The organism is Persicobacter psychrovividus (assembly GCF_036492425.1).
GTDB classification, from domain to species: Bacteria; Bacteroidota; Bacteroidia; order Cytophagales; family Cyclobacteriaceae; genus Persicobacter; species Persicobacter psychrovividus.
Genome location: NZ_AP025293.1, coordinates 692,057 through 749,727, shown reverse-complemented (window position 1 = coordinate 749,727; position 57,671 = coordinate 692,057). Strand labels below are relative to the sequence as shown.

The 57,671-nt window shown below is 43.5% G+C and carries 41 protein-coding genes (2 of these 41 running past the window's edge); 16 read left to right on the top strand and 25 right to left on the bottom strand.

The features are described 5' to 3' along the window. The 9 genes from AABK40_RS16325 to AABK40_RS16285 form a co-directional block, all read right to left on the bottom strand. Nucleotides 1–2,056, bottom strand: the 5' portion of a protein-coding gene (locus AABK40_RS16325; protein WP_338398169.1) for an alginate lyase family protein. Its footprint begins 182 nt before the window's first position; 2,056 of the gene's 2,238 nt are visible here — the first part of the coding sequence; the start codon lies at nt 2,054–2,056; its stop codon lies beyond the left edge, outside the window. A 1,134-nt stretch (nt 2,057–3,190) separates the two neighbouring features. After that, nucleotides 3,191–5,476, bottom strand: coding sequence for a polysaccharide lyase 6 family protein (locus AABK40_RS16320; protein WP_338398168.1), 2,286 nt, complete (start codon nt 5,474–5,476; stop codon nt 3,191–3,193). Between the two features lie 284 nt (nt 5,477–5,760). Continuing rightward, nucleotides 5,761–6,432 (bottom strand): bifunctional 4-hydroxy-2-oxoglutarate aldolase/2-dehydro-3-deoxy-phosphogluconate aldolase, encoded by a 672-nt coding sequence (locus tag AABK40_RS16315; protein ID WP_338398167.1) that lies wholly within the window; start codon nt 6,430–6,432, stop codon nt 5,761–5,763. Nucleotides 6,433–6,683: 251 nt separating this feature from the next. Beyond that, entirely contained in the window at nt 6,684–7,721 is a 1,038-nt protein-coding gene (locus tag AABK40_RS16310) for a PfkB family carbohydrate kinase (RefSeq protein WP_338398166.1), read from the bottom strand. A 27-nt stretch (nt 7,722–7,748) separates the two neighbouring features. Beyond that, nucleotides 7,749–8,747: a sugar kinase gene (locus AABK40_RS16305; RefSeq protein ID WP_332921544.1), complete on the bottom strand. Its 999-nt coding sequence runs from the start codon at nt 8,745–8,747 to the stop codon at nt 7,749–7,751. A gap of 311 nt (nt 8,748–9,058) precedes the next feature. Then, a complete protein-coding gene (locus AABK40_RS16300) occupies nt 9,059–9,823 on the bottom strand; it encodes an SDR family NAD(P)-dependent oxidoreductase (protein WP_332921545.1) in 765 nt (254 codons plus the stop codon). Between the two features lie 55 nt (nt 9,824–9,878). Beyond that, entirely contained in the window at nt 9,879–11,219 is a 1,341-nt protein-coding gene (locus tag AABK40_RS16295) for an MFS transporter (protein ID WP_338398165.1), read from the bottom strand. A gap of 16 nt (nt 11,220–11,235) precedes the next feature. Continuing rightward, nucleotides 11,236–11,613: a cupin domain-containing protein gene (locus AABK40_RS16290; protein WP_332921547.1), complete on the bottom strand. Its 378-nt coding sequence runs from the start codon at nt 11,611–11,613 to the stop codon at nt 11,236–11,238. 22 nt (nt 11,614–11,635) lie between these two features. Then, nucleotides 11,636–13,699 (bottom strand): alginate lyase family protein, encoded by a 2,064-nt coding sequence (locus AABK40_RS16285; protein ID WP_338398164.1) that lies wholly within the window; start codon nt 13,697–13,699, stop codon nt 11,636–11,638. Nucleotides 13,700–14,924: 1,225 nt separating this feature from the next. Here AABK40_RS16285 and AABK40_RS16280 point away from each other — a divergent pair. The 4 genes from AABK40_RS16280 to AABK40_RS16265 all read left to right on the top strand — a co-directional run bounded on the left by AABK40_RS16280 (nt 14,925) and on the right by AABK40_RS16265 (nt 21,479). Then, a complete protein-coding gene (locus AABK40_RS16280) occupies nt 14,925–18,143 on the top strand; it encodes a SusC/RagA family TonB-linked outer membrane protein (RefSeq protein ID WP_338398163.1) in 3,219 nt (1,072 codons plus the stop codon). 11 nt (nt 18,144–18,154) lie between these two features. Next, complete coding sequence (locus tag AABK40_RS16275) at nt 18,155–19,582, top strand: RagB/SusD family nutrient uptake outer membrane protein (protein ID WP_338398162.1); 1,428 nt, start codon at nt 18,155–18,157, stop codon at nt 19,580–19,582. Nucleotides 19,583–19,667: 85 nt separating this feature from the next. Continuing rightward, nucleotides 19,668–20,480, top strand: coding sequence for a polysaccharide lyase family 7 protein (locus tag AABK40_RS16270; RefSeq protein ID WP_338398161.1), 813 nt, complete (start codon nt 19,668–19,670; stop codon nt 20,478–20,480). A 315-nt stretch (nt 20,481–20,795) separates the two neighbouring features. Next, a complete protein-coding gene (locus AABK40_RS16265) occupies nt 20,796–21,479 on the top strand; it encodes a DsbA family oxidoreductase (protein WP_338398160.1) in 684 nt (227 codons plus the stop codon). 97 nt (nt 21,480–21,576) lie between these two features. Here the strand turns inward: AABK40_RS16265 and AABK40_RS16260 are convergent, their stop codons facing one another. Next, nucleotides 21,577–22,002 (bottom strand): hypothetical protein, encoded by a 426-nt coding sequence (locus tag AABK40_RS16260; RefSeq protein ID WP_338398159.1) that lies wholly within the window; start codon nt 22,000–22,002, stop codon nt 21,577–21,579. A gap of 532 nt (nt 22,003–22,534) precedes the next feature. Here AABK40_RS16260 and AABK40_RS16255 point away from each other — a divergent pair. Beyond that, a complete protein-coding gene (locus tag AABK40_RS16255; RefSeq protein WP_338398158.1) occupies nt 22,535–23,377 on the top strand; it encodes a 1,4-dihydroxy-2-naphthoyl-CoA synthase in 843 nt (280 codons plus the stop codon). Nucleotides 23,378–23,436: 59 nt separating this feature from the next. Here AABK40_RS16255 and AABK40_RS16250 read toward each other — a convergent pair whose 3' ends face one another. Beyond that, entirely contained in the window at nt 23,437–23,946 is a 510-nt protein-coding gene (locus AABK40_RS16250; RefSeq protein WP_332921557.1) for a hypothetical protein, read from the bottom strand. Nucleotides 23,947–24,300: 354 nt separating this feature from the next. Here AABK40_RS16250 and AABK40_RS16245 point away from each other — a divergent pair, with 354 nt between their 5' ends. Both AABK40_RS16245 and AABK40_RS16240 read left to right on the top strand, forming a co-directional pair. Then, nucleotides 24,301–25,254, top strand: coding sequence for a D-2-hydroxyacid dehydrogenase (locus AABK40_RS16245; RefSeq protein WP_332921558.1), 954 nt, complete (start codon nt 24,301–24,303; stop codon nt 25,252–25,254). Nucleotides 25,255–26,265: 1,011 nt separating this feature from the next. Then, nucleotides 26,266–27,210 carry a formylglycine-generating enzyme family protein gene (locus AABK40_RS16240; protein WP_338398157.1) on the top strand — a complete coding sequence of 315 codons (945 nt, stop codon included), beginning with the start codon at nt 26,266–26,268 and terminating at the stop codon, nt 27,208–27,210. Between the two features lie 306 nt (nt 27,211–27,516). On the opposite strand, the gene AABK40_RS16235 is transcribed toward AABK40_RS16240, so the two are convergent. Together AABK40_RS16235 and AABK40_RS16230 are read right to left on the bottom strand one after the other, a co-directional pair. Beyond that, a complete protein-coding gene (locus tag AABK40_RS16235; RefSeq protein WP_338398156.1) occupies nt 27,517–29,922 on the bottom strand; it encodes a TonB-dependent receptor in 2,406 nt (801 codons plus the stop codon). Nucleotides 29,923–30,233: 311 nt separating this feature from the next. Next, nucleotides 30,234–31,247, bottom strand: coding sequence for an AraC family transcriptional regulator (locus AABK40_RS16230; RefSeq protein WP_338398155.1), 1,014 nt, complete (start codon nt 31,245–31,247; stop codon nt 30,234–30,236). Between the two features lie 423 nt (nt 31,248–31,670). Here AABK40_RS16230 and AABK40_RS16225 point away from each other — a divergent pair, with 423 nt between their 5' ends. Continuing rightward, nucleotides 31,671–32,327, top strand: a complete 657-nt coding sequence (locus AABK40_RS16225) for a hypothetical protein (RefSeq protein WP_338398154.1) — start codon at nt 31,671–31,673, stop codon at nt 32,325–32,327. Between the two features lie 387 nt (nt 32,328–32,714). Further along, nucleotides 32,715–34,319: a fumarate hydratase gene (locus AABK40_RS16220; protein ID WP_332921563.1), complete on the top strand. Its 1,605-nt coding sequence runs from the start codon at nt 32,715–32,717 to the stop codon at nt 34,317–34,319. 156 nt (nt 34,320–34,475) lie between these two features. On the opposite strand, the gene AABK40_RS16215 is transcribed toward AABK40_RS16220, so the two are convergent. From AABK40_RS16215 to AABK40_RS16195, 5 genes are all read right to left on the bottom strand, one after another. Next, nucleotides 34,476–34,637, bottom strand: coding sequence for a hypothetical protein (locus tag AABK40_RS16215; protein ID WP_338398153.1), 162 nt, complete (start codon nt 34,635–34,637; stop codon nt 34,476–34,478). A 125-nt stretch (nt 34,638–34,762) separates the two neighbouring features. Further along, a complete protein-coding gene (locus AABK40_RS16210) occupies nt 34,763–34,924 on the bottom strand; it encodes a hypothetical protein (RefSeq protein WP_338398152.1) in 162 nt (53 codons plus the stop codon). A gap of 80 nt (nt 34,925–35,004) precedes the next feature. Continuing rightward, complete coding sequence (locus tag AABK40_RS16205; protein ID WP_332921566.1) at nt 35,005–35,508, bottom strand: Dps family protein; 504 nt, start codon at nt 35,506–35,508, stop codon at nt 35,005–35,007. Between the two features lie 113 nt (nt 35,509–35,621). Continuing rightward, nucleotides 35,622–37,046: a PAS domain-containing sensor histidine kinase gene (locus AABK40_RS16200; RefSeq protein WP_338398151.1), complete on the bottom strand. Its 1,425-nt coding sequence runs from the start codon at nt 37,044–37,046 to the stop codon at nt 35,622–35,624. Nucleotides 37,047–37,344: 298 nt separating this feature from the next. After that, nucleotides 37,345–37,728, bottom strand: a complete 384-nt coding sequence (locus AABK40_RS16195) for an Hsp20/alpha crystallin family protein (RefSeq protein WP_338398150.1) — start codon at nt 37,726–37,728, stop codon at nt 37,345–37,347. Between the two features lie 244 nt (nt 37,729–37,972). On the opposite strand from AABK40_RS16195, the gene AABK40_RS16190 reads away from it, so the two are divergent. From AABK40_RS16190 to AABK40_RS16180, 3 genes are all read left to right on the top strand, one after another. Then, a complete protein-coding gene (locus tag AABK40_RS16190; protein ID WP_338398149.1) occupies nt 37,973–38,794 on the top strand; it encodes a universal stress protein in 822 nt (273 codons plus the stop codon). Nucleotides 38,795–38,875: 81 nt separating this feature from the next. Continuing rightward, nucleotides 38,876–39,223, top strand: a complete 348-nt coding sequence (locus AABK40_RS16185) for a response regulator (protein ID WP_338398148.1) — start codon at nt 38,876–38,878, stop codon at nt 39,221–39,223. Continuing rightward, nucleotides 39,216–40,598 (top strand): sigma-54-dependent transcriptional regulator, encoded by a 1,383-nt coding sequence (locus AABK40_RS16180; RefSeq protein WP_338398147.1) that lies wholly within the window; start codon nt 39,216–39,218, stop codon nt 40,596–40,598. Before AABK40_RS16185 ends, AABK40_RS16180 begins: the two co-directional genes overlap by 8 nt. Before the next feature lie 584 nt (nt 40,599–41,182). Here the strand turns inward: AABK40_RS16180 and AABK40_RS16175 are convergent. The 6 genes from AABK40_RS16175 to AABK40_RS16150 form a co-directional block, all read right to left on the bottom strand. Further along, nucleotides 41,183–42,133, bottom strand: coding sequence for a mechanosensitive ion channel family protein (locus AABK40_RS16175; RefSeq protein WP_338398146.1), 951 nt, complete (start codon nt 42,131–42,133; stop codon nt 41,183–41,185). 51 nt (nt 42,134–42,184) lie between these two features. Then, nucleotides 42,185–42,667: a hypothetical protein gene (locus AABK40_RS16170; RefSeq protein ID WP_338398145.1), complete on the bottom strand. Its 483-nt coding sequence runs from the start codon at nt 42,665–42,667 to the stop codon at nt 42,185–42,187. A 238-nt stretch (nt 42,668–42,905) separates the two neighbouring features. Beyond that, on the bottom strand, nt 42,906–44,627 hold the full coding sequence (locus AABK40_RS16165; RefSeq protein ID WP_338398144.1) for a hypothetical protein: 1,722 nt from the start codon (nt 44,625–44,627) through the stop codon (nt 42,906–42,908). Between the two features lie 48 nt (nt 44,628–44,675). Next, entirely contained in the window at nt 44,676–45,632 is a 957-nt protein-coding gene (locus AABK40_RS16160) for a YbgA family protein (protein WP_332921575.1), read from the bottom strand. 220 nt (nt 45,633–45,852) lie between these two features. Beyond that, on the bottom strand, nt 45,853–47,538 hold the full coding sequence (locus AABK40_RS16155; RefSeq protein WP_338398143.1) for an alpha-amylase family glycosyl hydrolase: 1,686 nt from the start codon (nt 47,536–47,538) through the stop codon (nt 45,853–45,855). Between the two features lie 342 nt (nt 47,539–47,880). Further along, a complete protein-coding gene (locus AABK40_RS16150) occupies nt 47,881–52,719 on the bottom strand; it encodes a malectin domain-containing carbohydrate-binding protein (RefSeq protein ID WP_338398142.1) in 4,839 nt (1,612 codons plus the stop codon). A gap of 594 nt (nt 52,720–53,313) precedes the next feature. On the opposite strand from AABK40_RS16150, the gene AABK40_RS16145 reads away from it, so the two are divergent. Genes AABK40_RS16145 through AABK40_RS16135 form a run of 3 tightly spaced genes read left to right on the top strand, consistent with a single transcriptional unit; the run spans nt 53,314 to nt 56,597 of the window. Next, the gene (locus tag AABK40_RS16145; RefSeq protein ID WP_338398141.1) at nt 53,314–54,522 is read left to right on the top strand and encodes a hypothetical protein; all 1,209 of its coding nucleotides are present in this window, start codon (nt 53,314–53,316) and stop codon (nt 54,520–54,522) included. A gap of 12 nt (nt 54,523–54,534) precedes the next feature. Continuing rightward, on the top strand, nt 54,535–54,999 hold the full coding sequence (locus AABK40_RS16140) for a hypothetical protein (protein ID WP_338398140.1): 465 nt from the start codon (nt 54,535–54,537) through the stop codon (nt 54,997–54,999). Then, nucleotides 54,999–56,597, top strand: a complete 1,599-nt coding sequence (locus AABK40_RS16135; protein ID WP_332921580.1) for a GAF domain-containing protein — start codon at nt 54,999–55,001, stop codon at nt 56,595–56,597. The genes AABK40_RS16140 and AABK40_RS16135 overlap by 1 nt, the downstream gene beginning before the upstream one ends. Before the next feature lie 216 nt (nt 56,598–56,813). Here AABK40_RS16135 and AABK40_RS16130 read toward each other — a convergent pair whose 3' ends face one another. Continuing rightward, nucleotides 56,814–57,002, bottom strand: a complete 189-nt coding sequence (locus tag AABK40_RS16130; protein WP_332921581.1) for a hypothetical protein — start codon at nt 57,000–57,002, stop codon at nt 56,814–56,816. 269 nt (nt 57,003–57,271) lie between these two features. Here AABK40_RS16130 and AABK40_RS16125 point away from each other — a divergent pair, with 269 nt between their 5' ends. Next, on the top strand, nt 57,272–57,671 hold the start of the coding sequence (locus tag AABK40_RS16125; RefSeq protein WP_332921582.1) for an AraC family transcriptional regulator. It continues 548 nt past the right edge of the window; only the first 400 of its 948 coding nucleotides appear in the window; the start codon lies at nt 57,272–57,274; its stop codon lies beyond the right edge, outside the window.

Sequence of the window (57,671 nt, the reverse complement as noted above, 5' to 3'; positions counted from 1 at the left end):
TCTGGCTTTTGGTGTTGTTCACCAACTCGTCAGTCGCTGGGTGAATGCTACCGTGAGGCTCGAAGATGTTCACAAAACGAACGTCTTTACCTTTACGACGCATCATATACATTGGCTGGTTGCGCAAGTTGAAGTGAGGATCATTCGCACCGTAAAGTCCCATGAACTCCTGAGTAGGCGCAGTGTTCGCCGTTGTGATGCTGTAGAATGTTTTGTCGTTCAACCACGAGAACTGCGCGTTTTTCGTGTGCGTTTCAGCCGTAGCAACTTTCCAGATGTATTGGAAACCACCTTCAGTACCTAATGGCGACAATGTTTTTTCTGAGTTGAAAGTATCAAAGCTGTAATCCATTACCTGACCCAAGTAGTGGTAAGCCAAATCGTAAGAATGCTCTTCTTTAGAGAAACCTTCCATTACATCAACAAAGAATGGTTTGTTCAAAGAAGCATCCTGGATCTGAACAATGGTACGTTGCATATCCACACCTTTGTAAACTTGCTTTTGATCAGCACGCATTCCCTGGTATTCTTTATGATCTGTGTCGAAGAACAACAAATCTCCCCAACGCTTCATAGACTCATCGAAGTTAGCGTCGAATTGACATTTACCATCAACGGTCATGGTTGAGTGAGAACCTGTCTGACGAGCGAAAGTCTTGTTTTCTGCAAGGTAACGACCACCGTCTTTAGCCTCAACGTTTACATAACGCGCCGCACCGTAATCTTGCAATACTTCACGGTCGTTGTCATAGAACAAGATGCTCAATTTATCAAAGTGACCGTGCGCCAAACCATGTTTAGAGAACTTCATGGTCATTGTCGTCTGGTTCTTTGGGTTGTTAGAGTACATGAAAGCGATACCACCTTCTTTACCGTTGTTACCGTCAGTCAATACCGTTGATTTACGCGCTACCATTGAAGGCGCTTTACCTTCGGCAATCGCTTTAGCCAACATCAAACCACCCGCAGAAACACCTACTTTGTTTTGAAGATGTGCTACCGCCAAATAGTTAGGGTTTTGGTAGTGACCATAAGCCATACCAATCGCATCCACAACTACAGGAGCTTGAATACTCATTTCTTTGATTGCATCATTATAAGGCAAGAACTGGCCTTTAGCATCCGTCAACTGAATCAAACCATCTACTGCATTCAACAATACATTGTTACGGTAGTGGAAAATATCACGCTTAGGCTCGTTGTTCTGAATAACTTCCGCAAAAGTGATGAACGGCGTCATTGAATAACGTTGGTAGTAAGGACCTTCCGTATAGTATCCTGTTGGCGAGAACAATTGGTTCAAGTTGGCATAAAAACCTGCACGGGCATGTTGCTCACGGTAGTTATCATCACCTTTCAAAGGTTTTTTGAAGTAACCGTACAAACACTGATCAACGATTTTGTGGTCACCGATTACATAACCGATCATCCCTACTGCCGCTACATCCCAAGCGCCGTGGTTGTGTACACGGTTGAATACTGGCAAGTTCTGTACAGACAAGAATTTCGCATATGGACGCCACAAGTTCTTCTCGATTTTCTTGATCGTCTTCGCACTCAAAGTCTCATAAACGCAATCATAAGCCTGCGTCGAATAAACTACCCAGTTGTCATCGTTCAAACACTGCCAGAACAATTTACCTGGAGCGTAAGATTTTTTGACAGGGTGCGTTGGCAACGATGGGAACATATCCGCATACTTCAACAACATGGTCTCTACATACTTCGCATATTTAGCATCCTGAAAAACCTGATACAAAACCCCAGCTTCGTACATGCTCATGTAATTGCGCTTGTGCTGTTCGTGTGTAAATCCGCCACCTGGATCTTTAGGAATTGGAATACACATATCTTTTTGCATCGCGGCATCAACACGTTGCTTCATGGCGTCGATGGCTTGGTGCATGAGTGGGTATTTTTGATATCCTTCGCGTAATTGTTGAACGGTATTTTGTGTCAATACCAATGAAGGATGCTGAACGGAGTCTTTTGCATATACTTGAACAGACATGAAGCTGAGCAGTAATGCAAATAAAAGTAGATTTAGTCGTTTCATATCGAAATCCTATTTTTCTGTAATTTTGAACCTGCAACAATAATACCGACTCTTGAAAGAATCAGCATGTTGGTTTTTGGTTCACCAAAATTGAGGAAAATGATTTTCTAAAAAAAATCGAGATTGCGCTAAACAGATTTAGAGATAATTTTTTACACACATTATCGGTTTTTGATAATTATAATTTCGGACCAATCACTAAAATAATAATCATAATCACCATCTATCGATATGAAATTATCGAGAAGGTAAAAACACCCTGATTAAAGTGCTCAAAATTTCAAATTCACAAAATTTCGCGGTCTATTTTACAAATACTACAATCAGGTATTTTTCGTAAAAAACTGATACAGATCATTATAGCAGGGTGCTTAAAATAACTAAAGTCATACAATTAGCGGAAATTTTAATAATACAACCATAAACATAGTTGCACGCCCCTTGACATCATTGTCAAGCATGACATTTGTCAAACCATTCGTATATTAAAATCTGATGAGCCTTCACGGGATGGTTTACCAATTTTATTACGATGGATTTAATGTGATTAATTGATACGATAAAAAGAGATTGTCACAGCCCGTTTTAGACAAAATACCTTAGATTAATCCAAATTACGTGATAGTAGAAAAAAGCCTTCATTTTAATTGAATTGTTCAAAAAATCAGGCCGTTACGATTTCTTGCTGATGTTCTTGCACGGACATAAGGTTGTCCGTAATCATGACCAACAAATAGAAAAAAGGATTACTGAAAGGTCGTGGATCGAGCAATCCCCTCAATTGCTGTCAAATATTTTATCCGCAGAGACTCCCTATTGTATTCATTCGTCCTTTTCCCGTCACAGCAATTAAGGGAACTCCTGTGTTTGTATGGGCAACTTTGCTGCTGCATAAAACGAAAAAGCCCTTCGCTGAAAAATCAGGAAGGGCCAAGATACATAGCATTAAGGAAAGACATTTTAACTACTTCCTATGTATAGGCAGCAGCAGTGTTTTTTAAGGAATCAATGCTATGATCAACTCATTCAACAGTATTTTCAGGATCGGAAAAAGAGCGCCTGCAACAAAATGCAGTGCACATTCAATTTCCTCCTGCGCTGACACATATTTGCCAAAAAGGACAGCGTAATGTTTTATTTCGTGCCGAAAATCAAGCCTGTTTTATAAGATGATTTCATCTTCATGGCTTCCTGGCGGCTCATTGTTTTATTGATAGGATAAATATGCTCACCTGTACGTTTATAATAGGACTCAATACGACCAGAATTGATCGAAAGAATATGGTCGATTTTTGAAATGGCCCATAATGGATCTTCAAAGCGGATCGTACGACCTGAAGCACCAGAGTTGTAGAAGAACAAGCCGTCCAGCTCCAATTGCTGAACACCCCACAACAATACCGCCGAACCCAATTCTTTATTTCCTGTTTCGATAAAGTCACAGTTTTTAACCACAACCGCAGGACCAGTGGTCGATTCGTCATTACCCATGCGTGTGATCGCCATCGCACCTGTCATTACTTTATCGAACGTACAGTTTTCGATGGTTACCTGCTCGGCGCTGTAACGTCCCAGTTTTTCTGTCTGCCCATTGATGTTCAGTGCCACACCAGAAATATTGGTGAACAGACAGTTTTGGAAGGTAATTTCATCAGCAAAAGTTGATGTGTATGCACGGAAAGCGCAATAATCTGAACCATCAAAATTCTGGAAAGTACAGTTTTCAACATTCAAAGTATAGTGCTGAATCATTGGTGAAGTGGAAGTACTGATACCCGCATTCACAATTCCGGTATCCGAACGACCATTGAACTTGATCCCTGAAATTTTAAGGCTACCGCCATTTTCAATCGTGAAGAATGGCTGACGGCTGCTGCCTTCTGCCAAATAATGGAACAAGGACTGCCCTTCACCTTTATAAACAATGTTTACAAATTTGGTCAGGTGCAAACCTTTCATAAAACGGATTTCATCCGCTGTAATTTCAATGGTCTCACCGTTTTCAGCATTGGCAATCGCTTCGGCCAACGCCTCATAATTCGCCACTTTGGTGTGCTTGTCCGTCAAAACAATGGCGTCAGAGATTGGTGTGTACCACTGAGGTCCCGCTTCGTTGTCTTTTACAGGCAACTCAGGCGTAAAGTTTTTGCTTGCCCACAATCCTTCTTTTGTTTTGTGGTAAGTATCTGCATCAATGGCTTTCATGCCCTTTTCCTTCACTTTGAAACCGTTGTTCACGTATTTGTTTCCTTTGAAAGTGAAGCCTGAAATATCATCCAACTTGGTGAAGATATCCCCCTGGTTTGGGTTATAGAAAGTATTGTTTTTAAACACAATATGGTCTGGCGTTTGGGTACGCTCACGGTCTGAACCCACACACAACTCAATACGAGGGCAATTGAATAGATGATTGTCCTCCAGTGTTACATGGTGCGCGCGGATATATCGGTTGGCCAATGAGTTCGGCACGCCATTCATAATCCCCAAAGGCGCAAAGAATCGGCGACCTCCCAAATTCTGGAAGTAGTTGCCTTTTACCTCGTGGTCACCATTGATGATACGCAAACCGCCACTGTTATTTGGAAGCTCTTCACCAAGGAAGTAGTTGCCCAAAACTTTATTGCGGTCACCATGACGCATCGTCATTACGCCTTCGCAACCACGGAAAACGTTTCCTTTGATCGTATTGTCTGATGATTTGATCGATACCACCTCTACTTCTCCCGAACAGTGATCGAAGATGTTGTTCTCAATCATTGTTGCCGAAGTAACATTGGCGTAAGTCGAAGTGCCTACACGCAAGGTTTCCCCGCCATTGGATCCCAACTTTGGACGGGAACCAAAAATATTGTTATGGATCTGGTGGTAATTTTCACGCGACTCCTTATAGTTTAAACGAACGGCCATCAATACCCCAGCATTCAGCTTTCCGCCGAAGTAACAATGGTCGATTTCATTGTGCTGACCATAAAGCTCCACCCACGACGTTTTCTCGAAGCGATCCGCAGGATTGTAGTGATCCATCACGACCTCAGTCATGCGAACATGCTTGGCCATTTTGCTTTTGATTCTGAAACGAACCGCCGCACGTCCTTTGGCATAACCGTCCGTGAAAATCAACCCTTTAACGGTAAAGTATTCACCAGCCATCTCCAAAGATGAATTTCCAGTTAGGAAGGTTTTGCCCGTTTCCTGTGCCTGAACAACAACACCTGCCTGCTCCGTTCCTTGAATATCAAGTTTGATTTTGGCATCCACCCAACGACCTGACGCCAAAGAGATTGTATCTCCAGGAGCGACCGCCTTCACAGCACTTTTCAGTGCATTCATATCTTTTACCAGGACGTTCTTTGCCTGCACAGTCCCTAAGGCTGCGGCAAGAAAAACCGTCATGGATAACTTTGTAAAAAAGTTTTTCATGATTTCCCTAATGTATGTTGTATTATAATGTGCACTCTTTTACTGAAGTGAAGCGTTTTTTGATCCTTTACTTGAGGTGAGGTGAAAGGGTAAAAATGTGAAATGTAAAAGGTCAAAAAATAAAATGGAGTGCAATGCGCTGGCGCTGAAATTTTCACCCTCACGGTGTCCTCCCCTCCAATGTGCGACCAGCGTAGCAGTGCCGCTTTTTTCTTTGGAAAGGAAAAAGGCAATCGCACAGAGACAGCGCAGGTGTTGCCCTGTCTCTGTGGATAATTGCGAAATTATCCGCGAAGCTCAGCGATAATCGCCAAGGCTTCTTTAGTTTTATTCTTGATCGCCTCCAAGTCAAAGTTGCCATCAGCATCTTTGATCATCAATTGCGATCCCATTCCTACACAGTGAACTCCTGCATTGAACCACTCTGTCAAATTCTCACGCTCAGGCTTCACACCACCTGTTGGCATGATTGAAGACCATGGGAAAGGACCTTTTACCGCTTTCACGAAATCAGGACCACCTACTTGCTGACCAGGGAAGATCTTAACAACCTCACAACCCAATTCTTCCGCCATAGAGATCTCAGACAAAGAACCACAACCTGGAGACCAGGCGATCTTGCGGCGGTTACATACTTTGGCCATCTCTGGGTTCATGATTGGAGAAACCACGAAGTTTGCACCCAATTGAATGTACAATGCTGTTGTTGGTGCATCAACGACAGAACCGATACCCAAGATCATTTCTGGGGTTTCAGTAGCTGCCCATTTGATCAATTCGCCAAAAACCTCGTGAGCGAAATCGCCACGGTTTACGAATTCAAATACACGTGCTCCACCATCGTAAGTAGCTTTCAATACTTGCTTACAAACGTCCAAGTCTTTGTGGAAGAATACAGGAATCATCCCTGTTTCTTTCATCTTCTGAGCGACTTCAATTCTTGTGAATTTTGCCATTACTGGAATATATTTTGTCCTCCTGTCAGTTAAGAATTAACCCACAGATTTCCACAGATTTGATGTGTTCCTCCAAAGATCTGATAAACTGTCAGGGGCTCTTTTATTAATGAATTTGTTTAAAAGAGGTCAATGCTATTTTTACATCAACCTCTAATATGTCCTAATCAGTACCTGTGATTTCATCAACTCCCTAAAAAAATCTGTGAGCATCTGTGTAATCTGTGGGTACTCATCAAAACAAAGAAATCTTATCGAGCTACGCGACCTGAAGCGTCACCACCCATCAATTTCTCTACTTCGTCAACCGTTACCAAGTTGAAATCACCTTTGATCGTGTGTTTCAAACATGAAGCAGCTACGGCGAAATCCAAAGCTTTTTGATCATCTTCCGTGTAAGTGTTCAATCCGTAGATCAATCCACCCATGAAAGAATCTCCACCACCTACACGGTCAACGATGTGCGTGATATCATACTTGCGAGAAGACTTGAACAAAGTCTTGCCATCATACAATACACCTTCCCAAGTGTTGTGGTTGGCGTTGATAGAACCACGAAGTGTTGTGATTACTTTCTTCACCTTTGGGAATTTCTCCATGATCTTTTTAGATACAGACAAGTAAGCCTCGCCTTCTACGTGACCACCTGTTACGTCCACACCGTCAGGAGAAATGTGCAATGCCATTTCAGCATCTTCCTCATTACCCAAAACAACGTCAGTCAAAGCAACCAATGCAGGCATTACTTCATGACAAGCTTTTCCGTATTTCCACAATTTGGCACGGTAGTTCAAGTCACAAGAAACCGTAACGCCCATGTCTTTTGCTACTTCCAAAGCTTCTTTCAATGCTTCAGCAGCACCTTCAGACAAAGCTGGCGTGATACCCGTCCAGTGGAACCAAGTAGCATCAGCGAAAACTTCTTTCCAGTTGATCATGCCTGGTGTGATCTCAGCAATCGCAGAGTTGGCACGGTCATAAACAACTTTAGAACCACGAGCAACAGCACCTGTTTCCAAGAAGTAGATCCCTACGCGGTCACCACCCAAAGCGATGTTTTTAGTCTCTACGTTGTAAGAACGCAATTTTTTGATTGCAGCATCACCAATGTCATTTTTTGGAAGACGAGTGACGAACTCAGCATCCATACCGTAATTTGCCAATGAAACAGCTACGTTTGACTCACCACCACCGTAAGTTGCTTCGAACTCGTTTGCTTGGTGAAAACGCAAATAACCAGGGGTTGCCAAACGCAACATGATCTCTCCAAAAGTGACTACTTTTGCCATGTATCTATTCTATTTTTTGATTGTATGTTATCTACTGATTAGTCCTGTGCGGTCGCCACCCATAAGTGCTTCAACCTCCTCAACAGAACATATATTTTGATCGCCAAGCACAAAATGCTTCAGGGTTGAAGCTGCCGTGGCAAAATCCACAGCTTCCTGCTTGGTTTCGTAATTTCTTAATGCATAAATCAATGCCGCCATAAAGGAGTCTCCGCCCCCTACACGATCGACAATGTGTGTCAGATTGTAAGTGATGCTGCGATAAACGCGCTCGCCGTCGTACAATGCACCCGCCCAAGTGTTATGACTTGCCGATACACTTCCGCGCGAAGTAAAAACCACCAACTTACAATTCGGATATTTGTCCATCATCTGCTGCCCTGCTTCTGCATAAAGCGCATCAGATACTTTTTCTTTAACCACATCAACGTCTGGGTGAATGCCCGACATGATGTCGCAATAATTCATCAATTCTGGCATGACTTCTTCCGCTTCTACACCCCAGTTCCAGAGGTTTTTGCGGAAATTATAGTCGCCAGAAATGGTAATACCTCGTTCTTTTGCGGCTTTCAGGGCCTCTTTGGTAACATTAAATGCCGAAGCCGATAATGCAGGCGTGATGCCCGTCCAGTGAAACCAGTCAGCATCTTTAAACACCTCATCCCAGTTTACCGTATGCGGCTCGATGGTCGCCATTGCTGAATGATCGCGATCGTAAATCACTTTACTGCCACGATAAACCGCCCCATTTTCAAAATAATAAAGGCCCAGTCGGTCACCGCCCCACTGTACATTATGTGTGTTTACACCAAAACTTTTGAGGGACATCAGTGCGAGTTCCGCCATATCATTTTTCGGAACCCTGGTAACGAAGGATACATCTTCGCCAAATTGCGCCAAAGAAACGGCCACATTGGCTTCTGCTCCTCCAAAATCGATGTCTAAACTTTTAGACTGCTTCAACCTTACAGATCCTGGTGATGCCAGACACATCAGCACCTCACCAAAAGTAACAACCTTACCCATTGCTTATACAAATATTAAATTGTAAAAAATCAGCCCAATACCGCAGAAAAGTTTGATTTCAAAATCAACTCAGGTGTTGTCTTTCACTAAAAAATATAGGTCACCTGAACGCCTTGAATAAAAATATGACCTTGGCATTTATTAAAAAAACAGGCTATGAACTTCTCACAAGATAGAGATTATCATCGTTCAGAACCATGCCTAAAGTCAGTATTGATCAATGAATTAATGGTGTTTCACAAAGTCATCATTGTTTGTGATAAAGCAAGATCGGGCATAAAAACCCGACCTTGTTGCTTTATTTTATTGCATCAAGAGAATGCCAAACCACCGTTGATATCGATGTTGTTTCCTGAAAGGAATGAAGACTTGTCAGAAGCCAAGTAAACCACCAAATCAGCGACCTCTTCCGCACGGCCTTCACGACGCAAAGCAGTTGCACCAGCAACGTTTACACGAGCCTGAGCCGGGGTGTGATCATCGTGGAATTTCGTTGCGATCATACCTGGGCACAATGCGTTACAACGGATACCGTCAGGTCCCAATTCTTTCGCCATTGCACGAGTGAAGCCCATTACAGCAGCTTTAGAAGCACCGTACAAAGAAGCACCACCACCAGCACCGTCACGACCAGCCTGAGAAGCAAAGTTCACGATAGAAGAACCTTCACCCAAATAAGGACGAACAGCTTTTGTCATGGCCCAAACCGTTTTCATGTTCAAGTCCATCAACAAGTTGTACCAGTTCTCGTCTTGCTCTTCGATTTTCTTACGACCAACAATACCACCTGCTACGTTCACCAATACGTCGATACGGTCACCAAAAGCTTCGATACCTTTAGCCACAACGTTCTCCACTTCGTCCATTTTCATCAAGTCACCAGCAACAGTGATGATCTCAGCGCCTTTCTCTTTTGCCAAACGAACAGTTTCAGCGGCATTTTCCTCTGCATTTTCTTCTGCAGCGTAGTAGTTCACTACCAATTTTGCGCCTGCTTCTGCCATTGCCAAAGTGATTTCACGCCCGATGTCACGTACACCACCTGTAATAATTGCTACTTTTCCTGAAAGATTCATAATGATTATATTTTTTATGTATTAAATTAATTTTGAACACCTCCCTAAGCGTTGCTTAGTCTTGTAGAGGCTTGATATTTCTTGCAAAATAAAAGATCGATCCAACGCCCAGTGGGACAAATACGGCGATCATTAAGAAGATATAGTTATAAGAAATTGCCGACAGTTTAGGAACAAGGAAGTTCATCAACACTACGGAGATCACCCCGATTGTTCCGCCAAATCCCGCCAGCGATCCTACATTTTTGCCAGAGAACAAGTCCGATGGAAGGGTCTGTACATTACCAATAGCAAATTGGAAACCAAACAATACCACTGCAACGATATACACGAACAAATCAGGGGATTTCCCTAAATCGAGCGTTAATACTGCCGCTAAACCCGCAAGCATCATCAAACCGCCAATAACGATCGTCTGTTTACGCGCCACATTGGTTGATTTTCCTTTTTTGATCAGCAATCCTGAGTAGTACCCTCCAGCAACCGAACCGATCGCTGCTCCTACATAAGGGATCCAGGCAAAGGCACCAATTTCTTTGACATCAAAGCCATAAGTATCTGCAAGGTAGATCGGCATCCAGCCAACGAACAACCACCAGATTGGCTCCATGAAGAAACGGGACACCAATACCGCCCACGCTTGTTTGTAGGATAAAATTTTAAGAAGAGGCATGGCTTCTGCCGTCTCATCGTTGTCTGCTTTCGACTGCCCCGATTTGATATAATGACACTCTTCTTTGGTAATCCATGGGTGTTTGGTAGGCGTTCCTTTATTGATCAGCACCCAGGGAATGATCCACGTCATCCCTAAAGAACCCACGATCATGAAGGTGGTTTGCCAGCCAAAAGCCACGAATAATGTTGCGATAAAAGGAGGCGCTACCACAGAACCCAGAGAGGCTCCTGCATTGAATAGGCCTTGCGCAAAAGCACGTTCTTTGATCGGGAACCACTCTGCATTACTTTTTGCTGCACCAGGCCAGTTTCCTGCTTCGCCAAACCCTAAAGTGGATCTGAAAAACGAAAGCGAAAAAATGCCGCGGGCAAAAGTATGGCAGAAGGAAGAAATTGACCAGATCCCGATAGAAATCACATAACCAAAACGTGTCCCCACCTTATCGAAGATTTTCCCCGAAAACGTCTGCCCGAGGGCGTAGGCCACCATAAAGATATTCAAGATCAAGGCGTAATCGTCTTTCGACAGCCCCAATGTCTTTCCTATTCCCTTTTCTCCAGGGAACATCATTGCAAGCGCCGATCTGTCGATATAATTAATGACCGTTGCTAAAGCAATCAACCCAATAATCACCCATCTTAAATTGGGTAATTTAAATCCTTTCTCCTTCACCTCTATATTTGCTTTACGTTGTGATCTTTCTTTTTCCAAAACGTCCATTATCGCTATGGTTTTATTATTTTCCGCCGCCTAAGTAAGCAGGCTTTGTTCCATCAAGGAAGTCCTCTCTTACAGGACTGAACACGTCAATCAACATGCCTGCCTCAAGACAAACCGCTGAGTGCATCAAGTCTGGTGCGATATAAAAAGAATCGCCGCCATTCAAGACTTGCTTTTTACCGTCAACGTCCATTTCAAATGATCCACTGACTACATAAGTCGTTTGTGAATGAATGTGCTGATGAGGGGTGCCAATGCTTCCTTTTTCAAAGTTGACTTTCACCATCATGATCGACTCATCGTATCCCATGATTTTGCGTGAAATTCCACCTCCCAATACTTCCCATTCGTTTTCCGCATCCAAGAAGAATGCTTCGCTCTGTACCTTTTTCATTCCTATGTATCTTTAAAAATTATTATTTAACAACCACTGATATTGGTCCTTGCCAACGCACAGTTTCGTTATTTAATGTAGCGGTATGCTTTGCCGCTTTATCACTATTGGCCGCTAAAAAGACCTGATACGTGTGTCCATTGCTATGTTGGAACTGAACAACGTTTAGGCCTTCGGCTAAATTAGTTTCTTTCAAATCAGAGATCTGCGAGTGGGTATCCCTGACCAGCTCGTTGGTGGCAGGGTTGATCTTGCCATGAGGTTCAATTAAATTGACAAACCGCACATCGTCTGCCCTTCTCGACATCATGTACATGGGCTCACGGCGAAGGTTAAAATTGGGATCATTTGCCCCGTATTCTCCTAAAGTTTGCTTTGTAGGCGCATTGTTCAGGGTCGTGATGGTATAAAAAACCTCATGATTTAGCCAGGAAAACTGCGCATTCTGTGTTGTTGTTTCCGCCTCGGCCACTTTCCAGATATACTCAAATCCTGCCTGTGTGCCGATTGGAGAAAGCGTTTGATGTGATGTGTACTGATCAAACTTCATATCCATGATTTGTCCTAAATACTGATAAGATAAATCGTACTGATGGGTTTCCTTACTGAAGCCTTCCATCACATCCAGGTAAATGGGGTCCCGTAGGGAAGTATCCTGAATCTGAACAATGGTACGCTGCATATCTACGCCTTCATACACATGATTTTGTCGTGCCCTGATCGCCTGATAATCCTTATGATCGACATCAAAGGCCATCAGTGTACCCCAGTGTTTCGAGGACTCCTTGATGTTACCGTCAAAGTGCGACTTTCCATCGCAGGTCATCACATTGTGGCTACCACTCTGGCGGGCAAACTTCGCCGTTTCTGGCAGATAACGGCCACCCTCTTTTTGCTCGACATTCACATACCGAACGGCACCGTAATCCTGCAAAACAGGCTTGCCTTTTTTATAAAGGGTCAGTCCAAGTTTATCGTAATGCCCATGGCTCAGGCCGTGGGTAGAATATTTAAGGGTAAGCGCAAACTGCTCTGCTCTGTTTTTGCTGTAAAGAAATCCTATACCGCCCTGATCGCCGTGCTGCCCATCTTTAATAATGTGTGAATGACGACGAATGCGGGGTACATCTCCCGAAGCAAGTGCCTTGGCAATCATCAAACCACCCTCACTGATGGTTACTTTATTTTGCAAAGCGGCCACCGCCACAAAATCAGGGTTCTGCTCGTGTTTATAGGCAATATCCACGCCTTCAATCACCGATGGCGCATTGATGCTCATTTCTGGAATCGCATCATTGAAAGGTAAAAACTCCCCTTTCTCGTTGGTCAGCTGAAGCAGGCAATCGACGGTTTTCAACAAAACGCTGTTTCGATAATGGAAAATATCTCGCTCAGGCTCATTGTTCGAGATTGCCTCCGCAAATAAAATAAAAGGCGTTAATGCATAACGGTGATAATATGGCCCTTCAGTATAGTAACCCTCAGGGCCAAACAGCTGATTCAGGTGAGCGTAAAAGCCTGCGCGGGCATTCGCCTGACGAAAAGCCTCATCCCCTTTAAGCGGTTTTTTGAAATAACCATGAAGGCTTTGCTCTACAAGTTGCTGATCTCCGAGCACATAACCCAGCATTCCTACCGCAGCCACATCCCAAACACCATGATTATGAATTCGGTTGAACACCTTCAGATTCTCTTTCGACAAAAATTCAGCATACGGACGCAACAGGTCCTTTTCAATAATTTTTCGGTGTTTTGGGCTGATCGCATCGTAAACGCAATCGTAAGCCTGTGCGGTGTACACAACCCAGTTATCATCATTAAGGCATTGCCAAAACAACTTCCCTGGCGCGTAGGATTTTTTCACAGGATGGAGCGGTAATGTGGGGAACATTTCCGCATATTTCATCAGCATATCGTCTACAAACTGGGCATATTTGGGGTCTTGCAACACCTGGTAAAGTATGCCCGCCTCATACATTCTTCTATAGTTCTCTTTATGCTGTTCGTGGGTATAACCACCCGCTGGATCTTTTGGAATAGGCACTTCAATGCCTTCAGCGATCGTAGCGTCTAATCTTTTTTTCATTTCCAATACTGTACGTTCAAGTATCGGGTATTTATTAATATTATCTCTTATTTCTTTAACTGAAGCTTTAGTCAAAATCAAAGACGGATGCTCATGCCCTTTAGCAGTCGAGCTTGATGGCGATAAAAATGAGATCCAAAAGCAAAAAATCAGTAAAAAATATTTCATCGATATACATATTTTAAACACGGATAAAGATTGTTCAACTTCAATCATTCACCCTGCATGGTAGCTTATTCCAAAGCCGAATAACACGAAAAATTGCGTTAGTTGGTTATTGGTTTACCAAATATCCGAAAAGTTTACGAAGATCAAAGTATTTTTTGCAGATAAATTTCAAAAGCGATGATTTTCTATCGAATTAACTTCAATTTAGACATAAAACAGCCTGAAAAACGCCCTACCGCCCTACATTGGTCGACCAACTTATCACAAATAGAAGCAGTAAAGTGTTCTATTTTTAAAATCATCGCAAAAGACCTGCTATTTTTGGTCTATTTTTAGAAATCAAAGCAACTTTTGAGATCGCAGGCCAAATACGGGATAGTATTCTAAATGATATTTATAATCATCACACCACACAAAAACACCTCCACACGCCCCTTAACGCACCAATACTTATCTACACCATCCTGCTATGCCCCCAATTCACTTATTACCAAAGCTAAAAACCTTCATATAGGGCTGTTAATGCTTATAATTGCCCAATAGAACGGTCTGGTCGAAAATTAATCCCACTGCAAGACTAAATTGCCACGATTCTTACTTGACGGCCTTATTTTCGGGGAGGCCACCTACCCTGAGCTTGAAAATCAGTCAGAATTCAGTCACTGTACTTTAAAATTACCTTTGTTGCATATCCAACTTATTTTATCATTTCACAACGCGCCAATCTCCCTGGCAAAAACACATCATCAAACGTTATACTGAAGTGATATATTTTTAGTAAAATAATGGATTTTCAGATGATCAACCAATGCGTTGCATTTTCTTCATTTAACCACCTAAATCCATCGGTAAATTTATCAAAATTTCAAAGGTGTTCGCTTATTGTAAATTTTAATCATCTTTTTCGATGCACAAAAAATCGATGACTATAAAAAATGAAACTATCCATATAATTTAGTATGACCTTAATCAAAAGATCTGATCTACATTTGTAACAAGGGAGTACAAATTCATTTTTGTACGCTATTTTCAGTAACATTTTTATGACTTTTTGATTATGAACACCATTTACAGAATGAGAATGGGAGTATTCAAAATCACCTCGATTTTGATGGCTTCTTTACTTGTTATTCTGCTCAGTACCGCCGTGTATGCACAGGACAGAGTAACAATTCATGGAGTAGTTTCCGCATCAGCTGACGGCTCCGCTCTCCCAGGCGTTACCGTATTGGTTAAGGGTTCGACTAACGGAGCCATTACGGATATGAACGGGGAGTTTAATATTAAAGCCGCTTCCACGGCTACCCTCAGTTTTAGTTTCATCGGTTACAAAACCAAAGATGTACTTGTCGGACAACAAACCAGCATTAATGTTTCGCTTGACGAAGATGTCGCTCAGCTTAACGAAGTGGTTGTTGTGGGTTACGGTACGGTAAAAAAATCAAGCCTGACAGGTTCTGTTTCTAAAGTAAACAACGATAAGCTCGATCAAATTCCAACTCCTCGTGTAGAAGAAGCCCTTCAAGGTCAAATCTCTGGGGTAAACATCCAGATGTCGGACCCTCAAGCAGGTGCAGCTCCTAAGGTGCAAGTGCGTGGTGTAGGTTCTATTGCCGCAGATGCTTCTCCATTGGTAGTAGTGGATGGTATGGTTGTCGATTCAGATTATATGGCCTCATTGGACATGAACGATGTGGAATCTATCTCTGTACTGAAAGATGCTTCTTCAGCAGCAATCTACGGTTCCCGTGGTGGTAACGGGGTAATCATGATTACTACTAAAGGCGGACAGGAAGGCAAAGCCAAATTTGCTTTCAATGCTTATTTCGGACACAAATTCGTTAAGAAACGCAATATCTATCCATCGATCGCTCAGGAGCGCACTCGTGCCAACAACTTCATCGCTGATGCAGAAAACAAATTGGCGAATGTGGACAACTTGGGCTTGGCGGATCCTTCAGGATATGCTGACGTATTGAAATCGGCACTTAGCGCAGCGAAAAAAGCTGCTGGTGAATATGGTCGCTATGATCACATGGATCTTTTGGGTACGGAGCACGACTGGCAAGATGTATTCTTCGATGGTGGTAACATCCAGTCTTATAACTTGAGTGCGAGTGGTGGTACTGAACACACCAAATACCGCATCTCTGGTGGTTATATGTCGGATGACGGGGTATTGCTAACCGACTCTTACAAGAAAATGAACTTGCGCCTGAACTTGAAAACCAAGTTGACCGACAAGTTGGAAATGGGCATGAACATTAACCCATCCCGTGAGATTTCCCGTGCATTCCCTGCATATATGTATGATGCGATGCGCTCTGCGCCATGGTTGCCTCAGTATTTCGACGAGCACACCTTCCAGTTCATCGATCACAAAAAATACCCTAATGCAGCAATCGGTGATTACGCTTTCGAAAAGCCTTTCGACAACTACACTGATGCAGATGGTAACAAATACCAGAACATCTCCACAACTTCAAATCCTTCTGCTTTAGCGGCGGTTTTGGAACGCGACAAAAAGACTTACACCAACAAGATTTTTGCGAACACTTACCTTCAGTATAAATTACTCAAAGGGCTGAACTTCAAAACAACACTTTCGAGCACTTACCGTGGACGTGTACGTGATTACTGGGCAGGTACCAAATACCACCGTGACGGTGCAGCGAAAGCAGAAGATCAATACCGTGCTTACAATTATTTGAAATGGGCGTCTGATTCCTATTTCTCTTATAACCTGACCAAAGGCAAGCACGACTTGAGTGCTGTTTTGGGTACTTCATTCGAGCATATCTCTGACGAGTTTGTGGAAGCACGCATGAAAGGTTATGAAAATGACTACATCAAAACGGGTGAAGGTGGATCGATCATCTCTGATGCGACCTCTTCAAAAGTGGAAGAATCATTGCAATCATTCTTCGGCCGTGTAAACTACGCTTACAATGACAAATATTTGTTCTCTTTCTCTTTGAGAACTGACGGAAGCTCGAAATTCGGTGAAAATTACCAATATGGTATCTTCCCTGCGGGTTCATTCGGTTGGAGATTGTCTGAAGAGAACTTCATGAAAGCCTTGCCTTGGGTCAACAACCTGAAAGCACGTATCTCTTACGGTGTAACAGGTAACAATTCAGGAATCTCTGAATACGAACACTTAGCCATGCTCGGGCAGTCAAGTGCTGTATTTGGCAACAATATTTCTGCTGGTTTCGCACCAATGAATATTGCCTCGCCAGACTTGCGTTGGGAAAAACAACTGGAGCTTAACCCAGGTATCGACTTCGGTTTCTTCGGCAACCGCGTGTATGGTTCATTGGACTGGTACCAACGTCTATCGCAAGACTTGTTGTTGCCACGTGAGATTCCTTCACAAACAGGTTTCGACAAAACAATCGTCAACTTGGGTTCTGTGAAAAACCAAGGGGTTGAATTCGAATTGACTGCTCGCCCTGTGGTAACAAAAGACTTCGAATGGACCGTAACCACCAACATGTCATTCAACAAAAATGAATTGACTGGCTTCGGTGGCGTGGATTCCCTGATCTCTGTTTACGATCCTAAGCGTCCGGCAGAATGGATCGCAGTAGTAGGTCAGCCAATCGCTTCTTACTACGGATACAAAGTGGATCACTCACGCACTATTCCTACTGAATACCTTCACGACCCATTCAGCCGTATCGGCGGACAGTCGCAGGATGTTTATGTACAAGACTTGAACGGTGACGGTAAAATCACCACTGCTGACCGTACCATCTTAGGTAACGACTTCCCTACTTTCGTTTGGAGTGTAAGCAACAGCTTCAAATACAAAAACTGGGATTTGTCGATCATGTGGCAAGGAAACGCAGGAGCGAAAGTAAGAAACATTGATCCTGTTTACTTCGGTAACCACTTCGCAAGCGGAATGGACTACAACAAGAATGCATTCACGGATCACACCAAAAACCCTAACCTTGCTCAAAACGAAGGCAGAAACTGGGTGCAGGAGCGCATCTACACGGATGACATCATTCAGGATGCTTCATACATCGCTTTGCGTAACGTGAACATCGGTTACAAATTGCCAAAAACGTTCGTTAAGAAAATCGGATTGACTTCTTGTCGAATCTACGCAGCAGGTACAAACCTATTGTACTTCATGGCAAACGGTTATTCTTCTTGGAACCCAGAGGGGGTTTACAACACCAACAACCCACTGACTTACGGTTACCAAAAAGGTGGAGCACCACTTCCTCGCTCTTACACTGTCGGATTTAACATCGAATTTTAAGCTGCACAACAATGAATAAGTCTTTAATTAAATATATGCTGATTGCAGGCTTGGCAATGCCATTGACTTCCTGCAGTGATTTTTTGAATGAACAGCCACACGATCAAATCAGTGCGGCAGCATTCTACCAATCTCCAAAAGAGATTCAGTTGGCAACAAACGCCATCTACGACGCATTGCAAGCTCAAGTACAAACTGAGTTTGCCATCACCGAGATGCGTACCGACAACTCAAAAGCAAGAAATGGTGAAGGTAGCTGGGCGGAATTCCAGCGCCTGATCATTAACCCAAATAACAACATCGTTGCGCAATACTGGAAAAATTCCTATGCCGCGATCTTCAGAGCCAATACCGTTTTGGCGAATTTGGGCAATGCCTACCAGCTGGAAAATGGCAAATACAATGGCACAGGAGCTCAGTACGAAGGCGAAGCCTTGTTTGTACGTGCGTTGATGCACTTTAAACTGGTTCGCTTGTTCGGCCAGGTTCCGATGTCAAGCGATGTCGCTACCGCAGGCCAGACAGAAAAATTCAAGCAGGTAAATCCTCAGGATGTATATGCGATGATCATCTCTGACTTGGAAAAAGCGGTTGAAGATCTTCCTGTACAGTCCGCAACGCAGTACGGTCGCGCGACTAAAGGCGCTGCTCAGGCTTTGTTGGCCAAAGTTTACTTGACACAAAAAGAATACACCAAAGCATTGCCATTGCTGAAATCGGTTATCGACTCTGGTGAATACAAATTGCAGTCAGACTTCCACGATATTTTCTACAATGAAGGCAATGACGAAGTCATGTTTGCCATTCAGTATATCGAAGGAAATAAAGCGGAAAGTCAGCAATTTTCGGACTATTTCCACTATGCCAACGGTGCGGGTGGTTTGAACTACGCCACCAAAGATTTACAGGCAAGCTGGGAAGTCAACGACAAACGTAAAGACGTAACGCAGGTAGAAGACCCGAAAAACGTGGAGAACGATCAGTCGCCTTGTTACCAGCCAGGGAAATATTTGAACATTGATCCTACATCCAATGATGTTAAAACCTCGGGTAACGACTGGATCGAGATGCGCTATGCGGATGTATTACTAATGTATGCCGAAGCGCAGGCTGCGGGTAGTGCAACTACTGACGGTGAAGCCCTGAAATATTTCAATGAAGTACGCGACCGTGCCGGTTTGCCTGCTGCCACTGAAATTACGCAAGCGTCTTTGCTGAACGAACGTCGCCACGAATTCGCAATGGAAGACCAGCGCCTATTCGATTTGCAACGTTTCGGAAAATGGACCGAGGTAATGGAGAAATTCCAAGGCAGTTTAATGACCCCTGCACAGCCAAAAGCAGACTTGCCGGAAGGTTCTGATTTGTTGCCAATCCCACAGCGTGAGATCAACACCACCAATGGTATCCTGGTTCAAAACCCAGGCTACAGATCGTAATCAGAAATCACTAAAGCATAAATGAATTGTTTTGAAAACCTGTCCTTGTCGAGGGCAGGTTTTTTTATGACACCCTACTTTTTTAATGATGTATAAACTTATTATCAGTATCCTGTTCCTGATTGGGATGTATTTTACGGCTACCGCTCAGCAATACCCCTCCGATGTTCTGCCTGCTTTAACAAGCTGGAAGTTGACCCTGCCCGTTGATGCCAACGGAAAAGACAACAGCCATATTAAAAAACTCGAAGACCGTCTCCGAAAACCAATGGAGATTATTGGCAGAGATTTGATCGACTACCAATACAAGCCGTACTTTTATGCCCAAAACGCAGAAGTATATTTCCGTGCACATGCCGCCGGCGTAACGACTAAAAACTCCAAAAATCCACGAAGCGAATTACGACAGCTTGTCGGTGGTGGAAATAATTACTGGTCTGTGCAAGACCCACAACGAATGACCGTTCACCTCAGGGTAACCCACCTGCCGACTTACAAACAAAAGGTAGTTATCTCGCAAATCCACGGACCAGTGAACGAACCGCTGAAAGTCAGCTACAGCCCCAAATATAAAGGCGTAGTTATTGAATGGAACGAGTCCCATAAGGACCTTGCCCACCCCGTTCCTTACCAGTTGGGCGAACACCTGATCATCGATGTAAAAGTGAACAAAGGAAAAATCACCTGCACCATCACCAATACCGATCAAGACAAAACATACAGCAAAACCTGGCGATCGGAAGACAGCACGGGCTACTTTAAAGTCGGCTGTTACACCCAAGCCAACAAATATTTGAGCCAATACAAAAAGGGATTCCGCGACGAACCCAATGACAGCTATGGCGAAGTAGCGGTCAGTAAAATTGAACTCGAAACGACTTATCCGCCGAAGAATTAAAAGATAAAAAAAGGATTCAGTATGGTGCTGAATCCTTTTTTTACTTCCACACTTTTATTTTAGTTACCGATCACCCTTCGAGTCTTGTTGTCGAAAGGCGCAATGACCGAACCTCAACCAGCCTAAACATCAGCGCATACTTTCTTTCAAAGCCCGCTAAAGGACATAGACGCCCACCGATTGGGATCCCATATCGGATATTGCCGCCCCTACCACCGCTTGGCGTCATTCAGCAGACCTTTGACCTCAATTCAGCCCGATAGATAAACCGCCTTCCCTGAGATTGAGTATCTTGTAGCAACAAATCAAACAAGCATGAAAAAACTGAAAATACAGATCGTTTCTGATGTCGTTTGCCCATGGTGTTACATTGGCAAAAGCCGACTGGAAAAAGCCTTGCAAGAAAATCCCGAGGTGCAGGCAGAAATCTCCTGGGCGCCTTTTCAATTACACCCTGAAATTCCCGAGGGAAATCAAGAGAACTATCTTGAATTTTTGGGCAATAAGTACAATCGGGATCCACAGCCGATGATCGACCAAATGGAGAATGTGGCTTTTCAGGAAGGTGTAAAAATGCAGTTTTCAAACATAAAAAATGTGCCCAATACCCTGCAAGCACATCGACTGATGCACCTGGCCAGAAAAGAAGGTAAAGACGACACCCTCTCGATCATACTTTTCAAGGCCTACTTTGAGGAAGGTAAAGATGTGGAAAATCAGGCAACGCTTGTGGATTATGGCAAAGCGGCAGGCTTGAGCGATGCGGCGATAACGGCTTTTCAGAATGATGAATCGCTGATCGAAGAGGTTAAGAAAGAAGAAACACAATATCGGCAGGCAGGTATTTCTGCCGTTCCCACCTTTATTGTCAATGACCAATACATGATTCAGGGGGCACAACCTGCCGACGTCTGGCAAAATGCTTTCAGCCAGATTGAAGGGCTTTCCACCGATGCCGAAGGGCAGTGTGGTCCTGATGGTTGCTCGACGGAGCCTTAGGTGAATTCCTGAAAATAAGGATTGCGAAACGGCCTTTGAAAAAACACAATTTGACTGACCATATCATTTACCCTGCGCTGAAAGGTCGCAGGGTATTTTATTTAGATTTACATTCGAACATCTGGGACTTTTTCAGACTGAGGTGAAATACCTTAATCCCCCTCAGGTATTTTTTTGTATTGTAAAAGAAGGGCAGAAGTTTATGGTTAATCTCTACCTCGATATACAAAGGAAAAAGTTTATACCTCAAAATAATAGGGTGCTTGACCGTCCGCGAGTCCCGCTTCTCATAGATATATAAACTTTGACCAAGCCGAAGAAAAGCTTCGCTCAGACTATGAACCGTAAGGCGTCGGCATGTAAGATAGGCAAGGCTATTTTTTGTAATGGTGTACCGCGTACACTTTGTGTTTTCCTCCACCTGAATTGCCAGCAAATTGATGATCATCGCCTCTAATTCATTGAAAGTTACCGCATTTAAATCTGCTAAAGCATATAAATTTAATTTATCTAAATTATGCATCTTACTGAATAAATAGATCTAAAAAAGAAAGTATAAAAAAATTTAAATTTGATTTACTGAAATAACCTCAATCAGCATTCAACTCATATCAGCAATAAATCATGCATTATTTTACTGCCTATGCCTGATCCGTTGAGGGCTTCCTAATTTACACCACCAATAGCTATCGGTAGAGGCATTAAGGTTTCGCCAAACCAAACAAGTGGAAGAAAATCTTCACCGATCCCCCTCCTTATAGAGATTTAAAATAGTAGATGTCTTCAAAATAGACAAAAATTTTATTTAGAATAATATCAGATACTCATCTGGAAGGATGTAATTAAATCAAGATTTTTAAATGAAAATTACTGCCCAAAAAATTTGTAAATCATGCTAAACACTGTCTTTCCGCCCACTTTGGATAAAGTATTGTGGAAATAAATATTTTCTCCACACCTATTTTCCTTTAAATTGCAGGTGTTTCCGTACAGTTAGCCATAACTCATGCGAAAGCGGTATAATCATATTATTCAAACAACAGAAAACCAGCAACATGGAAAAAGTAAACTGGAAGGTGGTCAAGGAATACGAAGACATTACCTACAAAAAAGCCAATGGCGTTGCCCGTATTGCCTTTAATCGGCCAGAAGTAAGAAACGCCTTCAGACCCAACACAACAAGCGAGCTTTTGGATGCATTTCACGATGCGCAAGAGGATACCTCTATCGGTGTCGTTTTGCTTTCCGCAGAAGGTCCCTCTCCTAAAGATGGCGTTTACTCTTTCTGTAGCGGTGGCGACCAGCGTGCCCGTGGGCATCAAGGGTATGTTGGACAGGATGGTATGCATCGCCTGAATATTTTGGATGTACAGCGATTGATCCGTTTTATGCCGAAGGTAGTCATTGCCGTTGTCCCTGGTTGGGCCGTAGGTGGCGGACACTCTTTGCATGTCGTTTGCGACCTGACCCTCGCCAGTAAGGAACATGCCATTTTCAAACAAACAGATGCCGACGTTACCAGCTTCGATGCAGGTTATGGTTCTGCGTACCTGGCCAAAATGGTGGGACAGAAAAAAGCCCGTGAGATCTTTTTCTTGGGCAGGAATTACAGCGCCCAAGATGCTTACGAAATGGGAATGGTGAATGCCGTGATTCCTCATGACGAGCTCGAAGACACCGCCTATGAGTGGGCACAGGAAATTTTAGGGAAATCACCAACCTCTATCAAGATGTTGAAATTTGCCATGAACCTCACTGATGATGGTATGGTAGGGCAGCAGGTATTTGCTGGCGAAACTACCCGCCTTGCCTACATGACCGAAGAGGCAAAAGAAGGCCGCAACGCCTTTCTTGAAAAGCGTAAACCCAACTTCAAAGGGATTAAATGGTTGCCGTAATCATCCTTTGGATAAAAAAATAGATAACAGAAAGGTCGCAAATACATTGCGACCTTTTTTTATTTCGACCAGTAATACCCCAGCCGGATCGAGGCATATTCCTCTCCTCCTGCCATCGTGTAACTGCCCTGTAAATCGACCCGCCCAAGTCGCAAGCCTACCGCAGGTATAATACCCACACTGTTAATACTCGACAGGTAACCTACTCGCGCCTCCACATACACCACCGAATATTTGGCTTGCAGCCCAGTGGAAAACTCCCAGATGGTTCGCTCAGGGTGGTTGGTCAGTACCTGCCCGTTAACATCCACATATTGGTTTTCATCTCCGGCAATATCATTCCAGCCCACATCAAGGCGCCAGGCAAAATACTTTCCAATGGGATAATCAAAATGTGCGAACACCCCGAACCCATGCGTATAGGTATCGGCCATCGACCCTGAAGGGATGATGTAGGCGACAGAATTTCCAGCAATAAGTTTTCGGTCTTCAGCATCCTGCGCTTTGGCAGCCATACTTGCCGAAAGAAAAACGATCAGCAATAAAATTCCTTTATAAATATTTTTCATGGCAATAAGGTTTATTTCAGTATCTGTATTGTACAGCTAACAAATCTCGAAAGGTCAATGATTAACTTTTTAGTCAAAAATTTTCGCCCGTGGTCATGTCCTGCCAAATCCACGACACAAAAAACAGCCCTGGGATAACTTTTGATCATTTTTCATCTTAAATTCGAGGATTCTTGAAAGATTTTATCAGCATCGAGGCCGACCAAGCGATAGATAAACCAACGGCAATCAGTTGTACTATTCCACGTCATCAATCACTAAACAAGCCATTAGCCTCCTCTATTTAAGCCTTGTAGCGTGTATGAAACTTAAAATTATTCAAGAGAAATCGTTGAAAAACTTAATTATAAATACATGATGAAGATTGTCATTTTAGATGCTTCACCACTGGACAAAGACGGTGGTATTTCCTGGGAGCGCATTCAGGCACTTGGGGAAGTTACGATTTACCCACGCACTTCGGCTGATCAGGTCGTGGAGCGGATACAGCAGGCTGAAGTGGTCCTGACCAACAAGGTGGTGCTCGATGAGGCGATCCTCAGCCAATGCCCTACACTGAAGCACATTGCCGTGATGGCGACGGGCTTCAATATTATTGATGGCGCATATGCCAAATCCAAGGGCATCACGGTGTCCAATATCCCAGCATACAGCACAGACGCCGTGGCACAGCAGACTTTCGCCCTGATCCTTGGCCTGACCAACCACCTGCATCATCACAGTGAATTTGTTCGCTCCAATGATTGGGCAAAGCACGAGGATTTCGCCTTTTGGCACCAGCCCGTTTATGACCTCAAGGGAAAAACACTTGGACTTTATGGTTTTGGGACCATTGCTCAGGAGGTCGCCAAAATTGCCCTGGCCTTCGGTATGGAAGTCATTGCACATCGTCGATCTGACAAAACCATTGAGGGAGTCCGTTTGGTCAGCCTTGACGAGCTTTTGGCTGCATCAGATATCCTCAGCCTCCACGCTCCACTGACTGCCGAAAATAAAGATCTTTTCGGTACGGAAAGTTTCAGCAAAATGAAAAAATCCGCCTTGCTGATTAACACCGCCCGAGGGCCACTGATCGACGAAATGGCACTGGCCAAGGCGCTGAACAGAGGTGAAATTGCAGGTGCTGGTCTCGATGTAATGTGCCAGGAACCTCCACAGCTGGACCACCCCCTTTACAAGATTGAACAATGCCTGATCAGCCCGCATATGGCCTGGGCATCGGTAGAATCTCGCCTGCGTCTGATGGATATTCTGGAGGCAAACATCAAGGCTTATGCGAAGGGTGAACCTCAAAATATTGTAAACTGACGTGTTCAGTTGAACATTCAGAAGAATGGTTTAAAAAAATGGGTATTCGAAGGCTGACCTCCAACAGTGGGCAAAACTTTGACTACCCTTTTTCTTTTTGGGGCTGTTGCACAACCATAATCTGATTTTATATCACGAAATTTTATTTGGTCACTATATGAGCTGACCTATTTGTCAGCCCGATTCACCATAATTTTTGTAGGGTTTGGATACACACATAGGTGCATCCGCAATGTCATTAAGTTAAGGATTTTGAGGGACACAGGTCTAAATTTGAAATGCTCGTAGAGGCGTTATTCTTAACGACTCACGTAACAATTTGAATAAATCTAAGAGGAAACCTATAAAATCACCATTGAATTAGACGTTAAAAATAACGTCTCTACAGGATAATGCGCTTAACTTAATGACATTGGGTGCATCCGCAATGTCATTAAGTTAAGGGCATATTGCTTGAAGGTAGGTATTAATTTGAGCAATTCTTTGAATAATGAAATGAAAATCCCGAAGGGATGATATATCATAGCCCGGGGTGAAACCCCGGGATAATAACCGACAAAATACTGAGCCCTGAAAGGGCGTAATATAAATTTCTATACAAATAAAGAGTTGCACCCTTTCAGGGTTATAGGTTTTAGGGGAGGGAGATTTCGAGGGGTTTCACCCTTCGCTATGGTATGTAATCCCTTCGGGATATAAAAACAGAAATTTTAAACACACATTAAATAACCTTTCAATTCATACCCCTCTGAATACCCTTTGGTTTAATCTGCTTTAAAGTCATAATTTCGAGCAAATGATCGACTGCTTCTTAACTTAATGACATTGGGTGCATCCGTACAGCTAACGAAATAATCTTTTGTGCTAAATTCATAGAACTGAGTTATGCGACAGCCCTTGTAAGGCAATCATCCTTTAAAATTTCACCATTAAAACTTGGATGGAAATGTATTTAGTGGGTGGTTTTTAGGAGATATTTGTAGCTTTACGGTTCAATTTTTTCCTTTAAATATGAAACGCATTTATAGATCATTATTTTTCTGCGGACTAATTTCGGTGAGCCTTTTGGCCTGTACTGAAAAAAAAGAACAGAAATCAGCAGGTACAACCACGGAACAAGCACCGCCAGCAGTACCAGCCACCAAACCACAAGTCGCCGCCAAAGCGCCCGAGCTAAACAAGGTGATGGTTACTTTTCAGGGAGGAACCTACATGATGGGCTCCGATCAGTTTGCGCCTATTGAAGGCCCCGCACATCAGGTAACGGTGAAAGCCTTTAAAATGGATCGTGACCTGACGACCGTCGATGATTTCAGGAAGTTCGTTCAGGCCACGGGCTACCAAACCGATGCCGACAAGTTTGGCAACTCCATGGTGTTCAACTTCAGTACTGGACAATGGGCTTTGGTGGATGGTGCCAACTGGGAGTATCCAATGGGCCGCATGAACAAAGCCGCGCAGGGCGATATGCCCGTTACGCAAGTCAGCTGGAAAGATGCCACCGCCTTTGCCCAATGGGCAGGTAAAAGATTACCGACTGAAGAGGAATGGGAATATGCGGTTCGCAACTCAGGGAAATCGGATGCCATTTACCCTTGGGGCAATGAAGAGCAGCAGAAGGGAAAATATATGGCCAACACCTTTCAGGGAGAGCTGACCAAACCCAACCCAATGGATGGCTACCTTTTCACCAGTCCTGTGGGTACTTTTGGCCTTGCTCCATGCGGACTCACCGATGCTGTGGGGAATGTATGGCAGGTGATGCAAAATGACATCTACCCTTTCGATGGCAAAGGCTTCCGTCAGCAATTATCAGGCAATAAAGTGATTCGCGGAGGCTCCTTTATGGCCGATGAAGCACGGGAAAAAGGGCATACCGTTTTTACTCGTCGCACAAAAGTTGCTGAAGACGCGACCTTCAATCAGGGGTTCCGTTGCGCACAAGACATCGACTAACCACTTTCCTTAAGTTGATGAAATCTGAGCTCGGGCTTCACCGAGCTCAAAAAAAGGCCTGTTGCACAAATCTTGCAACAGGCCTTTTCATTTCCGCAAATTAGCTTGTGTTCTATCAATTGAATGATGTCTGTTTTTTATCCGAAGGAAAGTAAGACAGCCTTAATTGGTTAATGAAATGAACCAAAAACAAATCCTAAGACACCTCAACATCAAGAATAATATTGGTTGACGATTGATCGATAAGCCAAGCTGTAATTGACAAATCATTCGTGGTACGAACTGTAAATGTCGCATGATTACGACTTACCAGTCTCCGCCGCTGCCTTCCATGCCTCCACCTCGGCCATTACGCTTCACTTTATAATTATTGATTCGGTAACTGAGTGTTCCCTCGATAAACGTTCGGGCATCGAGCAAAGAGTAGTTGTTGAAATTTTCGCCAGAGGTAAAGCTCTCCCGCTGAAAGGTTCCAAAGATATTTCTTCCTGAAAGCGTCAGCGACAACTGGTTTTTAATCAGCTCTTGTTTAATAGCCATATTCGCCGTGAAAGTGGCCGATCGTTCCCCTTGCGCAATAATTGTTGGTGCATTGTACTGCATTCCAAACTGCAGCTTGGTGGTTGGCAAAACGGTGAAGTCATTATTAAAACGTACCGATCCTGTAATGTTACTACGGTCAAAACTACGCCCCTCAAACTCTCCCGTCAGTCGGTAAGTTCCAAAATTCCCCGACAGGTTCATGTTCCACCACTTGGCCACAGGCCCACTGATCATCAGCTCCACACCTGTGGTATGTTCTTCCCCGACATTTTCAGGCATGGAAAGGAAAATATCTTCCTGAAATACCGACTGCACCCATTGCACACTGTTTTCTGTCATGCGGTAATAGCCTTCCAAAGAAAACATAAAATCGGCAATATTCTTCTGGTAGCCCAACTCCATCGAGTGGATATATTCTGGCAACAAATCTGGATTACCCGACCGCACATTATACTGATCCCTGAAAGTCAGGAAAGGCTCCAGATAGTAAGATCGTGGACGGTTAATGCGCTTGGAATAGCTCAGCATTAATTGTTGCTGATGCGGCAACTGGTAAGAAAAGTGTGCCGTTGGGAAATAATCGAAGCGATTCACTTCAAAATCTTCATTGGTATCAAGAATACTCACCTGACGGTCTGTGTACTCACCTCGGAGCCCCAACTGATAGCCAAAGTCGCTCACTTTTCCATTGAACATCCCATATACTGCCTGAATATTTCTGTAAAACTCATTGCGGTAACTGAACTCGTCCTGCAGATCCCAGTCCACAGAAGGCTCCGTCCTGAAAGAGATTTCATTGTTCCCCGACGTTTGTTCAAAACGGCCCTGATACCCCAGCTCAAGCTTATTGTTTTCGGCAATTGGCAATACATAATCCGCCTTCACTCGCCACTCCTGCCCTTGTTTTTCCTCCGTCGACAGCTGGGCAGGTCGTTCATAAGCACCACTTGCGGTAGTATTCACCCCTCGGTCAAACTGATTCATATCACTGCCACGGTACATCCCTCCGATGTCAAGCGTGTGGCCTTCTTTTGTAAATTTATGCTGATAATTGAAGTCCGCAGAAAGGTAACGCCAATCAATATTCCCCTCCTGATCCGATTCCGACAATACACGGTCCTGTTCTATGCCATTAATGGTGGTGGTATTAATAATGTCGGTATTTGACTGGGAGCCCATACCAAAACGCCCCGCACTAACCATCAGCGTTACCAGATCGTTGTCTGAAAGGTTATAGTCAAAGCCACCTTTCACGCTGTAAGGATCGAACCATCGGCTACGGTCACCCTCTTGGCGAACCGTATAGGTGGTGTCGCCAAAATAACTGTTATTCTCCGACTCACTTTTCCCTGCACGTACCCGCTTGTTGTAGTCGCCACCAAAGTAAAGATTCCATTTCTTCACCTTATAAGTGAACATCGCATCGGCCCCGAGTCTGCCGAGGTTTCCTCCATGCAAATTCGCAACACCAGAAAATCCCTTTACTTTCTTTTTAGTGATGATATTGATAATCCCCGCAGTACCGTCGGGGTCATATTTTGCGGAAGGGTTGGTGATCACTTCAATTTTTTCAATGGTCGAGGCAGGCAACTGCTGCAGGGCTTCAGAACCTGTAAATACCGACGGACGCCCATCAATAAAAACGGTGAAATTTGTTGAACCCCGAAGGCTGACATTCCCCTCGGCATCCACGGCCACAGCAGGCAAATTCTCGAGCACCTCTACTGCTGTTCCCCCAAGGGCGGTAGAAATTGCCGCCACATTCAGCACTTTACGGTCAATGTTATAATCCACAGCTGCGCGTTTGGCTTTCACCTCCACGCCGTCCATCACCTGTACCGAAGGAACCACTGAAAGCGTTCCCGCATTAAAAGACGGCTTGCTGAGTTCAAAAGTGGCTGTTTCAAGGGTTTTATACCCCATAAACTTCACCTTGATCAAGTACTTTCCTGCTGTAAGCCCCTTGACGGTAAACTTCCCCTGACTGTCTGAAATTGCCCCCGAGAGCATTTCATCGGAATCCGCCGCATGCACCATCACTGAAGCATAAGGCAAAGCCGATTTGGTTTCGGCATCAATAAGGATCCCCTTGACGGTTCGGTTGGCTTGTGCCGAAACATTCAGACTAAAAATAAGGAATAAAAGGGATAGGAAAAGCGACCTGATCATTGGGGTTGAGTTCTTTTGTTGGTTAAGATAAACTGTGAACGGTAATGAATCGATAAACACCTTGCTCTACATTTTGTAGATGCAAAAAGATTTTCATCAATTAAATACAGATAATACGCAATTTAACAGCGATTTCATCAGCTACCCAAGCCTCCCCACTATATATTTTATCTATACCTTATAGAGTCCTATAAATGTCAGATCACAGACCAAATCCCACGACTTCAACAGCGGTGTTTTTACCCCCCTGTTGCTACGCAAAAAGCCCAAAGTTTCCTTTGAGCTCCTCATTCTTTTTTGCTGAATTATTTTTAGGCCACGACCAATTCTGCCTCCTCTTCTTCGAGCAAGCCCGCTTTAATGCCTTTTGGCCCAACGCCAAACTTCTTCTTGATTGCGGCAGAAAATTGTCCCATATGCACATAACCCACACGCTGCCCTACCACATTAATCGGCCAGTCGGTTGTTTCCAGCATATTTTTCGCCTTCGTCAGTCGGTAATCTTTGATAAACTGATACATACTGGTATGAAAAACCTGCTTAAACATTTTTCTCAGCATGGTTTCACTAATCCCACATTCACGGCTCAGCTCATACTGGCTTGGTGGGTTTAGGTAATTTTCCACCATCAGTTCTTTTGCCTTAATGACAATATCCATCTTGTCGTCGTCGAGTAACGGTGGCGCTTTCTCATTATGAATCGCCAAAGTGCCTTCGGTAATCTGCTTAACGAACATCACCAACAGCTCATAAGCCTTCGCCTTGGCCTGATAATACGCCAATGCACCATTCATCTGTTCCAGCAAGCCCATCGACAGGGCGCGCATTTCATCCGATACGGCCTGCTCTATCGTGTAAGGCTCATCGTTCAATATTTTTTTCGACAGCGAATGCTTAGGCCCCAAGGCTTCAACCATCAGGGATTTTTTCACCCGCAGGGTAAACTGGCGGTACCAATAGCCATTCGGGAAATAGATTTCACTGTCCTGATTGGAGAAAAACAAACCTGCTTTTGGCTCTGCCGAAGGCTTACTTTCTGTATCTGTGTTTTTCCATGGCGTGGGGTGCTCAATACTGAAATACAGCATACAATAATCTGAACGCTGGCTGGCCTGCCGTTGTACTAAAAGTTCTTTTTCAAAATAAGCAGACGAACGGGCAATTTCCATATCCTCAAAACTGAAGTACCTAAAAGAGCCAAAGTCTTTCTTTTCCCACAAATTCTGTGAGATTTTCCCTCCAAAGTGATATTGAAGGTATTTTGCCATTTGCACTGCTTTTGACGGCTGATAAGTCAGTACTTTTAGTTTATCGAAGTTTCTCATTTTCTTGTCAAATTATTGTTTGAGTTAAAAGCAACCACACGTAGATCATCTTTCAAAATGATAAAGCTTACAGACTTAGGCCTCATTGCCTGACTTACCAATTTTGGATATTCTAAATAACCTCCCACACCCATAACAGTGCATAATCTATCCAAAAACAACAATAATCGATATGCACAAGGCGAATAAAAATGCTCATAAAGACCGATCAGCAATTTCTGAACTTGAACGATCAGCTTCAAAAATGCCCTTCACAGAGCTCAATGGCCTATTTTGATCGAGAGCATACTGATTGATTTTGACCAATATTTTTTGAAAAATTTTTATGGACACCCCCTATTTTAGATCAGGAACAATAGCCTGATCCGCAAAAAAAGTCCATAGCTTCATTGTTTTTCAGCCTGAAGCACTTTAGTATTGATCATGGAGCAGATCGGAAAAATCATTCGCATTCAAGAGGCCGAACAATGTGGGACTATTGCATTGCCTACTGGAGCGCACTATTCTTTTCAGTTTAATGAATTGAAGGGTGTCAGTCCACAACATCAAAGCCCTGTTATTTTTATTGCTGAACACGAACAGGCAACAAATATCCGCGAAGTTTTTTTCAGCAGGGATCAACAGTTGGTCGCCGACCGCCCCGACCACAGTCACCTGCACCGAAATGTACGGCAGCTTTTACCGAAAGCGTTAATGCAAATCAGCTTGATGGATCGGTTCACGGTCGAGAAAACCGTCCATTTTCCTGAAAATATCGGCCTACAGGAATGTGTCCCCACCACGGCCGAGGATGATGTTTTTTATGCCGTACGGGAACACCGAAAAGGGCACAGTCGATTTGTCAGAAATAAAACTCCCCTGCCGACCAACGCCCTGACGGTCATTCTGAAAAAACATGCGCAACATTACCGCATCCTGACCTGCTTCTTCGGCCCCAAAGCAACCGTGGAGCCTTTCGATAAACGGGCCAACCGACAAGCGTATGACTTTTGGAAAAACCATGCCTTGGTCGAAGGTGCTGATCCTTATGACCCCGACACAGTAACGAGCGAATGCCCGTGGAAAATCCCTTCAAAATAACCAACTGAAACACCTGCATTTTATAGCGCCTCCGAACACAGCAGAGGGTTTTTATGCATTAAAGTAACTTGAAAAAAGGAAATGAATAGTGATGTGAGCCGTTCAAAAATAATGGCACACGGCATTGGTCACTAATATTCTGACATTGGAAATCGAAGCAGAAAGGCCGTAGCCCCAAAAGCTCAAAATTTAATTATTCAAGGGTTAATTTTTCTGTTAAATATTGAAAAATCACACTATATATGAGATAACTCATAGTCATATTTTCCCCGATCAAGCTATATTTGTTCAAGGAGAACAACCTTTGGGCGCAATTTCTCACCCACATCGCTGCTCTTTCATATAGAAATTTTTTAAGAGAACAATAAACCAAAAGCATTTGAAATAATGGCTGAGTTTAAATATCAAGAAACCTTCCCTTTGGGCAAAGACGACACAAAATATCGCCTGATTACCAAAGATTATGTATCAACTGTTGAGTTTGATGGTCGAAAAATTTTAAAGGTAGATCCTGAAGCCCTGACCGTTTTGGCGAAAGAGGCGATGGCTGATGTTTCTTTTTACCTGAGATCGAGTCACCTTGAAAAAGTGGCTAAAATTCTTGAAGATCCTGAAGCAACCGATAACGACCGCTTTGTGGCCTACACCTTATTACAGAATGCCAAAACTGCCGCAGATGGCCAGCTGCCTTCGTGTCAGGATACTGGTACGGCCATTGTAATGGGAAAAAAAGGAGAAGATGTTTATACGGGTGCGGATGATAAAGCCTTTCTTTCCAAAGGGATTTTCAACACCTATGCCGAGCGCAACCTGCGGTATTCGCAAGTCGTGCCATTGAGCATGTTCGAGGAAAAAAATACAGGAACAAACCTGCCAGCACAGATCGACCTTTATGCCAAAGGCGGTAATTCTTACGATTTCCTTTTCCTTGCCAAAGGTGGGGGATCTGCCAATAAATCCTACTTGTTTCAGGAAACAAAGGCTTTACTGAATGAGAAATCGCTGACAGAATTTGTCAAAAATAAAATTAAAAGCATCGGTACTGCTGCCTGCCCACCATATCACCTCGCTTTTGTGATTGGTGGATCGTCGGCGGAAACCAACCTGAAGGTGGTCAAGCAGGCTTCGGCAGGCTACCTTGATAACCTCCCTACTGAAGGAAGCATTGACGGACAGGCTTTCCGCGATTTGGAGTGGGAAGAAAAAATTCAGAAAATCTGTCAGGAATCCTCTATTGGAGCGCAGTTCGGTGGTAAATATTTCACGCACGATGTTCGCGTGATCCGCTTGTTCCGCCATGCGGCATCCTGCCCTGTAGGTTTGGGCGTGAGCTGTTCTGCGGACAGAAATATCAAGGCGAAAATTACTGAAGAAGGCCTTTTTGTCGAGCAACTGGAGCAAAACCCTGGCCGTTTGTTGCCTGCTGTGGCACCAAACCTTGAAAAGCCTGTGGAGATCGACCTTGACCGTCCGATGAAAGAGGTTTTGGCAGAACTGACCAAGCACCCGATCAAAACCCGACTGAAATTAAGCGGTACGCTGATCGTTGCCCGTGATATTGCCCACGCACAAATTAAAGCGATGCTTGACCGCGGTGAAGCCATGCCAGAATATTTCAAAAATCACCCTGTCTATTATGCAGGTCCTGCAAAGACGCCAGAAGGGATGCCTTCGGGATCTTTCGGCCCAACAACGGCAGGCAGAATGGACCCTTATGTTGGTGAATTCCAGTCGCACGGCGGATCGATGATCATGCTGGCCAAAGGTAACCGTTCTCAGCAAGTAACTGACGCCTGTAAAACACATGGCGGCTTCTACCTTGGTTCTATTGGTGGGCCTGCGGCAATCCTTGCCAAAGAAAATATCAAATCCGTAGAAGTGGTTGACTTCCCTGAACTGGGAATGGAAGCGGTTCGAAAAATCCGAATTGAGAACTTCCCAGCCTTCATCATTGTTGATGATAAAGGCAATGATTTCTTTGCTGACCTTTAAGGAAGCGCTGAAAACTGCTAAGAGCGTGTTTAAAAACTTCCCTTCTTACGGTGAATTTTTAAGTTTTAAACACGCTCTAAAAGACAAAAATCCCGAACACTTCGAGTGTTCGGGATTTTTTTATGCATAAGTATTTTGTGCTCCTTGATTTGAATATTAATTTTTCCGAAGCAGATAATAACCGCCACCGATAATTAATAGTAGCCACCAATATTTAAAAACAATAGAAAAGGCAAGGCCAAGTACTTTGGCGGCAATGATCACCACCAATATGATAACAGCGATCAGGACAATCATTTCTATTAAACTACGGCTCATAATTTCATGGGTAAAGTTGATTTTTTAATGTGCTAATTTAACGGATTTGGAGATATGAAAAAAACCAACCGACCTTTTTGATAAGATCGACAGGCTCCTCCAGAGGGTTATATTTGCTGAGCGAATTACCTCCTGCGGATCATAAAATAGCCTGCTACCATGAGTAATAACAACCACCAATACTGAAAAGCGGCGGTATAAGTTACCCCCAAATACTGGGCGGCAATGGCCATAAACGCGACGAGGAATGCTATTAAAATGATCACTTCAATGATATTTCGAGCCATAAACTAAGGTTGGGTTTAATGAAAAAAAGGAGTGAAAACTTAAAGGCTGATGAGTTCCCTGAATGCGGGAAAAGATCGGCTTATTTTTCCGAAGAAAAAGCCGTAAACATCCAGTGGTCTTTCTCAATTTGTTTCACATATCCTTTCATCATGTCCTCGGTTCCACTGTCACCATTTTCAATGGCTGAATCGATCACATCGAAAGAAAATTCCAGCAGGGCTTCATAGTCCCTTAAAATCTCTTTCACCATTTCCATGGCGGTCATCTCCTTATGGACCTCTTTAATTTCGGCATGGTCCAAAAACTCCTGCATCGTACTCAGTGGACGCTGCCCAAACACGCGAATTCGCTCCGCTATTTCATCTATGTTTACTTTGGCGATATTATATTGCTGCTCAAAACGTTCATGAATCTCGAAGAAATCCGCCCCTTTAACGTTCCAGTGGAAATTCCTCAGCTTTTGGTAATGCACCGCATAATTGGCCAATAGCTTGTTCAGCTTGTCCACGATTTCGGCGGTTTCCAATTTGGTATATCCTAAACGTACGAACGGTCGTAATGATTTTTTTTCTGCAATAGTCATATATTATAATTTTGGTTCACCTTTACGGTTGCCAAAACTGTTCCACCGCCCTGAAGGCCTCTGAGGAGGGGTACTGACTAAAATTTGGGGAAAAAATACACACATTTGAGGAATTAGCGCAACGGGAAGGATACAATGAACTTCGTCCCGATGCCTACTTTACTTTCCACCCGAATCTTGCCATCATGACTGCGGATAATATTCTGAACGGTGGTCAATCCCAAGCCTGTCCCTTCCCTTTTTCGGGTAAAATAAGGTTCAAACATTTCCTGTAATTCCTCAGCAGGTATTCCTTTTCCGTTGTCTTCAACAATCACTTCAAGGTGTTTTTTGAACTTACGCGTCTTGATGAAAATCACCCCGCGCTTCTCTGCAACCGCCTCCATCGCGTTAACGATAATGTTTAAAAAAGCAGTGTGCAATTGCTCCGCGTCCATTTCATACTCAGGCAATGGCGACTTCAGTTGCATGTTCAGTTTTATATCTTGCAGGCGCATCCTGTCTGCCACTAAATTGGCGACATGCTCCAACACCTCATTCATATTTCCTGACTTCAGGATCAGGGCTTTCGGTTTGGAAGAATTCAGCAGATCGCTGATCAGCGCCCCTATTCTCTTGGCATTTCGGTCGATAATATCAAAATATAAATCTGCATCTTCAACGCCTTCGCCCACTTCATCCTTCAGCTGTTCCAAAGCCAGAGATAAATTTGTCAGCGGATTTCTAACCTCATGAGCGATCGTTCGGGCAATCTTCCCTGTCATGGAGAGTTTCTCTGCCATCATGATTTCACGATCGGCCTGTTTCCTCGCCGAAAGGTCGCGCACCACACCAAGGTATTCATAAGTCTCACTTCCTTCATCAAACACCGGCGAAATATTGATTAAGGCTTCGACCTTCTTACCTCTTCGGCTTTTCAAATCAGCCTCAAATTCCTTGAGCAGCCGCTTCTTTTTAAGCTTCGCACTTACAAACTGCCAGTCCTCTTCATTGCAAAAAAGTCGATCAATCTGCTCGTCACAAAGGTCACCAAACATCCTGTCGAACACATTATTGCTATCCACCACCATATAATGCTCATCCATCACAAATACGGGCTCCATAGATTGCTCAAAAAGCCGATGATATTTGCGGTTTTTATGGTCAAGTTCAAATAAGGTCGATTTAAGTTTACTGACATCCTGAAGAGTACAGGTGATGCCGTCGTCGTGCTTGACAATACTGATCAGGTACCAGTGCTCGGAGCCTACAGCAGCATGGTGAAGGTACTCTATTTCCTCGGCTTTCCCTGTTTTAATCACCCGCCGAAAAGCCTTCGTCAGTGCCGAATTTTTCACTTCAGGAAAGTAAGTCAGCAGTCGCTTGCCTTCTATTGGCAAAGGCACCCAACGCGATATCAGCAACTCCCTTGCAATCTCATTCACGAAGCCATACTCAAAATCGACAATTTCTCCAGCGCCATTCCTACACGCATTATAATGAATAATGGGGTGCATCGAGGAATCCAAAATAGCATTCAACAGTTTCTTCGTTTCCATAGGCGAGGTCATAGTTAAAGGGGGAAGATAAAAAATTTCATCAAATTTGTCAGCACCCCAAAGTATTGGTTTTGAAGGTGTAGGCGCTGCCAAACAGTCGTAAGGCGACAAATTACCCCCATCAAGATTCATTGATATAAGTACTAATTTAAATATAAACTTGCATTCAATCCAAACGGAAAAAACAATGCAACTGATCAAAAAACAATAACGCACAAAAAAAGCCGTTTCTGGCACTACAATAAACAGTGCTAAAAACGGCTTCTTCGGGCTCAGATACCTCTTTTTCGGATTAAATTTAAGAGCGTGGCATCAGGATAGTCACCACCCCAGTTCTGAAATTGGCAGTAACCTTTTGGGCATCCACAGATTCAGGAATCATGATGGTTTCTTCAAAAGGGATGGGTGCCACACTCAGGGCATTGGGCTGAATACCTGCTGATTTTGATTTTTCAACCTGCCCCTTCACCACTATTCGGTCATGCAAAATTTTAAATTCGATATCCTCTACCTTGTAGTTGGGGGTCTTGAGTTTAATGATTAACTGATGGCCAACATCAATCTTCTGCACCTCCATTTGGGTAAAAGCGGGATTCAGATCGTCTGTCATATAATGACTACTCATGGTGTCATTTGAAGCAAATCCATTTAAAAACGTTCGGTGGTTTCTATCTCTAATCATGTGTTTTAAGTTTGGTACACCCTTAAAGCTGCAAAATTGCCTCCGATCTCAAAATCGCCCATTACGCCCGAGGGGAGGCAGGCTTTAGGTAATATTTGAGGAAAAAATTCCCCATTCAGATCTTGTGTTGGGGAATTTTTACACGTATTGATCTATAAAATCTTGACTAAAACCCGCATAGCCTTGTATCCTTCAATTGGCATGATGTTTCCAATATTAGGAGCAGAACCAACGATAAAAATTTATGAACATATCGAAATTGAATATTATTGCCGCCACAAACTTTACACCTGCATCAGAGCACGCTTATCAGTTTGCAAAACACATGATGGCTACACAGGAAGCGCATTTTACCCTTTTACACGCTTATCAGGCCGTTTCCCCTACAACAACGCTTACCGCAAGCCCAACGCCAATTGTTCCGCCTGAACATTACGAGAAAGACCTGAAGCAACGCCTGCACCAAGAAGCTGAACGCCTCAGACTTGACCCGAAGGAGTCCACCTATTTTGATTGTGGTTCTTTGGCTGAAGTCATTAAAAGGTATGAAGAGGTTACAAAGCCCGATTTGGTGGTACTCGGTGCCAGAGAGAAAGGAACCGTTGAACGAATGATGACCAATACGCACACGCTGTCATTGCTTGAAGAAATTGATACGCCAATTTTATCCATTCCTAAGGAAGCCACTCAGCCTATCATCAGTAAAATTACACTGGTAGCCGAAGATCAGGAAATGCTTACCCCCGAAAGACTGAATAAGCTGAAGGCCATTTTCGGAACGCACATGCCTCAGGTTGCTTTGGTATGTGTTGAGGAAGTTTCCAAAACCAAGCTCGTGGAAGCAGGGCTGGATATTCAATATTATACAAAACCTGTGGCACCAACCCAGGTACTCGATACCGTAGAGGAAAGTCCTTTTGATACCGCCAAGGAACAAATTTTACGTTCTAAGCCCGATTTGATCGTTACACTGCTAAAGACGCCCAACTTTGCGGAAAAAATCTTTAAAAACAGTCTGATGGATAAGCTCATTTATCAAGATAATTTGCCCATTATACTTATGTAAGCAATAATTTTATTTGCAAATTAATCAATAAAAAGAACTAAAATATTAAATTTATAAATCAGTTCTTTTATCAACTAAATCATGAAGATTATAATCATAGATGATGAGAAGGAGATCTGCCTAATGCTCGGGAAAATATTAGCAAAACTCGGGCACAGGGTGCATTGTGCGCATGATTGTGCCAATGCCAAAATCCTCCTGAAAAGGGAGCAGGCAACTCTGTATTTTCTGGATTTAAACCTGCCTGATGGCTCAGGTTTTGATCTCATCTCATTCATCGATCATCCTGCAAACATTTACTTTATGAGTGCTTGGGATGGTGAGTCTGAACGTAAGCAGGTAGAGGCGTTGAATGTGAACGGCTTTATTCATAAGCCATTTACAAAAAAAGACATTACCTTAATAATTGACCAATTGCCAAATGAGTAAAATACTAATTATAGACGATGATGCTGACATCTGCCTATTATTGAAGAAGTTTCTGGAGAAGAAGGGCTATGAGGTTGCTACTGCAAAAAACGGTAAGCAAGGGGAAGAAATCTTCAAAGAAACATTTTTCGACGTAATTCTCTGTGACTTGAAACTCCCTGATTATTCGGGAATTGAAATGCTACAGAAAATAAAAATCATTCATCCTAAATCCCTGGTGATCATTATTACAGGTTACGGTGATGTGAAATTAGCCGTGGACGCCTTTAAAAAAGGTGCCTCAGATTATGTTACCAAACCCCTGTATCCAGATGAGATCCTGCTGACGATCAAGAATGTGCTGCAGAAAGCCCATTCAGCAGAACAGGGTGTGCCTGTTAAAAATACCACTTCACCAGCGCCACAAACAAACACCTGGGAATACATTGTTGGTGAAAGCCCACAGGCGAAAACCGTTTACAAGAATATTCAGCTGATTGCCCCAACCGATTTGTCGGTGATTATTTCTGGTGAAACAGGTACAGGAAAAGAATATGTGGCACGTGCCATTCACCAACTCAGCAAGCGTTCTGCAAAGCCTTTTGTGGCAATAGACTGTGGATCACTTACTAAAGACCTGGCAAGCAGCGAATTATTTGGGCATATCAAAGGTGCCTTTACCGGTGCTATTCAAGATAAAAAAGGTAGTTTTGAACTGGCCAATGGAGGGACACTCTTTCTCGATGAAATCGGAAATCTTTCTTATGAGAACCAGGTGAAGCTACTTCGGGTTTTGCAAGAAAGGAAAGTCCGTGCCGTTGGTGGCAGTAAAGATGTGCCCATTGATGTGCGTGTGATCGTGGCGACAAATGATAACCTGAAGCAATCTATTATGGCAGGGAGTTTCAGGGAAGATATTTATCATCGCCTGAACGAATTTAAGATTGAACTAAGCCCTTTACGTGAGCGCCCAGATGATATCCATACCTTCGCCAAATTGTTTATTCAAAATGCCAATAAGGTTTTGGGAAAATCTGTTGATAACCTTGAGGAAAAGGCACTTAGCATATTGAAAAAATACCAGTGGTACGGAAATTTACGCGAGCTGAAAAACGTCATGCAGCGTGCTGTTTTATTATCCGCTGATCGTTTGATTACTCGTGACCATTTACCGCAAGAGCTTTTCTTGCCTGTTACGGAGGAAGAAGAATTACAAGTCGCTGAACAAAGCGGGCAACCATTACCCTTAAAAGAGGTGGTGGAGCAAGCCGAGAAACAAGCGATTTTGTTTGCACTGACCTATCATGCTTTCAATAAATCGAAAACGGCAGAAGCACTGCGAGTCGACCGAAAAACCCTATACAATAAACTGAAGCAATATAATATAGAGCCTTAGCATGAGTACAAGGCCAAAATAAAAGCGCAAAGACATAAAGTTTTTGCGCTTTTTTTGGGGAAAATTTTCTACAATTTTTAAAATATTATTGCTGATTTACTGATAAATAAGTACCTCAAAACAGGACTTATTATTACTATTTACAACTACTGAATGTGTAAAAAATCAACAGTTTTTTTTAGTCATTTAATAAATCATAAATATAAAATATACAAGTAGAAACCCACAATCTTTCTTCAGTGTTTCGGCAGGAGAAGCCGAGTATAACTTTCCCTTTCGTCAATTTTGAAGATCAATTAAATAAAGAAAATTCATCAATGATGATCGTAAGAACATGTTTAAAATCTTAGCACCTCATGGTTATATCAGATGATTGAAAGTGATTTTAAATTAAGATTACCAGTAGCGTTGCTATGCGCTCAAAATCCCCCTTCACCACTCCTAAGCCAGATTTTCATTTCAAAGTTTAAGTCCCCCTACAAAATGTGTAAAAATTCCCCAATTCATAAATTGAGGAATTTAGCCGAGCAGGGAAGACTTCTACTCTTTCGCATTATGTTAAATTAACTTCGCTTATTTGAAAGCTATTGCGTATCGCCCTTTTCTCCCTGGGATGATTTTTTAGATGCTTTGCTGTCTTCAGCCGATTGCTGGTCGGTCTTGTTGGCGATCGCATCAATTAATTCCTGAGGGACATCAAGGGTTCTAATTGGGAATGGAATATCGATCCCCCCCTCGGCATACGCTTTTTTGATATTCATAATCGCCTGGCTTCTGGCTTCGAGAAAAAATTGTTGGCCAGCTTCCGACAGCCAAAACTGAATCACATAATTAATAGAACTGCCACCGAATTCAGTATAAAAGAGCTTCACCTCCCTGCCCTGTTTCAGTCCATCAATTTGCTGAACGGCATCGATGGCTAATTTTTTTGCTTTCTCTAAATCATCCTCATAACCAACCCCCACAGCAAGATCCACACGGCGGTCGCTGTCTTTGGTATAATTGATAATTGGATTTTGATAAACGTCTTTGTTGGGAATCAGAACGTGTTTACCATCAAGGCTTTTTATCTGTGTTACCCGCAAATTGATTTTATCCACTTTCCCAATAAAGCCATTGGATTCTATCAGTTGCCCCACTTCAATGGGTCGGCGAAAGGCCATCATGACCCCAGAGATCAGGTTTGCGGAAATATCCTGAAAAGCAAAACCCAGTGCCAAACCAATAATCCCAGCACCCGCCAGTAAAGAACCCACCGCTTGCTCAAGGTGCAATATTTTCAGGCCGATCAGCAATCCAAGAATAATTACCGCTACATAGATGGAATTACTGAACAAGGATTTTATCACTGGGCGGTCAGAAAAATTGCCCACAAGCTTATTGCTCAATCGTCGGATGAGTTTGGCGATGATAATAAACAATACCAATACCAGAATGGCAATGACAAAATTAGGCAACATTGCTGTGAATGACTTCAGCCATTCCATCAGTTTTTCACTGATGATGTTTATTGCCTGCGATAGTGAAAAATCCATGTTTTACAGTTTAATTAAGAAATGAACGCCCGATATTTTTTGGGCACGCTATTACTTATCATCAACTGCATTTGAGAGGAATTGATTAACTTCTTTCAAATTTTTGGTTGTTTCAGCTTTAAAAGCTTTCCATTCCGAAGTCGTTGCCTCTTTTATCCCTTCAAGATTTTTACGCAAAGCGGTTCTCATGTCTTCAAGTTCCTCCAGTGACTTTTCCGCCTGATTACCAATATGGTCGTGTACATTTTCGACAGCATCTCCCATATCGTCAGTAGTATTTTCTACCTTATCTTCTACAGTGTCCGAATGTTCCTCCAATGCGTCGGTGGTTTTTGCTGCCTGCTCATGCAGCTTAGCCTTCAGTTGTTGAATTTCTTTATCGAGCAAAGCAATTGAATGGGTAATTTCTTCTTTTAATGCCGTTTTGTCCTTGTCCATTGCCTGCGATCTCTCATCAGCTTGTTCACACTGAACCATAAAAATAATCAATAACAGCCCAATCAAAATCAGTGTAAATTCTTTAATACTCTTCATAAGTTATATTTGTTAAAAATAGGTAGTGTTCGTTTACCCGATTATTGAAAAATCCATTCCAAACCTTTCTCTTCCACAAAAAATGGCCTCAGGAGCCGTATGGCACATATCTGAAAGCAATGCCAAAGCAAGAACTGTGATTATTTTCCCCAATTTGAGGAGAAACTGTGGGATCAATACACAATAGGGCAAAAAAAAACCACGCAATTCAGCGTGGCTTTTGAATGATTGATGCCCATTAAAAAGGACTTTTTTCTCCGAGTAAATTATTCTTCAACACTATAGGCTGATAGAATTGGTACTGCTGAAGAAGATTCGGGAAATGGCGAATTTCATTGACCGCCCATCTTTTACTGAAACTCGTGGTTCTGGTATTTGATGGAGTGTTAAAAGGATAAGACACCGTGGCCAAAGTTTGTGCACCGCCCCCAACTTCAGGATAGTCTACTTCCGAACCCAAAACAACCCCATCGATGGTTTGCACTGGATCGGATTTCATGCCATCAATAATTGGGTAAACCGCACTTACATTCGCAGGAAATTTCAGACTGAAATCAACCGAATAATTATAAACAAACTGCGCAGTAATCACCCCCTGCTTGTCGCCGCTATCATTGACCGACATCGCAATGGTAGAGTTGAAATTTTGCTGATCATACGTCAGCTTATTCCAGTTTGTACTGCTTGCATTCAGGTCTACATTGATGTCAAAGAAATCAGATGATTGAACGATATTCGACCCGTAAAGCTCATACAGTACCTCTTTTCCATCAACATCACTCAAATACTGCCCAGCGAAAAAGTCACCTGTAATGCTGTTTACTCCTGCCGATAATGTTTTACCAAAAGGCAAGTTGAAAGCATCTACGGGCATGTTAAATTCTTTACCGAAAAGCATCACCTCTGTTCCCTGTGTATACATCGTGATATTCGATGCTTCGACCATTTTAACCGACGCTTTCAGCTGTCCGTCAGGTGTGCTTAGGTCTGAGGAGGTGTAATCAAACTCCTCCATGCCATCCTGTACCATCCCAACATAAGCCGTTTTATCATCAATTAATTTCCCATCGGCATCATCAAAATAAACCACCAATGGAATAAAGCTTTGGGCAGGAATCTCTTGCCCTTTCGCTGCAATCAGGTTATAAGTAACAGTGGATCCATCACGTGAAACCACCAAAGGAAAGACACTCGCCAGCTGTGGATCTACACCATCAGGTACATTTTCGACAACCACCCTTGAAAGCGTGTCCGTTTCTATATCGCCTGATGTCGGCAATTCAAAAGTCAATTGAGCATCATTAAAGGACAAAATGTCCTGATAATTTAATCGCTGAACTTCAACGGTTTGTCCATTTTCATCCTCTCCGATCAGCTTTTCCACAATGGCCAGTTTATATAAAAAATTGGCATCCGATGGATCAGTCATAATGGCGATATCAGCCCCTTCCTCCCATTGTGCTTCTTCCGTCAGTAAGTTACCGAGGGAATCGGTCAGGTACCAGTGCTGCGAATAATCGTCCAGCGAATTGGCCATTTTAAAAGCCTCATTATATCCTGCAGGCACACTGACGGTCAGGATTACATTATCAATCAGGGTGGCACTTTTTACTATTTTTGAGTTCACCCCTTCGCCTCCGTCAAGACGAACGGCCACTTCCTTTTCTCCATCGCTGATGTTTTTGGTATCGAGTGTGAAATTGTAAGGTGGTTCCTGCTCCAGCGTCATTTGGTCAACACCTGAGACAATCAGCGTGGCTTTTTGCGGGGTAGCGGTAGCCTCCTGACTGCTTTGGATTACCTCAATATTCACAGATCCGCGACTCAACTGAGGTGCCGAGATCTGAAAACTACCGAGTTCCCCACCGATCACAGGCCCTTCCTCAACATCATTGCTTTTACAGCCAATGAGCATAAAGATCACCAACAGGGGGAGATAAAAATAAGGTTGTTTTTTCATGTTTTAAGGTCATTTGTTGGGTTAAGAAGAAAAATAATCCAATTCAATTTACAAATCTCGATAAAGATTGAGGTGCTTAGGATACCTTTTAATTAAATTTTGTTGCAGAATATATTCATTTTCATGCTTTTCAGCAAGGTGGCTCAATGCCCTTCGCACCATAATCAGTGGAACGAAGCCCTCTTTATAGTCTTCAAGCATCTCAAGGAGGTATTTTTTTTCATCCTCATCCACTTTATTTTTAAAATAGCCATACACATGCTGAAGTGCATTGAGGATGCCGTTTTTCTTGGCAGGTTGCTTGATCGTCTCCATCAGCAAGGCAATGTACTCCTTGTACACCTGATCCATCGCTTTTTTATCGGGATTGGAAACCATCCGACCAAGCTGATTCAGTGCTGAAGGGGAATGACTCATCACCTTATATTTCAATTTCTGATGAAAGAGCTGTAGGCCCGCCACAGAAGGCTCCTGCGCTATAAACTGTTTCCATTCCCTGAAGATATAGACCCTTGCGATGAAGTTCTCCCGCAGGACGGCATCATGCAGTCGGCCCTCTTCCTCCACGGGTAAAAGTGGGTTGTTCACCAATAGCTTTTCAGCAAAAAGTCCTCTCGCTTTATTGGCCGAAGGCTGCCCCGCTTTTTTATATACCTTTATGCGGTCCATCCCACAGCTTGGTGATTTCCCCATCAGGATATAGCCATCCACCAAATCCTGCAGTGCTTTGGTTTCCCTTTCAGAATAGGCCTGCATCTGATCAGTATAGTCCACTTCATGGTTTTTTGATTCCACCAGACGCACCTCCTCAGGGCTATCGCCTTCCATTAAATGAATCGCAGGACGGGGAGTGCTCATGCCGCTGCCCACTTCAGGACAAATCGGGTGGTAATCAAATATTTTCTCAAACTTATTGACCAGGCGAGAATTTTTATGGCCACCATCATAGCGAATATTGACACCAAGAAGACAGGTACTGATTCCGATTTTTAATTTTTCAGACATATATTTTAAGGGAATTGATGTTGAATTGTATCCTACATAAACGGGATTTTTAGGCGATGAAGTCATTCAATAGCCATATTTTTAAGCAATTCGTCCTTAATTCATGATTTTTCTAAACAATAATCTGAAAAAGAAGATACGTTCGGGCACGTAAAAAAAGGCATAAAAAAAATCCTTCCACCTGCGCGTGAAAGGATTTGAAAAGGAGGTTTTTCTATATTTATTTTTTCGATAACAGCACTACGCCTCTTGTAGCGGTAACCGTTACTTGCTGATCCACGACCTTCACCGTTTTGCCTGAATAGTTGTCCAGCAACTCCGTTCCATTGGCGAAGACTTTCGCTACTGAAATTTTCGTTGGCTTGTTCGGTAAATCAAGTGCAACCACTACTTTATCCTGATAATCATCTGTCTTCAGAATTCTGCTGAATACATAAGGTGACTGCGAAATCATTTGATGACGACCCGCTCCAACAGCAGGGTGATTAACACGGAATTGTCCTAATTTCTGATAATGTTCCAATACCTCATCAACTTTAAAGCCGTTGCGCTCTGTGTTGCCTTTGATCTCGTCCCAGTTCATGAAGGTTCTCAGGTTGGCATCACCATCAGCACCTTCGAAATGCAAAGGACGGATCGTTTCATCACCATAATAAACCTGCGAAGCACCAGGTGTCAATAACAATTTATTCGCTGACTCGAATGGACGCTTACGCTCCACATCAAACGGCTGTCCGTCGTCATGAGAAGTCAAATAATTCAATACCGATTTTCCTTCCAGCGAACTGTGAAGAATGGCATCGTATTTTTTGAAAATAGTTTCATAATCCAGCTGTGCATCAGCCTTAAATTCAAAGTTGATCAAGCTCTTGAACCCATTTTGGAAGAAGTTCACGGTGGTGTCACCATAATCAAAATCCTGACCAGCACTGATGTTATAGTTATACACCTCTCCGACCATATAGAAATCATTTTGATCCAATACTTGGTCAGGGTGTTCTTGCTTCCATGCTTTGAAAGCATCCGAAGCGATTTTTTTCAATTCATCCCAGATGCCCGCTTCTGTATGTTTTACCGTATCGACACGGAAACCATCCACACCATAATCACGCACATAGTCCGATAACCATTTCATGATATAGAAACGTGGTGCACGAGGGTAACCCGTTTTGGCAAAGAACTCGTTCAGGCTTTTCACTTCCTGATCCAAGCGGCCTTCTTTCTCCCACTTTTCTTTCAACATTTTTGGCAAACGAACCTCCTGATCAGAGTTGGTCAGAACGTCTGGCAGGTTGTCCACCAAAGTACAATCCACAGTGTTGGTGTAATTGTCGTATTTACATTTTGGCTTCACACGCACCCAGTCACTTGGGTAAACAGGGTCCATTTTGGTTACAGGTCCTGTATGGTTGATCACCACATCCATCAAAATACGGATGCCGTGTTTGTGCGCCAAAGCGATCACTTCAGCCAAATCCTCTTTGGTGCCAAAGTTAGGATCCAAGGCTGTCCAGTCTTTAGCCCAATAGCCATGATAGGCGTAGGTATTGCCCGTGCCTTCATCCACAGAACCGTGAATTTGCTCTACAACAGGCGTAAACCAAATTGCATTAATGCCCAGTTTATCGAAATAACCTGACGCTATTTTTTCTTTGACCCCCTTAAGGTCACCTCCCATAAAGCCACGCAAAGGACCTGTTGGTTTGGTTCTGTCAAAGTTTAAATCGTTACTCTTATCTCCGTTGTTAAATCGGTCGGTCAATAAAAAATAAACGTTAGCGTTTTCCCACATGAAGGGCGTCTTGGTGTTTACACTGACGTCCGTTTGCTGTGATTGCTCATTGTTGCATGCGCCCAAGCCCAAACCGGCTAAGAGGCTGATGCCCAAAATCGTTTTCTTGATCATAGGAATTATTTATAAATATTCATTGACAATTTAATGATAATTAGCTCAACAACTTCTGTTTGAAGGGACTGATTATGAACAATCAAATGCAAACGTATTCGAAAACAAGAAATGATAAATATTTGCTGCCATGAGTTCGAAAATGGCAAAATCATGCTGTTTTTCTGCCGTATTGCGCATCTCATCGCTACATTTGATTCCCGCTCAACCCTTCTCCTGCATTTTTCAGCGCCCTGTTTTAAAACGAGCTTTGTCAATAGCACGATGCTGAACAAGGGCATTTTTTGAGGAAACAAAAACACCTCCCAAAGGGGAGGTGATTTTAGACGAGATTGAGAAATATTATCTTATTATAAATTTGCGGCTGTAATGTTGCCCATTACTGAACCAGTAGACGATATACACGCCTGAATTCAGTCGGTTGAGCTCATATTGCTGTCCTTCCGCAGAAGGGAAGGCGATCAGTTGCTGACCAGAAGTATTGACAATTTTTGCCGTTCCGGCTTTGAAAAACTGAAGCTTTTCAGCAAAACCCTGAGTGTTTGAAATCACCTGTAATGGTGGTTGATTCAGCGCCTCTTCTTCGGCAAATGTTCGTAGATTTTGCGCTCCTGCAATCACCTCAATACCGTTGATCAGCGGGTTCTCTGTCACATGCTCAAGCTTAATATTGAGGTTGCCATCATTAACATTAACCACAGCGACTTTCTTGCCTCCTTTTTGGTGCCCGAAAGAGGTGATCAGGTCTAAATCATTGACCACGGTAACTCCTTCAGCCTCGATATCAAAAATTCTGTCGCCAGCATTTTTCGTTCCGCCGTAGGCATTCCCAAGATAGAAGACCACCGTATAAGTGCCATTCTGCACTGGGAAGTTGTAGGTAATTTCATTGCCTCCGGCAGCATCCCATCGCTCATGTTTGAAAATAGCCGCAGGTACTCTGTTGGCATCCACCGAAGGGTGTAAACTGCTAATATTACCAAAATAGGTGCTGTTACTGCCGCTGCTGTTCATGAAAGTGTAAGGTGCGCCTTTGGTATCAGCTGCCCAGTTCGGTCCGCCGTCAATGGCGTTCACGGCAGGTCCACCAGCATTCACCCGATAGAGGATATTTGATCCGCCACCGTTATTGGTTCCTTCATCCACTTGACCGTTACAGTTATTGTCCAGTCCGTCGAAAATCTCAGGAGCATTAGGGTAAATCGAGTTGTCGCCATCGTCGCAGTCACCGCCATTGATGGAGTAACCTGCAGGTGTTGTGCTTGACTGAATGGTGTTATCATCTGTACCAAACCCATCACCGTCAGCATCCAGATAATAAGTGCTGGTTGTTTGCTGCCCGTCATCGTCGCCAAGGATTTCAATACCGCAGATCAGCGGGTTCTCCACCTCGTGACCGAAAGCAATCTTGATATTTCCGTTGGTAACATTGACCGTATAGCTGACCGCTCCCCCGTTTCCAAATCCGAAAGCTGGGATCAGGTCAAAGTTATTCGAAACCACCTGACCGTTAATGATGATGTCAAAAACACGTTCACCGGGGTCATTTGTTCCTGAGTATTTTGTACCCATATAAAGATTGACCACATAGCTGCCGTTGCTCACTGGGAAGGTATATTCCATTGGTGCACCTCCTGCCATATCCCAACGCTCATTGGTAAAGATTGAAGTCGGCACCTTCGCGCTATTGACAGAGCTGTGCAGGCTGGTAATTTTCCCAGCGTATACGCCATTGCTTCCCGCAGAAGACAGGTAAGCGCTTGGGTTGGCTTTGGTATCGGCAAACCAGCTGATGCCGCCATCTTTTGCTGCTACTGTTGGCCCACCAGCATTCACACGGTAAATTGCGCCTGTAGCGGTTAGTCCTTCATCGATCTGCCCATTACAATTATTGTCGATGCCGTCAGCAACTTCAGTAGCCAAAGGATTAACATTTTTATTGGTGTCATCACAGTCATCGCTGTTGGCCACATATCCTTGTGGTGCTAAAGCGGCCGATTGACTGACCGAAGGGTTTCCGTAACCATCCTGATCGCTGTCCTGATAATAGGTATTTTCAGTAACCGTTCCTGCGCCCAGTACCTCGATACCGTTCACGAGTGGATTTTCCTGATTATGGATAAATTCAAGATCAAGAGCGCCGTCACTGACGTTGATGGTCAGCAATTTCACGCCTCCTTTTTTATGTCCGAAAGAAGCCACTGGGTCAAAGTTACTGATCACCGTATTGCCTTCCGCTTTCACGGAGTACACGCGGTCGCCAACATTATCCGTTCCCGAATAATTATTGCCCAGGTATAAGGCCACCTGATATTCTCCATTGCTGACAGGAAAGCTATATTTCATTGCTGAACCACCTGCGGCATCCCATCGCTCGGTATTGAAAATCCCTGCTGGTACTTTGGAGGCATCCACACTGCTGTGCAATGATGTTCCTGAGAAACTTGCGGTGCTGTTAGAGCCTGCGTTGGACAGGTAAGTGCTTTTTGCCGTTTTCGTATCAGCAGACCAGGCTTTTCCACCATCAATGGCATTGATCTGCCCACCACCTGCATTCACACGGTATAACACATTGCCCTCAGGTGCTGGCGGAGGAGTCCCATCCAGATAAGTCGCGTTCAGGAAGTCGAAAGTAGCTGGGAACTCTTGCCCAGAGCCAAAACTCGTCCCGATAAAACCAATCGCTACGGGCTTGGCCGAAGACTGTAAAGCTGTTTTGAGGTTTCCTACGGCAGTATAAGTGGTCAGGATGTTTTCTGCCTCATTGTCAAATTTATATTTTACAACAATCTTGGCCGTGGCAGGATCCACCTCAAACATAAAGTCCATATTGGAATTCCCCTTGCCTGAAGCATAAAATTGCTGGAATGCTATTTGGCCATTGTTCTCGACCAAGACCTGAAATCCTCCCGCTTTTTTCACCAGCTTCAGGTAGTTGTCCTGATCTCCAGTACCAATAAAAATCCCTTGTGATTCTGAATTTTTGTGGTCAAATAACGGTTCAATTGCGCTGGCATGTACCAAGAATTTAGGCGTGGAAGCAGTTACTTTCAAACCATACTGATAGGCTTTTTCCTGATTGTTATATACTGCATCGCCAGTGGTCTGATACATGGTTGTAGCGCCAATTGCCCCTCCAAGAATATCATCAATATCTGAATTGCTGGCATTGGGTTTGTCTTGCCAGTTCAGGTAATCATCATTGGGGTCGTTGTTGGTCATCAGGCCAGTAAGCCCGAGCCCTAGAAAACCACCGAGTTGCTGATTTCCCGAGAATAATTCATTGGTAACGGGAAGATCAAAAGGCTGCCCCATTTGGAAGGGATCCTGAAAATCTGGAATACCATCATTATCATCATCAGGGTCATTTAAGTCAGAGATTTTATCTCCGTCGAAATCAAGTGGAGTCGATGCTCCAGAGCAGTAATCCTTACCGTTGTCAATCTCATCCTGGTTTGTGAAACCATCTTTATCGTAATCGGCATTCGGGTTGAAGCTGGCATCATTCTGCGCCACACATTCGTCGTTGTTGTTGGTTCCACCATAATCTGACGGCTCCAAAATAACGATCGATGAACCAAAAGTAGCGACCCATATTGTACCCGGGAATTTTTCATTATCCGACAGACATTCGATGCCCAAAGGATAACCGTCCACACTATATTTGTTGGACTCCACCTTATTCACAGAACCATTTGCATTCAGGGTGATTTCGTGTAATGTTCCGCCCTGGTTACGTCCTGCCAATAATTTCCCTTTCATTTTACCGCCAAAATTGGACGCTGTATATTCTTCAACAGGATTCGTGTTGTTTTCCAGTATCGTCACAGCACCATCGTCTGTCGGGTTTTTGTAGTCCCCTTCAATAGGATTCGCCATATTGGCAGGTACAGGAGGCCAGTCAAAAGGAAGTGTTGTGTTCTTCTTGCTCAGTCCTTCCCATTTGTTTCGGAAAACACCACCTGCTACGCCGTTATTTCCACCATTTTCTGAATCGTGGGTGTAGAGCCCTGCGCCCGTCGGGTTGGCCCGTACCGGACAAGGGTGTCCTCCATAAAACGTTCCGGGCACATAATTCTGCAATGTTTTTCCACTGCCGACACCCGTAATCAAATGCAGGTGATCTTTATTATTCACAAAACCTGGTTGCGAAGGCTGAAATTCGTTGGTCGCATTTCCCTGCGGACCTTCATTTTTCGGGTAACCGCCCCAGCCACCGTTGGCGCCATTATCTGTGGCATACAATCGTCCTGATTCCGTAAGTACCAGATCAAAAGTATTACGAAAACCTGGTGCAAAAACCTGCACAGGGCCACCTGCTACTACTTTGGCCTGATTCAGTCCATCGTTTCCACCAAAAGGGTCACCGACATCAATCCCATTATACCCTGGTGCTGTCGGACTGTTAATCCCATTGGCATTGTTTCTTGTCGGGTCATCGAGTGTAGGAATATCATAAATATACTGATTATTGCCGCTGCCTTTAATCGGCATCGCATTAATCTGATTTAAATCTACGGACAAAATCGCTGCTGCAAGTGCATATTCAGTGATATAGGCAAAATTCGGAGAAGGCGCCCCTGCATTGGTATTTCCGCCGGAACAGACCAGCAAATAAGGTTTGCCATTCATATTCACCACCTCAAGGTTGTTGGTAGAGTGGTTTTCCTCTGAACGGGGCAAGCCTCGTACAATGTCCACTTTGTTCCAACTTCCATTACCATTTTTCGTCAGGCGGCTAATAATGCCGGAGTTGGTGTCCAAATTAACATCGCCGGCATTTCCTGCCCCAAAGCGAATATCAGAAGACGTTACATATACTTCCGGATTGGCGGCGGACCCACTCACGGTGATGCCCGTTACCAAACGCGCCGACGACCCAATACTGGTACCGTCATCGTTATGGTTGGTAATGCTCTGTACCGAGTTAATAACCTGCTCATTGGTTACCGTATAACTGTTCGTTCCATTGCGGTTAATGGTCAGTACTTTGATCTTTCCGGAAACTTCAGCAACATACAGTTTACCGTCGGGCCCAAACTTAAGGCTTGTAGGACTGCTGATGTTGAGGTTCTTTAGATTTGATTTATTAAAAGAAACATTTTGTGCCCAGGCACTTGTGGTCAAAAGAAGCAAATAGACTATCGCCCACAGCTTCTTGGTTAGTAAGTTTTTTCTCATCGTCGTCTTGGTATTAGTTTTCTCAAGATGATAACAGCAGAAAATCCATGTAAGTTTTTTATTTATTTGTAAACTATTCCTTTACCCACAAAAAGCAGGAATAGCCCATGAAACAGCCCTAAAGACGGATAAATGAATTTCAGCCCCAATGAACAAACCCATTTCAGGAAGAAATAAAGACCAAAGGTCAAGCGAGATCATGTAAGATATGATGCGAAAAATAAATGTCATATTCGGAATCAGTAATGCTTATCAGTATTGAAATATTACTATTTTGATGAGCGTTCAGCCTTATACCCCCTATTTATAGACTTCGCCTCTTTTTACTTAAATGTAAGGTCGGACAGACACTCTCCAAGTTTGAGCCCGATAAAAAAGCTCAAAACAGCCACTATCCCCATTTTTAACAACACCAATGGTACAGGCTTGCGTGTACTTTAATTTTGCCCCGATACAAATTTCAGGCAGTAATTCATCTATGCTCCCTAAAAAGTACCCGACAAAAAAGTAACCCCTACTTCGTCCAGTTTTTCTGACAGACATCAGTCGTATATACTGTTGAACATTTTTCGCCTATCCTAAACGTTATCCTATATGAACAAAACTTTTACTTTCCCCTTGCTTTTAGCCCTGATTTGGCTCGCTGACTATCAACCACTGAGCGCCCAGTCTTCGTCCAGCTATAATATTCGCTATTTTGCACATACTGGCGGGACTTACAGCAACAATATCCAGCAGGGCAATCATGATACCGACGTCAAGTTTGATCAGGCAGTCTTTACCATCATGAGTACCGCATCGTTTGGTGAAAAACTGACCTTCCTGGGCGAATTCACCTTGGAGAACTCCTTTAATGCTACTGAAAAGGAACTGGAGTTTAAGCCTAACCTGCACCGCTTGTTCATGAAATACAATTTCAGTGATTACCTTGCTGTGATGGTCGGGAAATCGACCCTGCCGGTCGGTTACTGGAATAATAATTTTTATCGTGGTGGGGAAATTACCCAACCGACCATCGGCCGACCATCCTTTTTGCAGGAAAATTCCTATACGCACATCACCGACTACACTGTTATGCTCGAAGGTGGGGGAATTTCACGGTTCAATATGGGGTACTCAGCTTATGCTTTCACCGGCCGGGCGAGTCAGTACCTTAATACTTTAAAAGGTGTTGGTTTTGGTCTTGATTTGCATGCTGAGCCTATCGAGAGTCTGAGAATTGGCTACTCCTATAAGCATGATCCTATTCCCGCCGACCCTTTACATGCGCAAGCCCTGAGCACACTCGGAGAGAACGGCATGGTGCTCGCCATCATCGACCCCGCCAGTACGGGCCTCGGAATTACCACCAACAGAGAAGGAATTTATCGGGCGATTTTTCAGAATCATGACATTAAAACCAGTGCTTTCTCTGTGGTATATATGGATGGGATGCTCCCATTGGAACTGATCACAGAGTATCATATGTCGAACTGGGAGGCCAACGACCCTGACCACCCGGTAAAGCAGGGTGTTATTCAGGATGATTTTTTCCTCTATGCAGGATATCACATCAAAAAACTGACCCCATATCTGACCTACTCTTATGAGCAATTTATTGTCGACTACCCTACCACAAGGCTTGTCAATGAGTACGTCAATGCCTATGGTGTCGGGATGCGATATAGCTTCACCCCTAATGCCATTGTGAAACTCGAGTACAAATACAGCGCAGACTACCAGGCGCCGTTTTCGGGGAATCAGCCCGTTCCAAGTTCCAATTTCAACCATTGGGCAGGATTTCAGATTGCAGTCGGATTTTAATCAACGCACACCATGAAGAATACATTATATCTCTCTTTTATAGTGGCCCTGTTCGCATCAGTCGCCCTATTGTCGCCCGCCCAGCCTGCTTATGCCCAGACGCAGGTGGCCGTCATTGTCAATCCCAATAATCCCGTCACGAGCCTCGATGCCGGAAAGGTCCGCTTGTTCTGGCTACGGCGCATCAAGAAACGATGGCCCAATAACAATAAGTTTATCCGCCCTGCGGACTACAACTTTGAATGCCCGGAACAGCAGGAGTTTTACAGTAAAATACTGAAGATGAATTCCGATAAAGTGGAGAAGTACTTTATGACCCGCCAGTATCAGAATGCTGAAAAACCACAAGACAAATTCGGCAGTGCTAAGGAAGTCATCGATTTTGTGAGTAAAAATGAGGGGGCGATAGGTTTTGTTGCTGTGAAGGATATTCAGGATGCAAAAAAAGTAAAAGTGGTCTTTAAAATGAATCAATAATGAAAACCAAAAAATATTTTGGTATCAGCTCCCAAATCCAGTACAGCTATCTATTTATCATGATCACTGTATTTGGTGCCGGGGCTTTCGCCATTTTCCTCATTCACCGTAACAACCAACTCGACAAGCAGATTGTGGAAGTGAATTTTCCGCTTCAGGAACAGCTCGTACAATATCAGGCACTTGTCGATAACTCTTTTGACCTGACCAACAACTGGATTTTCAATCCGAATTTGGCGGCAAAAAAGCGGCTCCGATTCATTCTTGATAAAGAGGTGGACGACAATAAAAACAACATCAATAATATTGCCCTCAAGCTGCCCTCGCTGCGGGAGCCTGTGATGAGCACCTTTGCCCGAGTGGACAGCCTTTTCTGGCTGGAAAAGAAGATCGTCAGCTTACTGCAAACCGAAGACGATTATATTGATGACATGAAGGTGGAAGAAGCCATCACGCTTTATGAAACAGACCTCACCGAGAAAAAAGACAATGTCGATGCCCTGCTCATAAAGTTTATTGAAGACCGTAAAGTCGAGCTTCGTGCTGCTCAGGAGGAAAAGGCCAATGCCAATAGCGTGATTTTTTTCGTGCTGCTGACCACCTTTCTGCTGACCGCCGTGGTGAGTGTGATTGCTTCGGTATATACCAAAAGGCAGGTCGTGAAACCGATCATCAACCTCAAGCGCACCCTTTACGCACTTGCGCAGGGAGAAATTGTAACGGTGGAAAGTCGAAAAAACCGGGATGAGATCCATGAAATGATCGAGGCCATGCAGAGCCTTACCGCCGGGCTGGAGAAGAAAATAAACTTTGCTTATGAAATAGGAAAGGGGAATTATCACCAGGAATTTGAACAACTCAGTGAAAAAGACTCCATGGGAATTGCCCTGATTAAAATGCGCGACAGCCTGAAGCAAAACGATGAAGAAAGCAGCAAACGCACCTGGGCGGCCACCGGACAGGCAGAAATCGCCGAAGTATTACGCAACCAGGGCAGGTCACTCGAAGAGCTTTATGATCAGGTGATCAGCTTTATTTGTAAATACACGGAATCCAATCAGGGGGCTATATTTTTACTGGAGGAAGATCACCAAACACAAGAACAGTACCTCGACATGATCTCCTGCTATGCCTACGACCGTAAAAAGCACCTGCATCAACGCATAGAAATTGGCGATGGCCTGGTGGGACAGTGCTTTCTGGAATCAAAGATCATCTTCCTGACCGATGTGCCCGAAAGCTATATGAAAATCACCTCTGGCCTTGGGGAAGCATCACCAACCTGTGTGTTGATCTCCCCACTGATTATTAACGACCAGATTTTTGGTGTTCTTGAGCTGGCAAGTTTCAATGTTTACAAGGAGCATCAGAAAGCTTTCATCGAGAAAGTTTCCGAAACGATCGCTTCGAGTATTTTTAACATCAAAGGAAATATAAAAACCCAGAGCCTGCTCGAAGATTCGAGAATACAAGCCACCCAGCTTAAAGAAAAAGAAGAAGAGCTGCAACAAAACCTTGAAGAACTCAGGGCTACCCAGGAACAGCTCGAACGGGAAAAAATGGAATTACTGAAAAATCAGACCCCACAACAATCATAGTAATTCTATCTGTCAATTGAATAATGGCTGTTTTTTGTCTACAAATTCCTTTTTATCACCATTAAGGCTGACCATGATGGGTTCTTGAATGAACCCAACAACTAAGCCTAAAACTCTTTAGAATCAAGGGAATAGTGGTCTGAAATTTACCGACAAGACAGACAATCATTGACTCATCATTCGAAATGTTAGGGCCTCCAATTTTGGAGGCTTTTTTTAATTACTGAAACGTACCAATCCAAAATGTTGCTTGCCAGTGGCTTCATCCAAAACCGACTTAATATAACATCTTGTATTTTTTTTAATCATCTCTGCTGCGGCAACAATCGCTGCCTGCTCTACACCTGTGGCTTGTAAGGTTACTCGCTCTGGCGAGTTCCAAAACTCAATTACATACGTTTTCATTTACAATTTTGCTATGGCTAAAAAAAGCCTTCATCTTAAAAAAAAGGTATCAAATTTACTTTGTTTTTTTTCGTGTGATCCATTTCGATCATACAATATGTAAAATTTAATATAGAAATTAGGCTAATATTGAATAAAAAGCAACAAAAACACAGAAAATTAACAATTATGTAATACTCTTTTTCCACAAACGTTTTCATTACATCAAACTTACCTCCCAATGAATACCAGATAATTTTGTAATTTAGCAATTCACAAAATTAGATCAGATGAATACGGGAACGCAGATACCTGAAGGAAAACGAAAAATCAACCTTGCCCGAGATCTTTTTGATGCGCTGCGTTCGGCTCCACTGACCAGAGATTTGTTCCTGACAGATTTAGGTTATTACCCACGAGCTGATTACCATTTTTGCCAGCGGGCCAAAGGGGTCAATGAGTATGTTGTGCTGTATTGTAACAATGGCACTGGGTGGGTAGAATATGAGCAACAGCAGTACCAAATGAGTATCAATGATTTCTGTATTTTACCTGCGGGGCAGCCACATGCTTATGGTGCTAATCCGAAAGATCCGTGGTCGGTGTATTGGATTCACTTTTCTGGCGCATTGGCCGACGACTGGTATGGGCAATATAAAAAAGAAGACTTCTTTATTATCAATACCCACT

Coding starts and splice junctions, on each gene's coding strand:
- AABK40_RS16310 (WP_338398166.1), bottom strand. CDS start 7,721: ATGGCAAAAGTAGTCACTTTTGGAGAGATCATGTTGCGTTTGGCAACC.
- AABK40_RS16220 (WP_332921563.1), top strand. CDS start 32,715: ATGGCTGAGTTTAAATATCAAGAAACCTTCCCTTTGGGCAAAGACGAC.
- AABK40_RS16260 (WP_338398159.1), bottom strand. CDS start 22,002: ATGCATAATTTAGATAAATTAAATTTATATGCTTTAGCAGATTTAAAT.
- AABK40_RS16215 (WP_338398153.1), bottom strand. CDS start 34,637: ATGAGCCGTAGTTTAATAGAAATGATTGTCCTGATCGCTGTTATCATA.
- AABK40_RS16140 (WP_338398140.1), top strand. CDS start 54,535: ATGAAGAATACATTATATCTCTCTTTTATAGTGGCCCTGTTCGCATCA.
- AABK40_RS16255 (WP_338398158.1), top strand. CDS start 22,535: ATGGAAAAAGTAAACTGGAAGGTGGTCAAGGAATACGAAGACATTACC.
- AABK40_RS16295 (WP_338398165.1), bottom strand. CDS start 11,219: ATGGACGTTTTGGAAAAAGAAAGATCACAACGTAAAGCAAATATAGAG.
- AABK40_RS16185 (WP_338398148.1), top strand. CDS start 38,876: ATGAAGATTATAATCATAGATGATGAGAAGGAGATCTGCCTAATGCTC.
- AABK40_RS16235 (WP_338398156.1), bottom strand. CDS start 29,922: ATGATCAGGTCGCTTTTCCTATCCCTTTTATTCCTTATTTTTAGTCTG.
- AABK40_RS16155 (WP_338398143.1), bottom strand. CDS start 47,538: ATGATCAAGAAAACGATTTTGGGCATCAGCCTCTTAGCCGGTTTGGGC.
- AABK40_RS16190 (WP_338398149.1), top strand. CDS start 37,973: ATGAACATATCGAAATTGAATATTATTGCCGCCACAAACTTTACACCT.
- AABK40_RS16175 (WP_338398146.1), bottom strand. CDS start 42,133: ATGGATTTTTCACTATCGCAGGCAATAAACATCATCAGTGAAAAACTG.
- AABK40_RS16280 (WP_338398163.1), top strand. CDS start 14,925: ATGAACACCATTTACAGAATGAGAATGGGAGTATTCAAAATCACCTCG.
- AABK40_RS16275 (WP_338398162.1), top strand. CDS start 18,155: ATGAATAAGTCTTTAATTAAATATATGCTGATTGCAGGCTTGGCAATG.
- AABK40_RS16180 (WP_338398147.1), top strand. CDS start 39,216: ATGAGTAAAATACTAATTATAGACGATGATGCTGACATCTGCCTATTA.
- AABK40_RS16300 (WP_332921545.1), bottom strand. CDS start 9,823: ATGAATCTTTCAGGAAAAGTAGCAATTATTACAGGTGGTGTACGTGAC.
- AABK40_RS16285 (WP_338398164.1), bottom strand. CDS start 13,699: ATGAAAAAAAGATTAGACGCTACGATCGCTGAAGGCATTGAAGTGCCT.
- AABK40_RS16265 (WP_338398160.1), top strand. CDS start 20,796: ATGAAAAAACTGAAAATACAGATCGTTTCTGATGTCGTTTGCCCATGG.
- AABK40_RS16240 (WP_338398157.1), top strand. CDS start 26,266: ATGAAACGCATTTATAGATCATTATTTTTCTGCGGACTAATTTCGGTG.
- AABK40_RS16320 (WP_338398168.1), bottom strand. CDS start 5,476: ATGAAAAACTTTTTTACAAAGTTATCCATGACGGTTTTTCTTGCCGCA.
- AABK40_RS16245 (WP_332921558.1), top strand. CDS start 24,301: ATGATGAAGATTGTCATTTTAGATGCTTCACCACTGGACAAAGACGGT.
- AABK40_RS16230 (WP_338398155.1), bottom strand. CDS start 31,247: ATGAGAAACTTCGATAAACTAAAAGTACTGACTTATCAGCCGTCAAAA.
- AABK40_RS16225 (WP_338398154.1), top strand. CDS start 31,671: ATGGAGCAGATCGGAAAAATCATTCGCATTCAAGAGGCCGAACAATGT.
- AABK40_RS16195 (WP_338398150.1), bottom strand. CDS start 37,728: ATGATTAGAGATAGAAACCACCGAACGTTTTTAAATGGATTTGCTTCA.
- AABK40_RS16150 (WP_338398142.1), bottom strand. CDS start 52,719: ATGAGAAAAAACTTACTAACCAAGAAGCTGTGGGCGATAGTCTATTTG.
- AABK40_RS16270 (WP_338398161.1), top strand. CDS start 19,668: ATGATGTATAAACTTATTATCAGTATCCTGTTCCTGATTGGGATGTAT.
- AABK40_RS16315 (WP_338398167.1), bottom strand. CDS start 6,432: ATGGCAAAATTCACAAGAATTGAAGTCGCTCAGAAGATGAAAGAAACA.
- AABK40_RS16205 (WP_332921566.1), bottom strand. CDS start 35,508: ATGACTATTGCAGAAAAAAAATCATTACGACCGTTCGTACGTTTAGGA.
- AABK40_RS16145 (WP_338398141.1), top strand. CDS start 53,314: ATGAACAAAACTTTTACTTTCCCCTTGCTTTTAGCCCTGATTTGGCTC.
- AABK40_RS16135 (WP_332921580.1), top strand. CDS start 54,999: ATGAAAACCAAAAAATATTTTGGTATCAGCTCCCAAATCCAGTACAGC.
- AABK40_RS16160 (WP_332921575.1), bottom strand. CDS start 45,632: ATGTCTGAAAAATTAAAAATCGGAATCAGTACCTGTCTTCTTGGTGTC.
- AABK40_RS16200 (WP_338398151.1), bottom strand. CDS start 37,046: ATGGAAACGAAGAAACTGTTGAATGCTATTTTGGATTCCTCGATGCAC.
- AABK40_RS16170 (WP_338398145.1), bottom strand. CDS start 42,667: ATGAAGAGTATTAAAGAATTTACACTGATTTTGATTGGGCTGTTATTG.
- AABK40_RS16305 (WP_332921544.1), bottom strand. CDS start 8,747: ATGGGTAAGGTTGTTACTTTTGGTGAGGTGCTGATGTGTCTGGCATCA.
- AABK40_RS16165 (WP_338398144.1), bottom strand. CDS start 44,627: ATGAAAAAACAACCTTATTTTTATCTCCCCCTGTTGGTGATCTTTATG.
- AABK40_RS16130 (WP_332921581.1), bottom strand. CDS start 57,002: ATGAAAACGTATGTAATTGAGTTTTGGAACTCGCCAGAGCGAGTAACC.
- AABK40_RS16290 (WP_332921547.1), bottom strand. CDS start 11,613: ATGAAAAAGGTACAGAGCGAAGCATTCTTCTTGGATGCGGAAAACGAA.
- AABK40_RS16210 (WP_338398152.1), bottom strand. CDS start 34,924: ATGGCTCGAAATATCATTGAAGTGATCATTTTAATAGCATTCCTCGTC.
- AABK40_RS16250 (WP_332921557.1), bottom strand. CDS start 23,946: ATGAAAAATATTTATAAAGGAATTTTATTGCTGATCGTTTTTCTTTCG.